Origin of the sequence: Sphingomonas mangrovi, from assembly GCF_047975845.1 — a bacterium.
Lineage (GTDB): Bacteria > Pseudomonadota > Alphaproteobacteria > Sphingomonadales > Sphingomonadaceae > Sphingomonas.
This window is the reverse complement of sequence record NZ_JBIUCZ010000033.1, coordinates 1-40,771: the sequence shown is the minus strand read 5'-3', so window position 1 is coordinate 40,771 and position 40,771 is coordinate 1. Positions and strand designations below refer to the sequence as shown.

At 68.3% G+C, this 40,771-nt stretch carries 39 protein-coding genes; 33 read left to right on the top strand and 6 right to left on the bottom strand.

The features are described 5' to 3' along the window. Window positions 1-236: 236 nt before the first annotated feature. The 26 genes from ACBY01_RS14335 to ACBY01_RS14210 all read left to right on the top strand — a co-directional run bounded on the left by ACBY01_RS14335 (window position 237) and on the right by ACBY01_RS14210 (window position 23,536). A complete protein-coding gene (locus tag ACBY01_RS14335) occupies window positions 237-1,145 on the top strand; it encodes a class I fructose-bisphosphate aldolase (RefSeq protein ID WP_416461602.1) in 909 nt (302 codons plus the stop codon). 74 nt (window positions 1,146-1,219) lie between these two features. After that, a complete protein-coding gene (thiE, locus tag ACBY01_RS14330; protein ID WP_416461606.1) occupies window positions 1,220-1,918 on the top strand; it encodes a thiamine phosphate synthase in 699 nt (232 codons plus the stop codon). A gap of 149 nt (window positions 1,919-2,067) precedes the next feature. Continuing rightward, a complete protein-coding gene (locus tag ACBY01_RS14325) occupies window positions 2,068-2,667 on the top strand; it encodes a M23 family metallopeptidase (protein ID WP_416461601.1) in 600 nt (199 codons plus the stop codon). 70 nt (window positions 2,668-2,737) lie between these two features. Continuing rightward, window positions 2,738-3,301 carry an elongation factor P gene (efp, locus tag ACBY01_RS14320; protein ID WP_416461600.1) on the top strand — a complete coding sequence of 188 codons (564 nt, stop codon included), beginning with the start codon at window positions 2,738-2,740 and terminating at the stop codon, window positions 3,299-3,301. 18 nt (window positions 3,302-3,319) lie between these two features. Next, window positions 3,320-3,730, top strand: coding sequence for a hypothetical protein (locus tag ACBY01_RS14315; RefSeq protein WP_416461598.1), 411 nt, complete (start codon window positions 3,320-3,322; stop codon window positions 3,728-3,730). Between the two features lie 6 nt (window positions 3,731-3,736). Then, entirely contained in the window at window positions 3,737-4,552 is an 816-nt protein-coding gene (locus tag ACBY01_RS14310) for an inositol monophosphatase family protein (protein WP_416461597.1), read from the top strand. A gap of 229 nt (window positions 4,553-4,781) precedes the next feature. Beyond that, window positions 4,782-5,156 carry an NADH-quinone oxidoreductase subunit A gene (ndhC, locus tag ACBY01_RS14305; RefSeq protein ID WP_416461605.1) on the top strand — a complete coding sequence of 125 codons (375 nt, stop codon included), beginning with the start codon at window positions 4,782-4,784 and terminating at the stop codon, window positions 5,154-5,156. After that, complete coding sequence (locus ACBY01_RS14300) at window positions 5,147-5,719, top strand: NuoB/complex I 20 kDa subunit family protein (protein WP_416461596.1); 573 nt, start codon at window positions 5,147-5,149, stop codon at window positions 5,717-5,719. The genes ndhC and ACBY01_RS14300 overlap by 10 nt, the downstream gene beginning before the upstream one ends. Beyond that, window positions 5,716-6,549 carry an NADH-quinone oxidoreductase subunit C gene (locus tag ACBY01_RS14295; protein ID WP_416461595.1) on the top strand — a complete coding sequence of 278 codons (834 nt, stop codon included), beginning with the start codon at window positions 5,716-5,718 and terminating at the stop codon, window positions 6,547-6,549. Before ACBY01_RS14300 ends, ACBY01_RS14295 begins: the two co-directional genes overlap by 4 nt. Continuing rightward, complete coding sequence (locus ACBY01_RS14290; protein ID WP_416461594.1) at window positions 6,549-7,784, top strand: NADH-quinone oxidoreductase subunit D; 1,236 nt, start codon at window positions 6,549-6,551, stop codon at window positions 7,782-7,784. The genes ACBY01_RS14295 and ACBY01_RS14290 overlap by 1 nt, the downstream gene beginning before the upstream one ends. Continuing rightward, window positions 7,784-8,461: a complex I 24 kDa subunit family protein gene (locus tag ACBY01_RS14285; RefSeq protein WP_416461593.1), complete on the top strand. Its 678-nt coding sequence runs from the start codon at window positions 7,784-7,786 to the stop codon at window positions 8,459-8,461. Before ACBY01_RS14290 ends, ACBY01_RS14285 begins: the two co-directional genes overlap by 1 nt. Continuing rightward, entirely contained in the window at window positions 8,443-8,628 is a 186-nt protein-coding gene (locus ACBY01_RS14280) for a hypothetical protein (protein ID WP_416461592.1), read from the top strand. Before ACBY01_RS14285 ends, ACBY01_RS14280 begins: the two co-directional genes overlap by 19 nt. A 2-nt stretch (window positions 8,629-8,630) precedes the next feature. Further along, on the top strand, window positions 8,631-9,935 hold the full coding sequence (gene nuoF, locus ACBY01_RS14275; protein WP_416461591.1) for an NADH-quinone oxidoreductase subunit NuoF: 1,305 nt from the start codon (window positions 8,631-8,633) through the stop codon (window positions 9,933-9,935). Then, window positions 9,932-10,183 carry a hypothetical protein gene (locus ACBY01_RS14270; protein ID WP_416461590.1) on the top strand — a complete coding sequence of 84 codons (252 nt, stop codon included), beginning with the start codon at window positions 9,932-9,934 and terminating at the stop codon, window positions 10,181-10,183. The genes nuoF and ACBY01_RS14270 overlap by 4 nt, the downstream gene beginning before the upstream one ends. A gap of 1 nt (window position 10,184) precedes the next feature. Beyond that, window positions 10,185-12,185, top strand: a complete 2,001-nt coding sequence (gene nuoG, locus ACBY01_RS14265) for an NADH-quinone oxidoreductase subunit NuoG (protein ID WP_416461589.1) — start codon at window positions 10,185-10,187, stop codon at window positions 12,183-12,185. Continuing rightward, window positions 12,182-13,237, top strand: coding sequence for an NADH-quinone oxidoreductase subunit NuoH (gene nuoH, locus ACBY01_RS14260; RefSeq protein WP_416461588.1), 1,056 nt, complete (start codon window positions 12,182-12,184; stop codon window positions 13,235-13,237). Before nuoG ends, nuoH begins: the two co-directional genes overlap by 4 nt. Further along, entirely contained in the window at window positions 13,234-13,719 is a 486-nt protein-coding gene (nuoI, locus tag ACBY01_RS14255; protein WP_416461587.1) for an NADH-quinone oxidoreductase subunit NuoI, read from the top strand. The genes nuoH and nuoI overlap by 4 nt, the downstream gene beginning before the upstream one ends. Window positions 13,720-13,846: 127 nt before the next feature. Further along, on the top strand, window positions 13,847-14,458 hold the full coding sequence (locus ACBY01_RS14250; RefSeq protein ID WP_416461586.1) for an NADH-quinone oxidoreductase subunit J: 612 nt from the start codon (window positions 13,847-13,849) through the stop codon (window positions 14,456-14,458). Beyond that, the gene (nuoK, locus tag ACBY01_RS14245) at window positions 14,455-14,760 is read left to right on the top strand and encodes an NADH-quinone oxidoreductase subunit NuoK (RefSeq protein WP_416461585.1); all 306 of its coding nucleotides are present in this window, start codon (window positions 14,455-14,457) and stop codon (window positions 14,758-14,760) included. Before ACBY01_RS14250 ends, nuoK begins: the two co-directional genes overlap by 4 nt. Window positions 14,761-14,767: 7 nt before the next feature. Further along, window positions 14,768-16,888 (top strand): NADH-quinone oxidoreductase subunit L, encoded by a 2,121-nt coding sequence (gene nuoL, locus ACBY01_RS14240; protein WP_416461584.1) that lies wholly within the window; start codon window positions 14,768-14,770, stop codon window positions 16,886-16,888. A gap of 106 nt (window positions 16,889-16,994) precedes the next feature. Next, entirely contained in the window at window positions 16,995-18,560 is a 1,566-nt protein-coding gene (locus ACBY01_RS14235) for an NADH-quinone oxidoreductase subunit M (protein ID WP_416461583.1), read from the top strand. Beyond that, entirely contained in the window at window positions 18,560-20,017 is a 1,458-nt protein-coding gene (gene nuoN, locus ACBY01_RS14230; RefSeq protein ID WP_416461582.1) for an NADH-quinone oxidoreductase subunit NuoN, read from the top strand. Before ACBY01_RS14235 ends, nuoN begins: the two co-directional genes overlap by 1 nt. Continuing rightward, window positions 20,014-20,727 carry a biotin--[acetyl-CoA-carboxylase] ligase gene (locus ACBY01_RS14225; RefSeq protein ID WP_416461604.1) on the top strand — a complete coding sequence of 238 codons (714 nt, stop codon included), beginning with the start codon at window positions 20,014-20,016 and terminating at the stop codon, window positions 20,725-20,727. Before nuoN ends, ACBY01_RS14225 begins: the two co-directional genes overlap by 4 nt. Before the next feature lie 39 nt (window positions 20,728-20,766). Continuing rightward, window positions 20,767-21,555: a type III pantothenate kinase gene (locus ACBY01_RS14220; protein WP_416461581.1), complete on the top strand. Its 789-nt coding sequence runs from the start codon at window positions 20,767-20,769 to the stop codon at window positions 21,553-21,555. A 78-nt stretch (window positions 21,556-21,633) separates the two neighbouring features. Continuing rightward, window positions 21,634-23,271 carry a ribonuclease J gene (locus ACBY01_RS14215; RefSeq protein ID WP_416461580.1) on the top strand — a complete coding sequence of 546 codons (1,638 nt, stop codon included), beginning with the start codon at window positions 21,634-21,636 and terminating at the stop codon, window positions 23,269-23,271. Window positions 23,272-23,275: 4 nt separating this feature from the next. Further along, window positions 23,276-23,536, top strand: coding sequence for a DUF1467 family protein (locus ACBY01_RS14210; protein ID WP_416461579.1), 261 nt, complete (start codon window positions 23,276-23,278; stop codon window positions 23,534-23,536). A 140-nt stretch (window positions 23,537-23,676) separates the two neighbouring features. Here ACBY01_RS14210 and ACBY01_RS14205 read toward each other — a convergent pair whose 3' ends face one another. From ACBY01_RS14205 to ACBY01_RS14180, 6 genes are all read right to left on the bottom strand, one after another. After that, window positions 23,677-25,953, bottom strand: a complete 2,277-nt coding sequence (locus ACBY01_RS14205; protein WP_416461577.1) for a coiled-coil domain-containing protein — start codon at window positions 25,951-25,953, stop codon at window positions 23,677-23,679. Between the two features lie 97 nt (window positions 25,954-26,050). Continuing rightward, window positions 26,051-26,593: a CHAP domain-containing protein gene (locus tag ACBY01_RS14200; RefSeq protein WP_416461576.1), complete on the bottom strand. Its 543-nt coding sequence runs from the start codon at window positions 26,591-26,593 to the stop codon at window positions 26,051-26,053. 82 nt (window positions 26,594-26,675) lie between these two features. After that, window positions 26,676-27,323 (bottom strand): DUF6975 family protein, encoded by a 648-nt coding sequence (locus ACBY01_RS14195; RefSeq protein ID WP_416461603.1) that lies wholly within the window; start codon window positions 27,321-27,323, stop codon window positions 26,676-26,678. A gap of 171 nt (window positions 27,324-27,494) precedes the next feature. Further along, entirely contained in the window at window positions 27,495-29,522 is a 2,028-nt protein-coding gene (rpoD, locus tag ACBY01_RS14190; protein ID WP_416461575.1) for an RNA polymerase sigma factor RpoD, read from the bottom strand. Window positions 29,523-29,564: 42 nt separating this feature from the next. Next, window positions 29,565-31,463 carry a DNA primase gene (gene dnaG, locus ACBY01_RS14185; RefSeq protein ID WP_416461574.1) on the bottom strand — a complete coding sequence of 633 codons (1,899 nt, stop codon included), beginning with the start codon at window positions 31,461-31,463 and terminating at the stop codon, window positions 29,565-29,567. A 45-nt stretch (window positions 31,464-31,508) separates the two neighbouring features. Then, the gene (locus tag ACBY01_RS14180; protein WP_416461573.1) at window positions 31,509-31,964 is read right to left on the bottom strand and encodes a GatB/YqeY domain-containing protein; all 456 of its coding nucleotides are present in this window, start codon (window positions 31,962-31,964) and stop codon (window positions 31,509-31,511) included. 138 nt (window positions 31,965-32,102) lie between these two features. Here ACBY01_RS14180 and carA point away from each other — a divergent pair, with 138 nt between their 5' ends. The 7 genes from carA to ACBY01_RS14145 all read left to right on the top strand — a co-directional run bounded on the left by carA (window position 32,103) and on the right by ACBY01_RS14145 (window position 40,633). Further along, window positions 32,103-33,332 (top strand): glutamine-hydrolyzing carbamoyl-phosphate synthase small subunit, encoded by a 1,230-nt coding sequence (gene carA, locus ACBY01_RS14175; protein WP_416461572.1) that lies wholly within the window; start codon window positions 32,103-32,105, stop codon window positions 33,330-33,332. Next, on the top strand, window positions 33,329-33,823 hold the full coding sequence (locus ACBY01_RS14170; RefSeq protein ID WP_416461571.1) for a hypothetical protein: 495 nt from the start codon (window positions 33,329-33,331) through the stop codon (window positions 33,821-33,823). The genes carA and ACBY01_RS14170 overlap by 4 nt, the downstream gene beginning before the upstream one ends. Then, window positions 33,823-37,155, top strand: a complete 3,333-nt coding sequence (gene carB, locus ACBY01_RS14165) for a carbamoyl-phosphate synthase large subunit (RefSeq protein ID WP_416461570.1) — start codon at window positions 33,823-33,825, stop codon at window positions 37,153-37,155. Before ACBY01_RS14170 ends, carB begins: the two co-directional genes overlap by 1 nt. 78 nt (window positions 37,156-37,233) lie before the next feature. Continuing rightward, the gene (gene greA, locus ACBY01_RS14160; RefSeq protein ID WP_416461568.1) at window positions 37,234-37,710 is read left to right on the top strand and encodes a transcription elongation factor GreA; all 477 of its coding nucleotides are present in this window, start codon (window positions 37,234-37,236) and stop codon (window positions 37,708-37,710) included. Between the two features lie 73 nt (window positions 37,711-37,783). After that, a complete protein-coding gene (locus tag ACBY01_RS14155; RefSeq protein ID WP_416461567.1) occupies window positions 37,784-38,746 on the top strand; it encodes a glutathione S-transferase family protein in 963 nt (320 codons plus the stop codon). Continuing rightward, a complete protein-coding gene (locus ACBY01_RS14150; protein ID WP_416461566.1) occupies window positions 38,743-39,609 on the top strand; it encodes a pirin family protein in 867 nt (288 codons plus the stop codon). Before ACBY01_RS14155 ends, ACBY01_RS14150 begins: the two co-directional genes overlap by 4 nt. Before the next feature lie 13 nt (window positions 39,610-39,622). After that, entirely contained in the window at window positions 39,623-40,633 is a 1,011-nt protein-coding gene (locus tag ACBY01_RS14145; RefSeq protein WP_416461565.1) for a 2-hydroxyacid dehydrogenase, read from the top strand. Window positions 40,634-40,771 lie beyond the last annotated feature (138 nt).

The window sequence follows — 40,771 nt, the reverse complement described above, 5'->3', positions numbered from 1 at the left end:
TCAGCATCGCCGACTCCTCAGCCAGACCATGCCCCGTTCTACACCATCTCTGTCCCGCCAACCTCCACCATTGCCGCAAAGCCAACCTCGCGAAACACTACACCTACGCCCGGAACCCCGGCTTTGTTGCGACCGCACATGCCGGCCGCCGCCGCCCTTGTCGGGTGTCGGGCGCACGCCTACGAGACCCGTGCCAGCGGTAACAGCCGCGGTGACCAACAGCATGGGAGACTATCATGACGCCCACCGTCAAGGCGATCCTCGCGAACTACGAGTCCGACAATCCCGGCGTGAAGGCCAACCTCGCGCGCATCCTGATGCAGGGTCGGCTGGGCGGCACCGGCAAGCTCATCATCCTGCCGGTCGATCAGGGCTTCGAACATGGTCCCGCGCGCAGCTTCGCGGTCAACGAGCCCGCCTATGATCCGCACTACCACTTCCAGCTCGCGATCGACGCCGGCCTATCGGCCTATGCCGCGCCGCTGGGCATGCTGGAGGCGGGGGCAGCGACCTTCGCCGGCCAGATCCCGACGATCCTGAAGGTCAATTCGTCGAACAGCTGGGCGACGGGCATCAACCAGGCGGTGACCGGCGGCGTCGACGACGCGCTGCGGCTCGGCTGCTCGGCGATCGGCTTCACCATCTATCCGGGCGCGGACGACGTGTTCGACATGATGGAGGAGATCAAGGAGATGTCGGCGGAGGCCAAGTCGGTCGGCATCGCCACCGTGATCTGGTCCTATCCGCGCGGCGGCACGCTCTCCAAGGACGGCGAGCTGGCGCTCGACGTTGGCGCCTATGCCGCGCACATGGCGGCGCTGCTCGGCGCACATATCATCAAGGTGAAGCTGCCGACCGACCATATCGAGCAGACGGAAGCCAAGAAGGTCTACGAGGGCTTCGACGCCTCGACCCAGGCCAAGCGCGTCAGCCATGTCGTGAAGAGCTGCTTCAATGGCCGCCGCATCGTCGTGTTCTCGGGCGGCGCCTCCAAGGGGACGGACGCCGTCTACCAGGACGCGCGCGACATCCGCGACGGCGGCGGCAACGGCTCGATCATCGGCCGCAACACCTTCCAGCGCCCGCGCGACGAGGCGCTCGCGATGCTCGACAAGCTGGTCGGCATCTACAAGAACGAGGAATAACCGGAAGACGGGGCGGGGCGGCGCGCGATCGGCGGGCCGCCCACGTCCTTTCCGGACAGAACGGAGCGCATGTGATCGACCTCGACCAAGACCCGCTGGGCCCGCTCGACCCCGGCTTCGCCGCGCAGTTCCAGCGCGACGACCGCCGGCCGCCGTGCCAGCTCTACCTGATCTCGCCGCTCGACGTCGACGGCGGCTTTCCCGACCGGCTGGCGCGTGCGCTCGATGCCGGCCCGGTCGCGGCGTTCCAGTTCCGCGTGAAGGACGTCGACCAGCACGCCGCCGCGCGGCTCGCCGAGCCGCTCCAGCGCATCTGCGCCGATCGCGAGGTCGCGTTCCTGGTCAACGACAGCATCAGCCTCGCCAAGCGGCTGGGCGCCGACGGCGTCCATCTTGGCCAGGAAGACGGCGACCCGCGCGAGGCCCGCGCCGCCCTCGGCCCGGCCGCGCAGATCGGCGTGACCTGCCACGACAGCCGCCACCTGGCGATGGAAGCGGGGGAGGCGGGCGCCGACTATGTCGCGTTCGGCGCCTTCTATCCCACCACGACCAAGACCGTACGGCATCAGGCCGATCCGGTGACGCTTTCGTGGTGGACGACGCTGTTCGAGATCCCCTGCGTCGCGATCGGCGGGATCACGCCGGCCAACGCGCGGCCGCTGGTCGACGCCGGCGCCGATTTCCTGGCGGTGAGCGGCGCGGTGTGGAGCGGCGACGAAGCCGCGGCGGTCCGCGCCTTCGCCGAGCTGCTGCCGCAGGACCGGCGAGGCTAGGAGCGACGCGCCTCCCTCGGCACGACGAGGGTCGGAGGCGAGACGGAAACCTCCGGCGGCTCCAACGTTCTTCATCCGAAACCATTTCGGGAGCGGATGATGGCGGATCGGACGAGCGGCAGTGGCGCAACGGCAGCGGAGTCGCGCCGGTGAACCGGCTGGGCTGGTCGATCCTGCTGCTGCTCGTGCTCGCGGGTGCCGCCTTCGCGCTGATGCTGCAGCCCGCCAGCGGCCCGCAGCCGGGCGGTCCCTCGGAGGCGTCAGCGCCGACGGCACGGATCTTCGTTCCGCCGTCGTCGAACCGCTCCGGGCTGATCGTGCCGGTGGCGGGGGTCGCGCCGGCGCAGCTGGTCGACACTTGGGGGCAGAGCCGCGCGGGCGGGCTGCGCGAGCACCACGCCATCGACATCATGGCGCCGCGCGGCACGCCGGTGCTCGCGGCGCGGGGCGGCCGCGTGGAAAAGCTGTTCGAGAGCGGCGCCGGCGGCCACACCATCTACGTCCGCAGCGCCGACGGCGGCTATGTCGACTATTACGCGCATCTCGATGCCTATCGCACTGGGCTCGCCGAGGGACAGCTCGTCCGCCAGGGCGAGGCGATCGCGACGGTGGGCTCCACCGGCAACGCCAGCCCCGACGGCCCGCACCTCCATTTCGAGGTGAAGCGCATGGGCGCAGGCGACAAATGGTACGGCGGCGAGCCGCTCAACCCCTATCCGCTGCTTGCCGAGGCACCCGCCGGCGGCTAAAGCCGCGCGCATCGTGGCCCGGGCGACCGCAAGTCGCCGGCCCTTGGCTCTTTGCACCACAGGTCCCAGCATGAAGATCAGCGGCGTCGACATCCGTCCCGGCAACATCATCGAGTACGAAGGCGGCATCTGGCGTGCGGTGAAGATCCAGCACACCCAGCCCGGCAAGGGCGGCGCCTACATGCAGGTCGAGCTCAAGAACCTGCGCGACGGCCGCAAGAACAACGTCCGCTTCCGCTCGGCCGAGACGGTGGAGCGCGTGCGCCTCGACACCAAGGACTTCCAGTTCCTGTACCCGGAAGGCGACATGCTCGTCTTCATGGACAAGGAAACCTACGACCAGACCTCGCTCCCGCGCGACCTGCTCGGCGAGGCGGCGGCCTTCCTTCAGGACGGCATGGACGTGGTGATGGAGCTGTACGACGAGGAAGCGATCAGCGTGCAGCTGCCCGACACGATCGAGGCGACCATCGTCGAGGCCGACGCCGTGGTGAAGGGGCAGACCGCCTCCTCCTCCTACAAGCCCGCCGTGCTCGACAACGGCGTGCGCGTGATGGTGCCGCCGCACATCGCCAGCGGCACGCGCATCGTCGTCGACGTGTACGAGCAGACCTACGTCCGTCGCGCGGACTGAACCAGCGAGAGTAAGCGTATGAAGTATCTCCTCCCCCTCGCGGCCGTCGCCGCCGTCCTCGTCGCTCCCGCCGCCTCGGCGCAGAAGAAGGGGAGCGCGAAGGCGCCCGCCGCAGCCAAGCCGGCCGCGGGCCAGCCGAGCCGCGCGGAGGTGGAGAATGCGTCGCAGACCCTCTCGACGATGATCGGCGGGCTCCAGTCGGACAAGGTGCCCGAGCAGGTGAAGAGCGCGATCTTCGCGTGCATCTATCGCGCGCCGCTCGCCGAGATCAGCCGGCGCACCACCGCGCTGCTCGAACAGAACAAGGCCAAGCTCAACGCCTCGGACCCGACCGACCGCCTGTCCGCGGTCGCGGCGGTGTGCGGCGTGCGCGAGGCACCTCCGGGAGCCGCGTCGGCACCGGCCAGCAAGAAGCCGCAGGGACGCTAAGACATCATGGTTGCACATTCGGGCCTGTTCACGGTGATGGAGCGCGCCGCGCGCAAGGCGGGGCCGCGCTTGCGCCGCGACTTCGGCGAGGTCCAGCACCTTCAGGTCAGCCGCAAGGGGCCGGCCGACTTCGTCTCGATCGCCGACAAGCGCGCCGAACAGACGCTGGTCGAGGAACTGCGCAAGGCGCGGCCCGACTGGGGCTTCGTGCTCGAGGAAGGCGGCACGATCGCGGGCGATCCGACCAAGCCGCGTTGGATCATCGATCCGCTCGACGGCACCAGCAACTTCCTCCACGGCATCCCGCACTTCGCCATCTCGATCGCGGTGGAGGAGCCGAACGGCGCCGGCGGCCAGCCCGAGATCACCACGGCGCTCGTCTATCAGCCGATCACCGACGAGAGCTTCTGGGCCGAGAAGGGGCGGGGCGCCTGGCACCAGGACCAGCGGCTGCGCGTCTCGGCGCGCCGCGACCTGTCCGAATCGCTGATCGCCACCGGCATCCCGTTCCTGGGCCACGGCAATTTCGCCGAGTGGAGCCGCATCTTCGGTGCGGTCGCACCCGAGGTCGCCGGCATCCGCCGCTTCGGCTCGGCCGCGCTCGACCTTGCCTGGGTCGCGGCGGGCCGCTTCGACGGCTTTTGGGAATCGGGGCTCCAGCCCTGGGACATCGCCGCCGGCATCCTGCTGGTGCGCGAGGCGGGCGGGTTCGTGACCGACTTCCGCGGTGCCGACCGCGCCTACGTCAAGCGCGAGGTGCTCGCCGCCAACGACGCGCTCCACTCGCGTCTCCACAAGCTTGTCGCCGCCGCGCTGCGCTGAGTTCGACTGCCCGCGGCGTGCGCCGCGGGCTTCCACCGTTCGATACGATCTGCCGTCGTCTCTGGAGCCCCTGCGGCGCCAGCGGCGGCGGCGTTCGTGCGCGCCGGGCGCAGCTTCGACAGCAAACAACAGAGACTAATTGCGAGCGATTCTCAAGGGGTTTGTGCCCTTGATGCTCCCCGGCCATGCGCCTAGAAGCCCCTCAGCATTCCGCAACCGCGAGATGACCTTGGTCGACCTATCGCAATATCTGCCGATCCTGATTTTCCTCGGGATCGCGCTCCTCCTGTCCGGTGCCTTCGTCGCGCTGCCGATTCTGGCTGCGCGCTTCACCGGGGCGAGCAAGCCCAATGCCGAGAAGCTCTCCGAATACGAGTGCGGCTTCCCGGCGTTCGAGGATTCGCGCAGCCAGTATGACGTCCGCTTTTACCTGGTGGCGATCCTGTTCATCGTCTTCGATCTGGAGGCGGCGTTCCTCTACCCGTGGGCGGTGTCGGTGTTCGACCTGGGCTGGACGGCCTGGATCTCGATGATGATCTTCATCGGCGAGCTGGCGCTGGGCCTCGTGTACGCGTGGAAGATGGGAGCGTTGGATTGGGAGTAGAACTGAACCCGTCGCCTGCCGCCTTCGGCGAGCAGAACGCATTGGCCGCGGGCGCGCACGTCGCGCCCGACCAGCGTTTCTTCGACGACCTCAACGGCGAGCTCACCGACAAGGGTTTCCTCGTCACTTCGACCGAGGACCTGTTCCATTGGGCGCGCACCGGCAGCCTGTGGTGGATGACCTTTGGCCTCGCGTGCTGCGCGGTCGAGATGATCCACGTCAACATGCCGCGCTACGACATGGAGCGGTTCGGTGCCGCGCCGCGCGCGTCGCCGCGTCAGTCGGACGTGATGATCGTCGCGGGCACCCTGTGCAACAAGATGGCCCCGGCGCTGCGTCGCGTCTACGACCAGATGTCCGAGCCGAAGTACGTCATCTCGATGGGCTCGTGCGCCAACGGCGGCGGCTATTATCACTATAGCTACAGCGTCGTGCGCGGCTGCGACCGCGTGGTGCCCGTGGACATCTACGTCCCCGGCTGCCCGCCGACCGCCGAGGCGCTGCTCTATGGCGTGATGCAGCTGCAGCGGAAGATCCGCCGCTCGGGGAGCATCGAACGGTGAGGGCGCCCGCACCTGCCTATGCCGCCAACGACGGCGTGATCGAGGCGGCGGCCGCCGCGCTCGGCGGCAAGTTGCTCGCGTCGCAGGACCTCGTCGGCGAGATTTCGCTGACGGTCGAGCGCGCGTCGCTGGTCGAGGCGATGGTCGCGCTGCGCGACACCCCCGGCCTCGAATACCAGCAGCTGATGGAAATCGCCGGGGTCGACTATCCGTCGCGGCCCGAGCGGTTCGACGTCTGCTATCACCTGCTGTCGGTCACCCGGAACCACCGCATCCGCGTCCGCGTCACCACCGACGAGACCAGCCCGGTCCCGTCGGTCACCGGCATCTGGCCGGTCGCCGGCTGGCTCGAGCGCGAGGTGTTCGACATGTACGGCGTCCTGTTCGAGGGCAACGTCGACCTGCGTCGCATCCTGACCGACTACGGCTTCCGCGGGCACCCGCAGCGCAAGGACTTCCCGCTCTCGGGCTATGTCGAGATGCGCTACTCCGAAGCCGCCAAGCGCGTGGTGTACGAGCCGGTGCGGCTCGCGCAGGACTTCCGCAACTTCGACTTCATGAGTCCGTGGGAAGGCGCCGAATACGTGCTGCCCGGCGACGAGAAGGCGGCGCTGCCGCAGGCGAAGGGCGCGCCGTCGCCGGTGACGGCCGAGCAGGTGCGTCGTGCCGACGACGACAAGAAGGACGCCACGGCGAACGCGCCGGAGGTGAAGACCACCGAATCGCCCGCGCAGACCGGCGCCGGCAAGTCTGACCCGGGCAACCAGCCCGAGGAGAAGCCCAAGGATCCGGACGTGGTGCCGACCAAGGGCGAGGGGCAGAACCAGTAATGGCCGAGTATCTCGACGAGCTCGAACATCGCACCGACGGGGCGGACCCGACCACCGGCGATGTCGAGATCCAGAACTATACGATCAACTTCGGGCCGCAGCACCCGGCCGCGCACGGCGTGCTGCGGCTGGTGATGGAGCTCGACGGCGAGATCATCGAGCGGATCGATCCGCACGTCGGCCTGCTGCATCGCGGCACCGAGAAGCTGATCGAGTACAAGACGTACACCCAGGCGCTGCCGTACATGGATCGCCTCGACTATTGCTCGCCGTTGTGCATGGAGCACAGCTTCGTGCTGGCGGTCGAGAAGCTGCTCGATCTGGAGGTGCCGCTCCGCGCCCAGTATCTGCGCGTGTTCTTCGCCGAGTTGACGCGCATCTGCAATCACATGCTCAACCTGGGCTCGCACGTCATGGACGTGGGCGCGATGACGCCCAACCTGTGGATGTTCGAAATCCGCGAGGACTGCCTCAACTTCTTCGAGCGGGCTTCGGGCGCGCGCATGCACTCCAACTACTTCCGGGTAGGCGGCGTGCACCAGGATGTGCCGCTTAAGCTGCTCACCGACATCGGCGACTGGCTCGACACGCGCCTGCCGCGACTGTTCGAGGACGCGATCAGCCTGGTGGCCGAGAACCGCATCTTCAAGCAGCGCAACGTCGACATCGCGACGGTGAGCCGCGAGGATGCGCTGGCCTGGGGCTTCTCCGGTCCGATGATCCGCGCCGCCGGGCTGCCGTGGGACCTGCGCAAGTCGCAGCCCTACGACGTCTACGCCCGCATGGACTTCGACGTGCCGGTCGGCACCCGTGGCGACTGCTACGACCGCTTCATGGTTCGCGTGGAAGAGGTCCGCCAGTCGGCGCGCATCATGAAGCAGTGCCTGGCGGAAATGCCCGAAGGCCCGATCATGACGCTCGACCGCAAGGTCGGCCCGCCCAAGCGCGGCGAGATGAAGCGCTCGATGGAAGCGCTGATCCACCATTTCAAGCTCTACACCGAGGGCTATCACGTGCCCGCGGGCGAAGTGTACGTCGCGACCGAGAGCCCCAAGGGCGAGTTCGGCATCTATCTGGTGTCGGACGGCAGCAACAAGCCGTACCGCTGCAAGATCCGGCCGACCGCGTTCAGCCACCTCCAGGCGATGGACTTCATGTCCAAGGGGCACATGCTCGCCGACACGACCGCCATTCTGGGCGCGATGGACATTGTTTTTGGTGAATGTGACCGCTGATGGCTGACGCACCCCATATCCCGGACGAGGCCGAGACCCGCGCACGCTGGGGCGATTTCGCGTGGAACGAGGCGAGCGCCGAGAAGGCGCGCGAGATCCTGACGCGCTACCCGAAGGGCCGCGAGCAGTCGGCGTCGATCCCGTTCCTTGACCTCGCCCAGCGCCAGGTCGGCGAGGAGACGCAGACCCAGGGCTGGCTGCCGGTCCCCGTGATCGAGTTCGTCGCCCGCGAGATCGGCGTTCCGTACATGCGCGTGTTCGAGGTCGCGACCTTCTACACGATGTTCAACCTGGCGCCGGTCGGCCGCTACCACGTGCAGGTGTGCGGCACGACGCCGTGCATGCTGCGCGGGTCGGACGACGTGCTGGCGGCGTGCAAGAACCGCGGGCTGTCGAAGGGGCGGACGACGCCGGACGGGCTGTTCACGCTGACCGAGGTCGAGTGCCTGGGCACCTGCGCCAACGCGCCGATGGTCCAGATCAACGACGACAATTTCGAGGACCTCGACTACGACAAGACGGTCGCGATCCTCGACGCACTGGCGGCGGGCGAGAGCCCGAAGCCGGGGCCGCAGATCGATCGTCGGGCGAGCGCGCCGGAAGGCGGTCCGACCTCGCTCCAGGCGATGTTGGACGAGAACCACGACTATCGCGGCGAATGGGGTTCGGCGGCGTGAAGGCGCTGGGTTCCCTGATCCTGGCGATCCTCGTCGGGTTCGTCGCGCTGTGGGTGCTGCTGCAACTGTTCGTCGGCGCGCTCAAGCTGATCGGCGTGCTGATCGCGGTGGCGCTGGCGGTGGTGGCCTATTTGTTGGCCGAGAAGCTTATCGGGAAGGGGCGCTGACCGTGCTCGCGGACAAGGACCGGATCTTCACCAACGTCTACGGTTTCCAGCCGTGGAACCTGGACGCGGCGCTCAAGCGCGGCGACTGGGACAATACGAAGGCGCTGCTGGCGCTGGGCCCGGACGTGATCATCGATCGCATCAAGGCCTCGGGCCTGCGCGGGCGCGGGGGCGCGGGCTTCCCGACCGGCATGAAGTGGAGCTTCATGCCCAAGAACCCGACGCCGGAGCGGCCGAGCTTCCTCGTCATCAACGCCGACGAGTCCGAGCCCGGCTCGTGCAAGGACCGCGAGATCATCCGCCACGATCCGCACAAGCTGATCGAGGGCGCGCTGGTCGCCGGCTTCGCGATGCGCGCGCGCGCTGCCTACATCTACATCCGCGGCGAATATATCCGCGAGGCGGAGACGCTGTTCGCCGCCGTCGCCGAAGCCTATGACAAGGGGCTGATCGGCAAGAACGCGAGCGGGTCGGGCTACGACTTCGACGTCTTCGTTCACCGCGGCGCCGGCGCCTACATCTGCGGCGAAGAGACCGCGATGCTGGAAAGCCTGGAGGGCAAGAAGGGCCAGCCGCGCCTGAAGCCGCCGTTCCCGGCGGGTGCGGGCCTCTACGGCTGCCCGACCACGGTCAACAACGTCGAGTCGATCGCCGTCGCGCCGACGATCCTGCGGCGCGGGCCCGAGTGGTTCTCCAGCTTCGGCAACGAGAACAACAAGGGCACCAAGCTCTTCCAGATCAGCGGCCATGTGAACCGGCCGTGCGTCGTCGAAGAGGCGATGTCGATCCCGTTCCGCGAACTGATCGAGAAGCATTGCGGCGGCATCCGCGGCGGCTGGGACAATCTGCTCGCGGTAATCCCGGGCGGCTCGTCCGTGCCGCTGGTGCCGGCGGCGCAGATCATGGACGCGCCGATGGACTTCGACGGGCTGAAGGCGCTGGGCTCGGGCCTCGGCACTGCGGCGATCATCGTCATGGACAAGTCGACCGACATCGTCCGCGCGATCAGCCGCCTGTCGTACTTCTACAAGCACGAGAGCTGCGGCCAGTGCACGCCGTGCCGTGAGGGCACCGGCTGGATGTGGCGCGTGATGGAGCGGCTGCGCACCGGCGATGCCGACATCTCCGAGATCGATACGCTGCACCAGGTCACCAAGCAGGTCGAAGGCCATACCATCTGCGCGCTGGGCGACGCGGCGGCATGGCCGATCCAGGGCCTGATCCGCCACTTCCGCCCCGAGATCGAACGCCGCATCCTCGAGAAGCGCGGCGGCGGTCTGGAACCGATGATGGAGGCGGCGGAGTGACCGACGACCGCGCCGATCTGATGCTGGAAATCCTGAAGAAGCTCCAGTCGGACCTGTCGCTGGTCCGCCGCGAGCAGTCGTCGCAGAGCACCCGCCTGCTCGCGATGGAGGATCATCAGCGGGGAATGATCACGTCGCTGCAAGGGGTCGTCACGTCGATCCACGGTGTCGAGGTCGATGTTGCTCACCTGAAGGACCGCGTTGACCGGATCGAACGCCGGCTCGGCCTGACGGATACGGAACACTGATATGCCGAAGCTCAAAGTAGACGGGATCGAAGTCGAGGTCCCCCAGGGCGCCACGGTGCTCCAGGCGTGCGAAGCCGCGGGCAAGGAAATCCCGCGCTTCTGCTATCACGAACGGCTGTCGATCGCCGGCAACTGCCGGATGTGTCTGGTCGAGGTGAAGCCCGGCCCGCCCAAGCCGCAGGCGTCGTGCGCGCTGCCGGCCGCCGACAACCAGGAAATCCGCACCGACAGCGCGATGGTGAAGGCCGCGCGCGAAGGCGTGATGGAGTTCCTGCTCATCAATCACCCGCTCGACTGCCCAATCTGCGATCAGGGCGGCGAGTGCGACCTGCAGGACCAGTCGGTCGCCTATGGCCGCGGCACGTCTCGCTACGACGAGAACAAGCGCGCGGTGACCGAGAAGTACATGGGCCCCATCGTCAAGACGGTGATGACCCGCTGCATCCAGTGCACGCGCTGCGTCCGCTTCGCGGAGGAAGTCGCGGGCGTGGAGGAAATCGGCGCGATCTATCGCGGCGAGGACATGCAGATCACCTCCTACCTCGAGCGGGCGGTGACGAGCGAGTTGTCGGGCAACGTCGTAGACCTGTGCCCGGTCGGTGCGCTGACGTCCAAGCCCTATGCGTTCGAGGCCCGTCCCTGGGAGCTCAAGAAGACGCTCGCGATCGACGTGATGGACGCGGTCGGCACCAACATCCGCCTCGACAGCCGCGGCCGTCAGGTGCTGCGCTGCGTTCCCCGCATCAACGAGGACGTCAACGAGGAGTGGGCGCACGACAAGACCCGCCACGCGGTCGACGGTCTCGTACGCAAGCGGCTCGATCGCCCGTACATCCGTCGCGACGGCAAGCTGGTCGCGGTGGAATGGGACGAGGCGTTCCAGGCGATCGCGGCGGTCAACGCCGGGTCGAGCGTCGCGGCGATTGCCGGCGACCTGCTCGATTGCGAGACGATGTTCGCTGCCAAGGCGCTGCTCGCCAAGCTCGGCTCTTCGCTGCTTGAAGGCCGCCAGACCGGCATGGCCTATGACGTGACGAACCTGGGTGCGGTGGCGTTCAACACCACCATCGCCGGGGTCGAGGACGCCGACGCGATCCTGCTGGTCGGCAGCGACCTCCGCCGCGAAGCGCCGCTGATCAACACCCGCGTGCGCAAGGCGCTCAAGCGCGGCGCGCGCGTGTTCGCGATCGGGCCGGAGACGGACCTGACCTACAAGGTCGAATGGCTCGGCGACGATCTGTCGCTGCTGGGTGGGCTGCCGGATCGCGCCGCCGAGGCACTCGACGCCGCCGAGCGGCCGATGGTTCTCGTCGGTCCCGGGGCGCTCAAGAACGGCCATGCGGCCGCGCTCAAGCTCGCCACCGACGGCAATCTGGTGCGCGACGGGTGGAACGGCTTCAACGTCGTCCACACCTCGGCGGCGCGGATGGGCGGGCTGATGCTCGGCTATGCGCAGCCGGGCGGCATCGCCGACATCGTCGCGGCCAACCCGAAGCTCGTGTTCTTCCTGGGCGCGGACGAGGTGGACTTCACCGCCTTCGCCGACAGCTTCAAGGTCTACATCGGCCACCACGGCGACAAGGGCGCACACCACGCGGACGTGATCCTGCCGGGCGCGAGCTATGCCGAAAAGGCGGGCACCTACGTCAACCTGGAAGGGCGCGTGCAGCGCGGCGACAAGGCGGTGTTCGCACCGGGCGACGCCCGTGAGGACTGGACGATCCTGCGTGCGCTGTCGGACACGCTGGGCGCGACGCTGCCGTTCGACACGTTCGAGGGGCTGCGCGCGGCGATGGCCGCCGACGTGCCGGCACTCGGCCAGGAGGGGCTGGTCCGCTACGACTGGAACCCGCCGGCGCTCGACGCCCGCGCCGAGGGCGGCGTGACCTATCCGGTCGCCGACTTCTATCTCACCAACGCCATCTGCCGCGCCAGCCCGACGATGCAGCGCTGCTCGGCGGAACTGGTCCATGGCCAGGATTACGCGGAGGCCGCGGAGTGACTTCCTTCTTCGAACATACCGTCGGCCTGCCGTACGGCTGGGCGTGGTTCGTCGCCACGGTCGTCGGCATCCTGCTGATCGCGCTGCCGCTGATGCTGGCGGTGGCGATGATCATCTATGCCGACCGCAAGATCTGGGCGGCGATGGCGCTGCGCCGCGGCCCCAATGTCGTCGGCCCGTTCGGCCTGCTGCAGAGCTTCGCCGACGGCCTGAAGGTGTTCCTGCAGGAAACCATCGTGCCGATGAGCGCGAACAAGGGCCTGTTCCTGCTCGCACCGATCATCACCTTCACGGTCGCGCTGATCGTGTGGGCGGTGGTGCCGTTCCAGGCGGGCGTGGTGGTCGCCGACATCAACGTCGGTCTGCTCTACGTGCTCGCGGCTTCGTCGCTCGGCGTCTACGGCATCATCATCGCGGGCTGGGCGTCGAACTCGAAATACCCGTTCTACTCGGCGCTTCGTGCGGCCGCGCAGATGGTGTCGTACGAGGTCGCGATCGGCTTCGTGCTGATCGCCGTCGTGCTGTGGGCGGGTTCGTTCAACCTGTCGACGATCGTCACCCAGCAGCAGGCGCACATCTTCGGCTTCATCAACGGCTTCGGCTTCAACCCGCTGCTGTTCCCGATGGCGGTGGTGTTCCTGATCTCGTCGATGGCCGAGACCCAGCGCGCGCCCTTTGACCTGACCGAGGCGGAGTCGGAGCTCGTCGCCGGCTACCAAACCGAGTACAGCTCGATGGCGTTCGCGCTGTTCTGGCTCGGCGAATATGCCAACGTGCTGCTGATGTGTGCGCTCAACGCGCTGCTGTTCTGGGGCGGGTGGTTGCCGCCGGTCGACTGGGCACCGCTCTATTTGGTGCCGGGCATCCTCTGGTTCTTCGCCAAGATCCTGTTTTTCTTCTTCGTGTTCAGCTGGGTGAAGGCGACGGTGCCGCGGTACCGCTACGACCAGCTGATGCGGCTGGGCTGGAAGATCTTCCTGCCGCTGTCGCTGTTCTTCGTGTTCATGGTGTCGGGGTATCTCATGCTCGACCGCGTTGGAGTGCCGGCATGAGCGTCGCGCAGATCGTCCGATCGTTCACGCTGTGGGAGTTCATCAAGGCCCACGCGCTGACCTTGCGCTATTTCTTCAAGCCCAAGGCGACGATCAACTATCCGTACGAGAAGAACCCGATCTCGCCCCGCTTCCGCGGCGAGCACGCGTTGCGCCGCTATCCCAACGGCGAAGAGCGTTGCATCGCGTGCAAGCTGTGCGAGGCGGTGTGCCCGGCGCTGGCGATCACGATCGAGGCCGAACCGCGTGAGGACGGCAGCCGCCGCACCACGCGCTACGACATCGACATGACCAAGTGCATCTACTGCGGGCTGTGCCAGGAGGCGTGCCCGGTGGACGCGATCGTCGAGGGGCCGAACTTCGAGTTCGCGACCGAGACGCGCGAGGAGCTGATCTACCACAAGGACAAGCTGCTCGCGAACGGGGACCGCTGGGAACGCGCCATCGCGGCGAACCTTGCGACCGACGCGCCGTATCGGTAATGCGCGCGACTTCGAAAATCATGCCGTTCGGGCCGAGCCAGTCTGGGCCCTGCGCTGCTTCAACACGAAGTGAACCGGCCCCGCGCGTTGTGCGGGGCGAACGGAGGGCAGGGGGCCCGATGCGTCCGTGATCCAGACTCTCGCCTTTTATCTCTTCGCCGCGGTGGTGATCGTGTCGGCGGCGCTGACGATCACGTCGCGCAACCCGGTTCACGCCGTGCTGTGGCTGATCCTCGCCTTCTTCAACGCGGCGGGGCTGATGGTGCTCGTCGGTGCCGAGTTCATCGCGATGCTGCTCGTCATCGTCTATGTCGGCGCGGTCGCGGTGCTGTTCCTGTTCGTCGTGATGATGCTCGACATCGACTTCGCCGAGCTGCGTGCGGGCTTCGTGCGCTACCTGCCGCTGGGCCTGGTGCTCGCGGTGGCGCTGGTGGCGGAGATCCTGATCGCGGTCGGCGCCTGGTCGGCGGGCCGCATCGAGCTCGGCCGCCGCATCGCTCCGATCGACGGCGCGACGCCCAACATCGAGGCGATCGGCCAGCTGCTCTACAGCCGCTATCTCTACGTGTTCGAAGGCGCCGGCCTCGTGCTGCTCGTCGCGATGATCGGCGCGATCGTGTTGACCCATCGCCAGCGCACCGACAGCCATCGTCAGAACGTCAGCCGCCAGGTCAACCGGCGTGCGAAGGACGCGACGCGCAACGTCAATCAGCCCGTCGGGCAGGGAGTGGAGCTGTGATCGGTCTGGTCCATTATCTGGTCGTCGCCGCGATCCTGTTCACGCTGGGCGTGCTCGGCATCTTCCTCAACCGGAAGAACCTGATCGTGCTGCTGATGGCGGTCGAGCTGATCCTGCTGAGCGTCAACATCAACTTCGTCGCCTTCTCCTCCTACCTGGGCGACCTGGTGGGGCAGGTGTTCGCCATGTTCGTGCTCACGGTCGCCGCGGGCGAGGCCGCGATCGGTCTCGCGATCCTGGTGATCTATTTCCGTGGCCGCGGTTCGATCGCGGTCGACGACGTCAACCGGATGAAGGGGTGATCATTCGGTGATCCAGCTCATCGTTCTCCTGCCGCTGCTGGCCTCCGCGATCGCGGGCCTCAGCAACCGTGCGTTCGGCACCGCATTCCCGAAGATCATCACGACCGGCGCGCTGTTCGCGTCGTGCGCGATGTCGTGGCCGATCTTCATCGGTTTTCTCGACGGGTCGATGACCCCGCATGTCGAGCCGGCGTTCACCTGGATCCTGTCCGGGGACATGGACATCGCCTGGGCGCTGCGCGTCGATGCGATGACCGCGGTGATGCTGGTGGTGATCACCAGCGTCTCGGCGCTCGTCCACCTCTATAGCTGGGGCTATATGAGCGAGGACCCTTCGCAGCCGCGCTTCTTCGCCTATCTGTCGCTGTTCACCTTCGCGATGCTGATGCTCGTGACCGCGAACAACCTGGTGCAGATGTTCTTCGGCTGGGAAGGGGTGGGTCTCGCCTCCTACCTTCTGATCGGCTTCTGGTACCACAAGCCGAGCGCGAACGCGGCGGCGATCAAGGCGTTCGTCGTCAACCGCGTCGGCGATCTCGGCTTCATGCTCGGCATCTTCGGCACCTTCCTGGTGTTCGGCACCGTCTCGATCCCGGAGATCCTGGCCGCGGCGCCCGGCATGGCCGGCTCGACGATCGGCTTCCTGGGCGCGCGCTTCGACACGATGACCGTGCTGTGCCTGCTGCTGTTCGTCGGCGCGATGGGCAAGTCGGCGCAGCTCGGCCTCCACACCTGGCTCCCGGACGCGATGGAAGGCCCGACCCCGGTGTCGGCCCTGATTCACGCGGCGACGATGGTCACCGCGGGCGTGTTCATGGTCTGCCGCCTGTCGCCGATGTTCGAGACGAGCCCGACGGCGCTTGCCGTGGTCACCGTCATCGGCGCCGCGACCTGCCTGTTCGCCGCGACGATCGGTCTCGTGCAGACCGACATCAAGCGCGTGATCGCCTATTCGACCTGCTCGCAGCTGGGCTACATGTTCTTCGCCGCCGGCGTCGGCGCCTATGGCGCGGCGATGTTCCACCTGTTCACCCACGCCTTCTTCAAGGCGCTGCTGTTCCTGGGTGCGGGCTCGGTGATCCACGCGATGCACCACGAACAGGACATGCGCTTCTACGGCGGCCTCAGGAAGTCGATCCCGCTGACCTTCTTCGCGATGATGGCGGGTACGCTCGCGATCACCGGCGTGGGCATCTACGGCGTCGGCGGCTTCGCGGGCTACCACTCGAAGGACGCGATCCTCGAGGCGGCGTTCGCGGCCGGCGGTCGTGGCGAGATGGCCTTCTACGTCGGCACCTTCGCGGCGCTGCTGACCAGCTTCTATTCGTGGCGGCTGATCTTCCTGACGTTCTTCGGCACGCCGCGCTGGGCCGCGTCGGAGCACATCCAGCATGCGCTCCACGACGCCCATGGTCACGACCATGATCACGCCCATGACGATCACGTCGACCACGCGCACGCCGTCGCCGATCCGCACGGCCAGCAGGCGCACGCCGATGCCGAGGATGCGGGCCACGCACCCTCGACCCAGGCGGCCCACGCGGACCAGGTGCCGACCGGCACCGGCGGCTATCATCCGCACGAGAGCCCGCTGCCGATGCTGGTGCCGCTGGTCGTGCTGACGGTCGGCGCGGTCGCGGCCGGCTTCGTGTTCAACCCGTGGTTCATCGGGGCCGAGGACGGCGCGCGCTTCTGGGGCGGCAGCCTGTTCTTCAACGAGCATCTGATGCACGCGATGCACGAGGTGCCGATGCTGGTGAAGCTGGCGGCGACGATCGTCATGCTGATCGGCTTCGTCGCGGCGCTGGTCGCCTATGTGCTGAAGCCGGGTACGTCGCGCCGCACCGCGACCGCGCTGCGCCCGCTGCACCGCTTCCTGCTGCGCAAATGGTACTTCGACGAGCTGTACGCGTTCCTGTTCGTCCGTCCCGCCTTCGCGATCGGCCGCTTCTTCTGGAAGCGCGGCGACGAGGGGACGATCGACCGGTTCGGCCCGAACGGCTCGGCGGCGCTGGTGTCGCTCGGCAGCCGCGCCGCGGTGCGGATGCAGACCGGCTATCTCTACACCTACGCTTTCGTCATGCTGATCGGGCTGACGGCGGCGGTCACCTGGGCGATCGCGTCGTGATTCGCGGCGCGGGCGCACCGGTGCACACCGGACAAGGCATGGCCGAAACGATGAAGGCGCCGGCAGTGGCCGGCATGGGGAAGATGGTGGTTCGGGGGTTGGCCAAGTGATTGATTTCCCGATCCTGTCGGTGATGCTGGCGGTCCCCGCGATCGCCGCGGTCGCCTGTCTGTTCGTTCGCGGCGAAACGGCGCGCTGGGTCGCGCTGGCCTCGACGCTGATCGACTTCGCGCTGGGCATCCTGCTGTGGACGTCGTTCGACGTCGGCGGCGCACAGTGGCAGTTCGTCGAAGGTCCGGTCTCGGTCGGCGTGTTCAACTGGTCGCTCGGCATCGACGGCTTCGCGCTGATGCTCATCATGCTCAGCGTCTTCCTGATGCCGATCTGCATCGGCGCCAGCTGGAAGTCGGTGACGGAGCGCGTGCCGGAATATATGGCAGCCTTCTGCCTGACCGAAGTGCTGATGATCGGCACCTTCGCGGCGCAGGACCTGCTGCTGTTCTACATCTTCTTCGAAGGCGGCCTGATCCCGATGTACCTGATCATCGGCATCTGGGGCGGCGTGAACCGCATCTACGCGTCGTACAAGTTCTTCCTCTACACGCTGCTCGGCTCGGTGCTGATGCTGATCGCGATGATCTACATCCGCGCGACCGCCGGGACGACCGACATCCCGACCCTGATGGCGTACGACTTCCCGCCGCAGGTGCAGACGTGGCTGTGGCTCGCCTTCTTCGCCTCGTTCGCGGTCAAGATGCCGATGTGGCCGGTCCACACCTGGCTGCCCGACGCGCACGTCCAGGCGCCGACCGCGGGCTCGGTGATCCTAGCGGGCGTGCTGCTGAAGCTCGGTGGCTACGGCTTCCTGCGCTTCTCGCTGCCGATGTTCCCGGAGGCGTCGGGCCAGCTCACCTGGCTGATCCTCGGCCTGTCGGCGGTGGCGGTGGTCTACACCTCGCTCGTCGCGCTGGTGCAGTCGGACATGAAGAAGCTGATCGCCTATTCGTCGGTCGCGCACATGGCGATCGTGACCATCGGGCTGTTCGCCTTCAATCGGCAGGGCATCGAGGGCGCGATGATCATGATGCTCAGCCACGGGCTGGTGTCGGGCGCGCTGTTCCTGTGCGTCGGCGTCATCTACGACCGGCTGCACACCCGCGAGATCGCCCGCTATGGCGGCCTGGCGGAGAACATGCCGCGCTATGCCGTGTTCTTCCTGTTCTTCACGATGGCCTCGATCGGCCTGCCGGGGACCAGCGGCTTCGTCGCCGAGTTCCTGAGCCTGGCGGGCACCTACCAGATCTCGACCTGGGCGGCGCTGATCTGCACCACCGGCATCATCCTGGGTGCCGCCTACATGCTCTTCCTCTATCGCCGCGTGGCCTATGGCCCGCTCGACAAGGACGACGTGCGGGCGATGCCCGACGTGTCGGCGCGTGAGGTCGCGCTGCTGGCGCCGATCGCGGCGGTGGCGCTGTGGATGGGTGTCTATCCGGAGAGCTTCCTGGCGCCGATGCGCAACGACGTAACCACGCTGCTGGAGCGCATCGAACGTGCGACCCCGGCCAGCGATTCCCGACCCACCCCGGGCAACCCCGAAGCGGCTGCGGCCGCAGCGGCAGCGCACGGCGGCGAAGCGGCCCACGGCGCCGCAGTATCTGAGGCGCACTGATGAGCTACGCATCCCAACTCGCGACCACCCTGCCGGAGCTGGTGCTCGCGGTCGGCGCGATCGTGCTGATGCTCGTCTCGGCGTGGGGCAAGGAGCGCGCCACCCGTGCGGTGAGCATCGCCGCGGTGTTCGTGCTCGTCGGCGCCGGCGTGGCGCTGATCGGCCCGGCGTCGTCGGGTACGACGGCGTTCGGCGGCATGTATCGTGCCGACGCCTTCGCCGCTTATGCCAAGGTGCTGATCTACGCCGCCTCGGCGATCGCGATCATCATCGCGCCGCGCTTCTTCGGGTACACCGCGGGCGACAACCTGAAGCCTGAGTATCCGGTGCTGATCCTGCTGTCGTGCGTCGGCATGGGGATGATGGTGTCGGCGGGCGACATGCTGCTGCTCTACGTCGGCCTGGAGCTGCAGAGCCTCGCCGCCTACGTGCTCGCCAGCTTCATGCGCCGCGACACGCGTTCGGCGGAAGCGGGCCTGAAGTACTTCGTGCTGGGCGCGCTCGCCTCGGGCATCCTGCTCTACGGCATCAGTCTGGTCTACGGCTTCACCGGCACGACGCTGTTCGTCGACATCGCCGACGCCTATGCCGGCAACCTGGGTGCCGACCGCTCGCTCGGCCTGCTGTTCGGGCTCGTGTTTGTGTTCGCGGGCATCGCCTTCAAGATGTCGGCCGTGCCGTTCCACATGTGGACGCCGGACGTGTACGAGGGTGCCCCGACCCCGGTCACCGCCTTCTTCGCCTCGGCTCCCAAGGTGGCGGCGCTCGGCCTCGGCATGCGCGTCGCGATCGAGGCGATGGGCCCGGCGACTGCCGACTGGCGCCAGATCGTGATCTTCGCCTCGCTCGCGTCGATCGTGCTCGGTGCGGTGGCGGCGATCGGCCAGACCAACATCAAGCGGCTGCTCGCCTACTCGTCGATCAACAACGTCGGCTTCGCGCTCGTCGGCCTCGCCGCCGGCACGCCGGAGGGCGTCGCGTCGGTGCTGTTCTATCTGGCGATCTATCTGGTGATGACGATCGGCTCGTTCCTGGTGGTGCTGCAGATGCGCGATGCCGCCGGTCGCCCGATCGAGACGATCGCGGGCTTCGCCGGCCTGTCGCGCGCGCGGCCGGGCCTGGCCGCGGCGCTGGCGATCATGATGTTCTCGCTGGCGGGCATTCCGCCGCTGCTCGGCTTCAACGCCAAGCTGGCGGTGTTCGACGCGGCGGTGCAGGCGGACCTGTTCGTGCTGGCGGTGGTGGCGGTGATCGGCTCGGTGCCGGGCGCCTATTACTACCTGCGCATCGTCAAGACGCTGTACTTCGATGCGCCGGCCGAGCAGGTCGCGGGCCGCACGGATCCGGTTGAGGGCGGGCTGCTGGTCGCGTCGGCGGCGTTCATCTCGCCGCTGGGCTGGTTCCTGCTCGCGCCGCTCGGCGCCTGGACGATGACGGCGGCACGGGCACTGTTCTGACGACGATCCGCGTCGTCGCGGAGACCGGCTCCACCAACGCCGACCTGTTGGCGCTGGCAGGAGCCGGGTCCGCGCCCGAGGGGCTGTGGCTGCGCGCCGAGCGCCAGACCGCCGGCCGCGGCCGGCAGGGGCGCCCCTGGGTGTCGCCGACCGGCAATCTCTACGCCAGCACCGCCGTACGGCTGCGGCCGAACGATCCCGCGGCCGCCAGCCTCGGCTTCGTCGCTGCGGTCGCGCTGGACGAGGCGGTGCGGGTCCATCTGCCCGACGCGACGGCGCTGCACCTCAAATGGCCCAACGACCTGCTGCTCGGTGGCGCCAAGCTATCGGGCATGCTGCTCGAACGGGCGGGCGACACGGTGGTGATCGGCATCGGCGTGAACCTGGCGCACCATCCCGACCTGCCCGATCGCGCGACCACCAGCCTGGCGGCGAACGGCGTGACCGTGGCGCCGGACACGTTTCTCGAGACGCTGGCGGAAGGGTTCGCGCGCTGGCTCGGCCGCTGGCGCGGCGAGGGGCTCGCACCCGTTCGCCAGCGCTGGCTGGATCGCGCGCATCCCGTCGGGACCGCGCTGACGGCGCGGCTGCCCGACGGCGGCAGCGTCACCGGATTGTTCGACGGGCTCGACCGCGACGGCGCGTTGCTGCTGCGCTTGGCCGACGGCACGCACCATGCCATGCACGCGGGCGACGTGCTGCTGGCCTGACCGCCGGCGACTGGGCGAAGACAAGGGGAGGAGGGGGCCATGCTGCTCGCGATCGACGCCGGCAACACCAACATCGTCTTCGCGCTGATGGACGGCGAGACGATCCACGCGCGCTGGCGGATCGCCACCGATCCCAGGCGCACCGCCGACGAATATGCCGTGTGGCTCAGCCAGTTGCTCGCGCTGGAGGGGCATGACCGCTCGGCGGTGGAGGCGGTGATGATCGGCACCGTCGTGCCGCGCGCACTCCACAACCTGCAGGTGCTCAGCCAGAAATACTTCGGGGTGGAGGCGGTGATCGCCGGCAGCCCCGCCGCGCCCTGGGGCTTCCCGCTCGACGTGGAGGAGCCGCAGAACCTGGGCGCCGACCGTGCGCTCAACGTCATCGCCGCGCATGCCGAGCACCCCGGCGACCTGATCGTCATCGACTTCGGCACCGCCACCACCTTCGACGTCGTCGACTTCCGCGGCGCCTACAAGGGCGGGATCATCGCGCCGGGGATCAACCTCTCGCTCGACGCGCTGGTCACCGCCGCCGCCAAGCTGCCTCGCATCGCGATCGAGGCGCCGGCCGACGCCGCGGTGATCGGCCGCAGCACCGTCAGCCAGATGCACATCGGCATCTATTGGGGCTATGTCGCGATGATCGAGGGACTGGTCGCCCGGCTCAAGGCCGAAATCGGCCGCCCGGTGAAGGTAATCGCCACCGGCGGGCTCGCGGTGCTGTTCGAACAGCGTACCGCGGCGTTCGACGTGGTGGAGGCAGACCTCACCCTACGAGGGCTGGCGATGCTGTGGGGTAGGACCCATATAGCGCCCAAAGCTTAGCAGGATGTGCAAAGCGGTTCCGGTGCGTCCGGGGCCCCTCGCCGCGGGATGGCGGCGAGCAGATTGAGAAAGAACCCAGTGACTCCCGGAAACGAACTTTTTTTTGTCGCGCTCGGCGGATCGGGCGAGATCGGCATGAACGTCAATCTCTACGGTACCCAGGGCAAGTGGTTGATGGTCGATTGCGGCATCACCTTCGCCGACCCCGCCTATCCGGGAATCGACGTGATGCTCCCGGACCTCCAGTTCATCGAGGATCGGCTCGACGATCTGGTCGGTATCGTCATCACCCACGGGCACGAGGACCACATCGGCGCGCTGCCGTACCTTGCCGCCGACCTCGACGTGCCGATCTACGCCACGCCGTTCACCGCCGGGCTGATCCGCGGGAAGCTGGAGGAAGAGGGGATCGCCGATCGCGTCGAGCTCAACGTCGTCGAGCGTGGCGGGAGCGTTCGCACCGGTCCGTTCGGCGTTCGCTTCGTGCCGCTCGCCCACTCGATCCCCGAGGGCAATGCGCTGCTGATCGAGACGTCGCACGGCCGCGTGCTGCACACCGGCGACTGGAAGCTGGACGAGTCGCCGCTGGTCGGCACGCCCTCTACCCCGGCTGAGCTCAAGGCGATCGGCGATGAGGGCGTGTTCGCGCTCGTGTGCGATTCGACCAACGTCTTCAACGACAAGGCGTCGGGCTCCGAGGCGGACGTGCACCCCGGGCTGCTCGAGGTGATCGACAGCGCACCCGGCCGGGTGATGGTGACGACCTTCGCCTCCAACGCGGCGCGGCTTGCGACGCTGGGCGCGATTGCGCGCGAGACCGGGCGCACGGTCTGCGTCGCCGGCCGCTCGCTCGATCGCATCCTGCGCGTGGCGCGGGCGACGGGGTATCTCCAGGACTTCCCGCCGACGGTCGACTTCGACACCGCGATGCGGATGCCGCGCAACGAGGTGCTCATCATCGCGACCGGCGGGCAGGGGGAGGCGCGCGCCGCGCTCGCCCGAGTCGCCGAGGGGACCCACCCGATCAGCCTGCAGGAAGGCGACCGCGTCGTCTTCTCGTCCAAGCAGATCCCGGGCAACGAGGTCGCGATCGGCCGGATCATGAACGCGCTTGCGACCAAGGGCGTCGAGATGATCACCGACCGTCAGGCGCACGTCCACGTCTCCGGCCATCCCGGGCGCCCCGAGCTCGCCGCGATGTACCGCTGGATCCGCCCCGAACTGGTGGTGCCGGTCCACGGCGAGGCGCGGCATCTCGCCGAGCACGCGCGTTTCGCGCTGGCGCAGGGCGTGCCCGACGCGGTCGTGCAGAAGGACGGCGACATCCTGCGGCTCGCCCCCGGCGAGCCCAAGCGGATCGGCCATGCCGTGGTCGGGCGCCTGGCGCTCGACGGTGACGTGATCCTGCCCGCCGACGGATCGACCATCAACGAGCGTCGCCGCATCGCGCTCTACGGCCAGATGTCGGTGGCGGTCGCGATCGACCGCGGCGGCCGGCTGATCGGCACGCCGGTCGTGCGCGCACAGGGCGTGCCGGTCGAGGACGAGCGCGATCCGTTCCTGGAAGAAGCCGCCGAGGCGGCCGAGGAAGCGGTGCGTAAGGGCGGCCGCGACCGCGAGAAGCTCCGCGAGGCGCTGCGGCTCGCGGTGCGTCGCGTCGCCAGCCGCTGGACCGGCAAGAAGCCGATCGTGGACGTGCTGCTGATCGAGGGATGAGGCGATGCACTGGCAGTCGGCGCTGGCGATCTACCTGCTGTTCTGGGTGCTGAGCGCGTTCCTGGTGCTGCCGTTCGGCGTGCGCACCGCCGAGGAGGCGGGCCACGCCCACGTCCCGGGTCAGGCGGAGAGCGCGCCGGCGCAGTTCGCCGCGGGCAAGGTCGTGCTGCGCACGACGCTGGTGTCGGCGGTGCTGTTCGGGTTGTTCTGGCTTAACTACGTCTATGGCTGGCTGACGCCGGAGAAGCTGGACTTCTTCAACTGAGCGGGGCGGGGGCAAAGCCCAGCCGCCCCCCTTTTGTTATCCTGACGAAAGTCAGGATCCATTGCCGCTACGTCAGGAGTCGCAAGCCGAGCGTGTCTGGATGCTGACTTGCGTCAGCATGACGGCGAGAGGACGTGCCCTCACCCCCGCAAACGCTCGATCGCCTGCGCCAGCGCGACGTAGAGCTTGCCCATGTCGGACGACAGCAGCGTCACGCCCAGCGGCGATCCGTCGCGCAGCGTCAGGATCTGGCGCAGCATCGCCTCGAAATCGTGGATGTAGCGGTTGACCTGCTCGCGGAAGCCGGCGTCCTCGTCGTAGAGCTGTGCGATCTCGCGCGCTTGCGCCGCGTCGATCAGCTTGACCGCGCGCCGCGTGAACACCCCGCGATCGCCCTTCAGATAGGCCGCCCAGGCGGCGTCGGTCACCTCCTGCGAGAAGGCGCGGGTGATGTCGATCGAGGCCGAGTGCATCGCCTCGATGAGCAGCGACACGCGGCGCGCCAGCGTGTCGCTGTCGCTTGCCTCGCGCTCCGCCTCCTGCTCGGCGATGCGGGCCTCCATTGCGGCGCTGGTCTGCGACAGTTCGGCGAGCTTCTGCGACAGCCGTTCGGATGCGCGGTGCGCCGCCTCGACCGCCTGCGCCGACGCCTCGCCGAGCGCGGTCACCTGGCCGACGACGGCACGGTCGATCGCCCGCGACAGCGCGGCGGCGCTTTCGGTGTGGAGCTTCTTGGCCGCAGCGGGAAGGATGCGCTCGAGGGCGTCCTTCGTCTCTTCCGCGGTCGTCGACGCGCTGGTCCTGATCCGCTCCAGCGCCTCGATCAGCTGCGGTGCCGCTTCGGTGGCGAAGCGTTGGGTGGTGGCGACCGTCGCATCGACGATGCCGTGGACGCCCTCGATGCGATCGCGTCCGGTCTCCAGCGCCTCGGCGAGCGCCCGGGTCGCGGTGGTGATCGCGTGGCGCTGATCCTCGATCATCGTGCCGACCCGTGCCACCGCGGCATGGGAGGTCTCGGCATCGCCGATCAGCGCCAGCAGCTCGGGCCGTGCCTCGGCGACCTCGCGGCGGCTTGCGCCCAGCCGTGCGTCGAGCCGCTCGAGCGCGGTCGGCAGCGTCTCGTCGAGCTCGCGCGCGGCGGCGTCGAGCGCGGTGAGCAGCCGCTCGGCGGTGGTGATGACCTCGTGCGCGGTGGCGTCGCCCGCGCGCATCGCCTGGGTGGTGGCATCGACCGCAGTGCGCAGCGCGCCGATCGCGGCGGCGAGTGCCTGGGCGCGCTCGGTGCCGCTCGCGTGCAGCGTTGCGAAGCGTGCGTCGGCCTCCTCGATCCCCTGCGTCAGCGCGCCGAGCAGCGCGTCGCTCTCGTGCCGGCGTTCGGCGAGCGTGGCGCCGACCTGGCCCAGTGCCGCCTCGATCCGGACGATGCGCGCGTCGAGCGCGTCGCTGCCCTCGCGCATGGTGCGCTCGATCGCCTGGTGTTCCTGCTGGAGCCGCAGGATCGCGGCGTCGCCCTCGGCGGCCAGTTCGGTCCGGGCGTGTTCGAAGACGCTGCCGGTGCGTTCGAGCACCGCTTCGAGGATGTCGACCATGCTCGCCGCGACCGTTTCGAGCCGCGCGCCGGCGACGTCGCCCGAGGCTTCGATGCGCGCGAGATGCTGCGCAAGCCGCTCCGAGGCGGCGCCCGCGGCGGCATCCGCCTCGCGCCCGCGACCGGCGAGCAATGTCAGCTGTGCGTCGAGCTCTCCGGCCCGCCGCCCGGCCGCCTCGCCCGCGGCGTCGAGCGCATGGCCGATCTCGACGATCTCCTCACGCGCGTCGGGGAGCGCGCCGACCAGCTGCTGCAGGCGCTGTTCGGCGTCGCGGGCGGTGTCGCCCAGCAGCTCGGCGGTGCGCTTGAGCGCCTCGGTCTGCTGCGCCATGCCGGTGCGGATGCCGCCCAGTCGCGTGCTGGCACTGTCGCCCAGCGTGGTCAGCGCCGCCGCCTGCTCGACGAGCTCGGCGCGGTTGGTGGCAAGCTGCTGCGACAGGGCGGCGACCGTGCGCTCCAGGCTCTCGGCCTCGCTGCGCAGCCCGCGCGCCACGTCGCCGAAGCGCCGCGCCTCGGCCGCGCTGCTCCGCTGGAACAGCAGCCACAGCACCGCGAGCAGCATCGGCGGCACGCACAGCGCCGCGACGAAGCCGGCCAGCTGCGGCGGGAAGGGGCCGCTGCCGATCCACGGCCCGGCCAGCCACAGCATCGTCAACAGCCATCCGAACGCCAGCACCAGCGCAACCGCCGGCAGCAGCCAGCGCCGAGCGGTCGTGTCCGGCTGTTCGGCTTCTTCCTCGACCACCGGCTCGGTGACCGGCAGGGTCGTGCCGGTGTAGAACTGCTCGTCTGGCGCTGAATCGCCTGCGGTAGGGAAGCCGGAATCCATGACGCCGGCTTAGCAGGTCTCGTCGTGCCGCGACACCGGCGCCGCCCTCGCCTCGGCGCACGGCGCCGCGCTTCAGTCGTGCGGGGAGGGCAAGAACTCAGCGCGCATAGGCGTCGATCAGCGAGCCGACGTAATCGGGCTGGTCGCCGCTGAGCGCATGGTCGGGCTTGTCGCCGTAGATGAAGCCGTGCGCGGGATATTCGCTGCCGCCCAGACCCTCGTTGTCGCGGTACCAGACCTTCACCCGCGTCCAGTCGTTGTTGGGCGACACGTCGAACAGCGTCACGTCGCGTTCCACCTGCCCGCGGGTCCCGCCGATGCGCGACCAGTTGGCGTGGGTGATCATCAGCACGCGCTTCTCGATGACTCGGCTGACGACGGCGACATGGCCGAGCGGCAGCCGCGCCGATTTGGCCATCGCCAGCACGGCGCCGACCTTGGGAACATGGCCGCGCGGGTATTTGCCCTTGGCCTGATCCCACCAGGTCCAGGCATCGCCGTAGATCTGCACGCCCGAGGCGGTGCGCGCGAACGGCACGCACTCGCCGGTATAGTCGAGCAGCGTCCGGGCGCCGGCCGAAAGCGGGAGCGCGGCGGCGACGCCGAGACACAGCGCGCCCCTGAACAGAGAAGCGAACATGCGCGCACAGGTAGTCGCGTATTTCTAACCCGGCGGTTAACGCCGGGCGCTGCTGCGGTGGAGCGCGGCGCGTGCGCGGCGATCAGCCGGAGCGGGCCTCCGCTCGCGCTTCGAGCAGGTCCCACAGCCCGCGGTGCTGCGCGAGCAACTGCTCGATGCCGAACCGCATCGCGCGTTCGACCGCGCGGTTTTCCCCCAGAACGGCAACCAACTCGGCGGTGGCGGCGCGGGCGGGGAGCTCGCAGGCGCCGGGATCGAGCCCGAGCCGGGCCGCCGCGCGATCGAGCGCGGTGCGGATCGCCGGCCAGTCGAGCACCAGCGCGATCGCGGCTCCCAGCGCGCAGCCGCGCCGCTCGGACTGGGCGAGCATGTCGATGGCGTGGCGCTGCGCGGCGATCGCCGCCTCGGTATTCGCCTGGCCGGGGGTGCTCGGCGGCGGCCCTGCCGCGGCGGCGAGCGCGACCATATAGCCGCGTTCTTGCGCGAAGCCGGAGGCGGCTTCCGTCAGCCAGGAGCGGGCGGCATCGAAATCGCTGTGCGTGGCGGCATGCTCGATGACGCCGGGCAGGCGGCCGTGGAGGATGCAGAGGTGATAAGCCGCGTCGGCGACGTCGCGCGGATCGCAGGTCTCGCGGGCGAGCGCCGCCAGCTGCGGCTGTCCCGCGCTGCCGTCCTCTGTCGCGAGCGACGCCACCGCCGTCCATGCGCTCCGCGGCACCGCGCTGATCATCCCGTCCACGGTCCGAACCCCCGTCCAACCCGATACGCTCTATGCTGGATGGATGGTTACGAAGCGCTTAACGTCCTTCGCTGCGCCGCCGGAGTGTGACCGAAGGGGGGCGCACGAAAAAGGCCCCGGAAGCGATGCTCGCCGGGGCCTCTCGGGTCGTCTGGTTTCAGGTTATTGGTCGAGGAAGCTGCGCATCTTGCGCGACCGCGACGGGTGCTTGAGCTTGCGCAGCGCCTTGGCCTCGATCTGGCGGATGCGTTCGCGGGTCACCGAGAACTGCTGGCCGACTTCCTCCAGCGTGTGGTCGGTGTTCATGCCGATGCCGAAGCGCATGCGCAGCACGCGCTCCTCGCGCGGGGTGAGGCTGGCGAGGACGCGGGTGACCGTCTCCTTGAGGTTCGCCTGGATCGCGGCGTCGACCGGGATGATCGCGTTCTTGTCCTCGATGAAGTCGCCGAGATGCGAATCCTCCTCGTCGCCGATCGGCGTTTCGAGGGAGATCGGCTCCTTGGCGATCTTCATCACCTTGCGGACCTTCTCCAGCGGCATGGAGAGGCGCTCGGCCATTTCCTCGGGCGTGGGCTCGCGGCCCTGCTCGTGGAGGAACTGGCGCGAGGTGCGGACCAGCTTGTTGATCGTCTCGATCATGTGGACCGGGATGCGGATGGTCCGCGCCTGATCGGCGATCGAGCGGGTGATCGCCTGACGGATCCACCAGGTGGCGTAGGTCGAGAACTTGTAACCGCGGCGGTACTCGAACTTGTCCACCGCCTTCATCAGGCCGATGTTGCCCTCCTGGATGAGGTCCAGGAACTGCAGCCCGCGGTTGGTGTACTTCTTGGCGATGGAGATCACGAGGCGCAGGTTCGCCTCGACCATCTCCTTCTTGGCGATGCGCGCCTCGCGCTCCGCCTTCTGCACCATGTTGACGATGCGGCGGAACTCGCCCAGCGCCATGCCGGTCTGCTGCGCGATCTCGGCGACCTCGCCGCGGATGCGATCGACCGCGGCGCCCTCGTTCTCGGCGAAGGCCTTCCACTTCTTGTCGATGCCCGCGACCGAGGCGAGCCACTGCTCGTCCAGCTCGTTGTTGACATAATGGTCGAGGAACGACTTGCGCGGCACCTTGTGGCGCTCGGCAAGGCGCAGCATCTGGCCGCCCAGCGCGGTCAGGCGCCGGTTGAAGGCATAGAGCTGGTCGACGAGATACTCGATCTTCGCCTGGTGGAACTGGACGCTCTCGACCTCGGCGGTCAGGTCCTCGCGCAGCTTCTGGTAGGTCGCCTCGTCGGCGGCCGACAGCTCGCCGCCCGACGCCATCGCATCGAGCCGGCGCGCCTGCATGCGCGAGAACTGCTGGTAGATGTCGGTGATGTTGGCGAACTTCTCGAGCGCGAGCGGCTTGAGCGTCTCCTCCATCTGCGCGAGGCTGAGGGTGTTGTCCTCTTCCTCGTCGTCCGACGCGCGGGGGGTGCGGCGCTCGCCGTCCTCCTCCTCGTCCGACGATTCCTCGGGCTCTTCCTCTTCCTTGAACGACGGGCCGACGTTCTTCTCGCTGATCTCGTCGCCTTCGTCGTCGTCCTCGGCACCCTCGACCTGCTCGGCCGACGGTCCCTTCGACAGCATCGCGTCGAGATCGAGGATCTCGCGCAGCTGCATCGTGCCTTCGTTCAGCGCCTCGGACCAGCCGATGATCGCGTTGAAGGTGATCGGGCTTTCGCACAGCCCGAGGATCATCGTGTCGCGGCCGGCCTCGATACGCTTGGCGATCGCGATCTCGCCCTCGCGGCTGAGCAGCTCGACGGCGCCCATCTCGCGAAGATACATGCGGACGGGATCGTCGGTGCGATCGACCGTCTCCTTCTTCTTGACCGCCTCGAACGCGGGGGCGGCATCGTCCTGCTGGTCGGACGATTCCTCGTCACCGTCGTCGGCGGCCTGCTCGGTCTCGCCTTCCTCGCCGGCTTCCTCGTTCTCGACGACGTTCACGCCCATTTCGTTGAGCGCGGCCATGATGTCCTCGATCTGCTCCGAGGACATCTGGTCCTGCGGCAGCATCTCGTTGAGTTGATCGACCGTGATGTAGCCGCGCTTCTTGGCACGCGCGACCAGCTTCTTGATCGATCCTTCGTTCAGATCGATCAGCGGCGCGTCGCCCGTTTCCATCGTGTCGTCGCCGCCACCGTTCGCCTTCGCCATCAAATGCCCTCGAAATGCCCGGTCTGAATTCCGGGACGGATTCTAATCGTCTTCGTCTGCCAGGACCAGATTTGCAAGACGCGCCTCCAGTGCCTGGCGTTCCCGAACCAGCGCCACCTGGCGCTCGAACGCGGTCGCGTCGGCCCCGGCCTGCACCGCCGCGGTCGCCTCCGCCAATGCCGCATCCACCGCGGGACGCGTCACCAGCACGGCGATCGCCTCGTCCAGATCGGCCACCGCGCGCGGCACGTCGTCCGTCCCCGTGCGGGTGAACGAGAAGGGCAGGGTGTCCGCCCGTAGCAGCTCGCTGGCGATGTCGTCGAAGCCCGACCGCGCCAATATGGTACGGATTCCCGCGCTATCAAGTTGCCGGTCGGCGAGCGCCACGTCGACCACCGCCTCGAACAGCCGTCCGAGCGCGCCGTCGGCCAGCCGCAGCGATCCTAGCACCTCCAGGTGGCGCGCGATCTCGGCCGGGTGGCGGATCAGCCCGGCGACCACCGCCTTGGCGAGGACCGGATCGATGCCGCGCGCGATCTGGCGCGCGGTCTCGGATGGGGGCGGCTCGGGCGGTCGCCACCCGCCGCGCTGCCCCGGCCGGGAAGCGCCGCCGCGCTGGCCGCCACGGTCGCCGCTGCCTCGCCATTGGCCGCCGCCGCCTTGCCACTGCCGGTTGCGTTCCGGCGGGGCGAACAGCGCGTCGCAGCGGCTGCGGAACTCCGCCAGATACTCGTCGCGCACCATCGGATCGCCGATCGTGCGGGCAAGCTCGCTTAAGCGCCGCTTGAGCCCGGCGCGGTTTTCCGGCGTGGCGAGTGGCTCGGCGGCCGCCTCGTGCGCCCACAGCCGCTCGACCAGCGGCTCGGTCTCGCGCAGCAGCGCCTCGAACGCGCCGGCTCCCTTGGCGCGGACCAGGTCATCCGGATCCTGGCCCTGCGGCAGCGTGACGAAGGAGAGGCTGCGTCCCGGCCCCAGCAGCGGCAGCGCGCGATGGGCGGCACGAATCGCCGCCTTTTGTCCGGCGGCATCGCCGTCGAAGCACAGGATCGGCACGTCGGCCATCCGCCACAACCGTTCCAGCTGGCTTTCGGTAATTGCCGTGCCGAGCGGCGCCACCGCCTCGCCGAACCCCGCCTGCGCGAGCGCGATCACGTCCATATACCCCTCGACCGCGATCACCCGCCCGGCCTTGCGCGCGGCGGCCTGAGCACGGTCGAGGTTGAACAGCGTCCGTCCCTTGTCGAACAGCGGCGTCTCGGGGGAGTTGAGGTACTTCGGCTCGCCGTCGCCGATGACGCGGCCGCCGAATGCGATCACCCGCCCGCGCGCGTCGCGGATCGGGATCATCAGCCGCCCGCGAAACCGGTCGTAGGGTGCCTTGTTCTCGACCTGGATCAGCAGCCCGGCCTCGACCAGTATCGGGTCGCCGTAGCTGGCGAGCGCTTCCTTCAGCTTGCCCCGCGAATCGGGAGAAAAGCCCAGGCCGAAGCTGCGTGCCGTCTCCGCCGAGATGCCGCGCCGGTCGAGCGCGGCGCGCGCTTCGGCGCCCGACAGGCCGTGGAGCTGTTCGGTGAACCAGTGCGCGGCGTCGTCCATCGCCTCGTGCAGGCCCTTGGCGCGCTGGGCGCGTTCGGCCGAGCGGCGATCCTGCGCGGGCATCTCCAGCCCGGCCGCTTGGGCGAGTTCCTTGACGGCATCGATGAACGGCAGGCCGCGCTGCTCGGTCATCCAGCGGATCGCATCGCCGTGCGCCGAGCAGCCGAAGCAGTGGTAGAAGCCCTTGTCGTCGTTGACGTAGAAGCTGGGCGTCTTCTCGTCGTGGAACGGGCAGCAGGCGCGCCATTCCCGCCCCGCGCGCTGGAGCTTCACCGTCTTGCCGACCAGCGCCGACAACAGGGTACGGGCGCGCAGCTCGTCGAGGAATTGAGGGGAGAGGCTCATCGTCCGCGGCCGCCGCCCCCGCGCAAGACAGGGGACGGAGGGGCCTTAGCCCGCCAGCGCCGCCTTCACCGCGCCCGACGCCTTGCTCATGTCGAGCGTGCTGCCGTGGCGCGCCTTCAGCTCGGCCATCACCCGGCCCATGTCCTTCATGCCGGTGGCGCCCAGCTCGGCCTTGATCGCCGCGATCGCGGCGGCCGTCTCGGCCTCGTCCATCTGCTGGGGCAGGAACCGCTCGATCACCTCGACCTCGGCGGCCTCGTTCGCGGCGAGCTCCGGGCGGTTGCCCTGCTCGTACATCGCGATCGATTCGCGGCGCTGCTTCACCATCTTCTGCAGCACCTCGACCACCAGCGCATCGTCGTCGGCGGGCGCGCCGCCGGTGCGCACCTCGATATCGCGGTTCTTGATCGCGGACTGGATCAGGCGGATCGTGGCGGTGGTCTGCTTGTCGCCGCCTTTCATGGCGGAAACCAGCGCAGCCTTGATGGTGTCGCGAATCATTGGTTCTCTCGGTTCGTCGGAAAGCCGGGGAGGGTAGCCGGAACCGGCGGGGTTTAACAGATTGACGCGGGCGCCGCCGGGCCTTAGCCGGCAGCGCTTAGCGACATCGCCAGCACATCTATCAGGAGGATCGCCCTAGTGGCCGACGCCAAACCCATGCCCGCGCCCGAAGGAGCCACCGGCGTACTCGTTCTGGCGTCCGGTGACGTGTTGTGGGGCCGCGGCTTCGGGGCCGAGGGCGATGCGGTCGGCGAGGTGTGCTTCCACACCGCGATGACCGGCTATCAGGAAATCATGACCGATCCGTCCTTCGCCGGGCAGGTCATCACCTTCACCTTCCCGCACATCGGCAACGTCGGCGCCAATCCCGACGACCTCGAGGCGGACGATCCCCATGCGCTGGGCATGATCGTGCGGGAGGACCCGACCGCGCCGAGCAACTTCCGCTCGGCCGAGCCGCTGGTCGCCTGGATGCGCAAGCACGGGCGGATCGGCTTGGCCGGCATCGACACGCGCGCGCTCACCCGCCGCATCCGCGTCGGCGGCGCCCCCAACGGCGTCATCGCCCATTCGCCGACCGGCGAGTTCGACCTCGACGCGCTGCTCGAAAAGGCACGCGGCTGGCCGGGGCTGGAGGGCATGGACCTCGCCAAGGACGTCAGCTGCGAGACACACTATGGCTGGCAGGGCGGCATCTGGCGGCTGGGCGAGGGCTACGACACGAGCGAGACCCCTGCCACAAGCGAGACCCCCGCGGCACGAGATCCTAACTTCCGTCAGGATGACGCGCAGGTTGAGGACGCAGCCCGCCCGCACGTCGTCGCGATCGACTATGGGTCGAAGCGCAACATCTTCCGCAACCTGGTCCAGGCCGGCGCGCGCGTCTCCGTGCTGCCCGCCACCGCCACCTTCGACGAGGTGATGGCGCAGAAGCCCGACGGCATCTTCCTGTCGAACGGCCCGGGCGATCCGGCCGCGACCGGCGAATATGCCGTGCCGGTGATCCGCCAGCTGCTCGACACCGGCAAGCCGCTGTTCGGCATCTGTCTCGGCCACCAGCTGCTCGGCCTCGCGGTCGGCGCCACCACGACCAAGATGTTCCAGGGCCATCGTGGCGCCAACCATCCGGTCAAGCGGCTGGAAGACGGCGCAGTCGAGATCACCTCGATGAACCATGGCTTTGCCGTCGAGCGCGACAGCCTGCCCGCCAACGTCCGCGAGACCCACGTCTCGCTGTTCGACGGCAGCAACGCCGGGCTGGAACTCACCGACAAGCCCGCCTTCAGCGTCCAGTACCACCCCGAAGCCAGCCCCGGCCCGCAGGACAGTTTCTACCTGTTCGAGCGGTTTGTGGGCATGTTGCGGTGATCCAACTTCCGCCGCCCGGCTATCAGCAGACGATCGAGGCGATCGCGCAGTGCGGCGTCCCTCGTGAGAACATAGCTATCACGTACGAGGACGAGCTCCGATCTGACGAGGTCAGGATCAGCGACATTGGGGAAACTACCGGTCGCAAGCTGGCCTGTCTGAAAACTGCGGTGCACCCGTTCTATATTCTGACGCTAGAGAACGAGGCCCAGCAATCTGCATTCATCGCCCAAGGGCGGCGTATTGCCCAACCGATCCAGCGAGTGACAGGAGTGCCGTCGCAGAAGCTCTTGGATCGTCTAACCGACGCGTGCCGAGCGCCAAACCGATGGCTCGTACACGGCGGGGGAGAAGAGGTCCGGTTCCGTCCTGATCCTGATGCCGAATACGACAAGGTCGATTGCGTGCTGCAGCAACTCAAAGAAAGCCGTCTCCCGATGAACCTTGGTTTTGTCGGGAACGAAGCATATTCCGAGACTGAGAAGAAATAATGCCAAAACGCACCGACATCTCCTCCATCCTCGTCATCGGCGCGGGGCCGATCGTCATCGGCCAGGCCTGCGAGTTCGACTATTCGGGCGTGCAGGCGATCAAGGCGCTGAAGGAAGAGGGCTTCCGCATCGTCCTGGTCAATTCGAACCCGGCGACGATCATGACCGATCCCGAGTTGGCCGACGCGACCTATGTCGAGCCGATCACGCCGGCGGTGGTCGCCAAGATCATCGAGAAGGAGCGCCCCGACGCGGTGCTGCCGACGATGGGCGGGCAGACCGCGCTCAACACCGCGCTCGCGCTGTTCCGCGACGGCACGCTCGACAAGTTCGGCGTCAAGATGATCGGTGCCGACGCCGACGCGATCGACAAGGCCGAGGATCGGCTGAAGTTCCGCGACGCGATGGACAAGATCGGCCTCGAAAGCGCGCGCTCGGCGATCGCGCATACCGAGGCGGAGGCGCTGGAGGGGCTGGACAAGGTCGGCCTGCCCGCGATCATCCGCCCGAGCTTCACGCTCGGCGGCACCGGCGGCGGCGTCGCCTACAACAAGGACGAGTTCCTGCGCATCGTCCGCGCCGGCCTCGACGCGTCGCCCACGACCGAGGTGCTGATCGAGGAATCGCTGCTCGGCTGGAAGGAATATGAGATGGAGGTGGTCCGCGACCGTGCGGACAACGCCATCATCGTCTGCTCGATCGAGAACATCGACCCGATGGGCGTCCACACGGGCGATTCCATCACCGTCGCGCCGGCGCTGACGCTGACCGACAAGGAATACCAGATCATGCGGAACGCATCGATCGCGGTGTTGCGGGAAATCGGCGTCGAAACAGGCGGTTCCAACGTCCAGTTCGCAGTCAATCCGAAGGACGGTCGCCTGATCGTCATCGAGATGAACCCGCGTGTGTCGCGCTCCTCGGCGCTCGCGTCGAAGGCGACCGGCTTCCCGATCGCCAAGGTGGCCGCGAAGCTCGCGGTTGGCTACACGCTGGACGAGATCACCAACGACATCACCGGCGCGACGCCGGCGTCGTTCGAGCCGACGATCGACTACGTCGTCACCAAGATCCCGCGCTTCGCGTTCGAGAAGTTCAAGGGCTCCGAGGCCGTGCTCTCCACCGCGATGAAGTCGGTGGGCGAGGTGATGGCGATCGGCCGCAACATCCACGAAAGCCTGCAAAAGGCGCTGCGCGGGCTGGAGACCGGCCTGTCCGGCTTCAACGAGGTCGAGCGGCTGGTGGGGGGGCGTCGCGACCTGATCGAGGCGGCGCTCGCGGTCGCGACTCCGGACCGGCTGCTGGTGGCGGCGCAGGCGCTGCGCGAGGGCTTCACCGTCGCCGAGGTCCACGCGATCGCGAAGTACGATCCGTGGTTCCTGGAGCGGATCGCCGAGATCGTCGCCGCCGAGAACGAGGTGAAGGCGCACGGCCTGCCGATCGACGCGGCGGGGATGCGCCGGCTGAAGGCGATGGGCTTCTCCGACAAGCGTCTGGCGCGGCTCGCGCTCGAGTCGGTGCACCTGCGCGGAATGCAGCGCGGCATCGCGCAGGGCTCCGGGCTGATCCACGAGGTCGTCAAGGCGATGTCGGGCGGCGTCACCGAGGCGGAGGTGCGCGAGCATCGCCTGAAGCTGGGCATCCGCCCGGTGTTCAAGCGCATCGACACCTGCGCCGCCGAGTTCGAGGCGAAGACGCCCTACATGTACTCGACCTACGAGGCGCCGACCTTCGGCGAGCCCGAGGACGAGAGCCAGCCGTCCGAGCGCACCAAGGTCGTGATCCTGGGCGGCGGCCCCAACCGCATCGGCCAGGGGATCGAGTTCGACTATTGCTGTTGCCACGCGTGCTTTGCGCTGTCGGATGCAGGCTATGAGACGATCATGGTCAACTGCAATCCGGAGACGGTGAGCACCGACTACGACACCTCCGACCGCCTCTACTTCGAGCCGCTGACGGCCGAGGACGTGCTGGAGATCCTGCACGTCGAGCAGCAGAAGGGCAGCTTGCTGGGCGTGATCGTCCAGTTCGGCGGCCAGACGCCGCTCAACCTCGCCAAGGCGCTGGAGGACGCGGGCATCCCGATCCTGGGCACCAGCCCGGATGCGATCGACCTGGCCGAGGACCGCGAGCGCTTCGCGGCATTGGTGTCGAAGCTCGGGCTGCTCCAGCCGGCGAACGGCATCGCCCGCAGCCGCGACGAGGCGGTCGCCGTGGCCGAGCGCATCGGCTACCCGGTGCTGATGCGCCCGAGCTACGTGCTTGGCGGCCGCGCGATGGAGATCGTCGACAGCCAGCGCCAGCTCGACGACTATATCCAGACGGCGGTGCAGGTGTCGGGGGACTCGCCAGTCCTGATAGACCAGTATCTGCGCGACGCGATCGAGGTCGATGTCGACGCGATCAGCGACGGCACGGACGTGACGGTCGCGGGGGTGCTGCAGCACATCGAGGAGGCGGGCGTCCATTCGGGCGACAGCGCCTGCTCGATCCCGCCCTACAGCCTGTCGGCCGAACTGATCGCCGAGATCGAGCGCCAGACGGTGGCGCTCGCCAAGGCGTTGTCGGTCAAGGGGCTGATGAACATCCAGTTCGCGGTCAAGGACGGGCAGGTCTACCTCATCGAGGTCAATCCGCGCGCGTCGCGCACCGTGCCGTTCGTCGCCAAGGCGATCGGCGTGCCGGTCGCCAAGATCGCCAGCCGCGTCATGGCGGGCGAGAAGCTGGCCGACCTGCCGCCGATCGATCGCGACATCGATCATAGCGCGGTGAAGGAAGCCGTCTTCCCGTGGGGCCGCTTCCCCGGCGTCGATCCGGTGCTCAGCCCCGAAATGAAGTCGACCGGCGAAGTCATGGGAATCGATAGCGATTTCGCCACCGCCTTCGCCAAGTCGCAGCTCGGTGCCGGCGTCATCCTGCCGGAGCGCGGCGCGGTGTTCGTGTCGGTGAAGGACAGCGACAAGCCGGTGATCCTGCCGGGCGCACGGCTGCTGGTCGAGATGGGCTTCACCATCGTCGCGACGGCCGGCACTGCCGACTATCTCGACCAGGCGGGTGTGCCGGTCGAGCGGGTCAACAAGGTGGCGCAGGGTCGGCCGCACATCGTCGACCGCATCCTGGACGGCGACATCGCGCTGATCGTCAACACCACCGAAGGCTGGCAGTCGCTGCGCGACTCCGAATCGATCCGTGCCTCTGCGGTCGCCCAGAAGGTGCCGTACTTCACCACCGCGTCGTCCAGCGTCGCGGCGGCGCAGGCGATCGAGGCGCTGTCGCGGCGCTCCCTTGAAGTGCGCCCGCTGCAGGCCTATTATTCGCGGCCGCACAACTGATCCCCGCAACCAGACGAAGCGTGCGGGCGGACCATCGGGGTCCGCTCGGACGGGGGACGTGAACGAAGGACCGCAACGATGGCGACCGTCGAGAAGATGCCGATGCTCCAGGAGGGCTATGAAAAGCTCACCCAGGACCTGAAGCGTCTCAAAGAAGAACGGCCGCAGATCGTCGATGCGATCGAGGAAGCGCGCGCGCACGGCGATCTTTCGGAAAACGCCGAATATCACGCCGCCAAGGAGCGCCAGGGCCAGATCGAGGCGTCGATCGCCGACATCGAGGACAAGCTCAGCCGCGCGCAGGTGATCGACCCGCGCGACCTGTCGGGCGACAAGATCGTGTTCGGCGCGACCGTGACGCTGCTCGACGACGAGGACAAGCCGATCCGCTATCAGATCGTCGGCCAGACCGAGGCCGATGCCAAGGGCGGCCGCATCTCGTACAACTCGCCGCTGGGCCGGGCGCTGATCGGCCGCAAGGTCGACGACGAGGTCGAGGTCTCGGTGCCCGCCGGCGACCGCTACTATCTCGTCTCGAAGATCGAGTTCATCTGATCAACTTGGCCCGGCGCGCGGAGACGTTCGCCGGGCTCGTGCGTTCCGCCGGCACAGCCAGGAAAGGAAACGCATGGGATTGCTGGTCGACGGCATTTGGCAGGATCGCTGGTACGACACCAGCAAGACCGACGGGCGGTTCGAGCGCTCCAAGAGCCAGTTCCGCAACTGGGTGACTCCCGACGGCAGCCCCGGTCCGACCGGGGAAGGCGGCTTCGCGGCCGAGCCCGGGCGCTACCATCTCTACGTCAGCCTCGCCTGTCCCTGGGCGCACCGCACGCTGATCGCGCGGCGGCTGAAGGGGCTGGAGGCGATGATCCCCGTCTCCGTCGTCCACTGGCTGATGCGGGAGAACGGCTGGACCTTCGCGCCCGGTCCTTGCGTCACCGGCGATCCGCTTCACGGCGCGGACTATCTCTATCAGGTCTATACCGCCGCGGACCCGAGCTACAGCGGGCGGGTGACGGTGCCGGTGCTGTGGGACACGCAGCGCGGGACGATCGTCAGCAACGAGTCCGCCGATATCCTGCGCATGTTCGGCAGCGCCTTCGACGGGGTCGGTGCAACGCCAGGCGACTTCTATCCCGAACCGCTGCGCACGGAAATCGATGCGCTCAACGACCGCATCTACCACGGGGTCAACAACGGCGTGTACCGCGCCGGCTTCGCGACCACGCAGGAGGCGTATGAGGAAGCGGTGGCGCCGCTGTTCGCGATGCTCGACGAACTCGAGGTACTGCTGGAGCGCGGTCGCTATCTGTTCGGCGACACGCTGACCGAGGCGGACGTGCGGCTGTTCACCACGCTCGTCCGGTTCGATGCGGTCTATCACGGCCATTTCAAGTGCAACATCCGCCGGGTCACCGACTATCCGGCGCTGTCGCGGTTCGTGCGCGACGTCTACCGGCTGCCGGGTGTCGCCGGCACGGTCAATTTCGACCACATCAAGCGGCACTATTACCAGAGCCACGCCAACATCAATCCGACCGGGATCGTGCCGGTGGGGCCGGATCTGGCGCTGGAACTCGGCGCATGACCGGCCGCAGCCTAATCGCGGCGCACCCGGCGGCGCGCGACGACATCGCCGACCTGGTGACTCGCCGGCCGCTGCCGGGCCCGGGGCTGCCGCAGATCGATCCGTTCCTGTTCCTCAATCACCACGGGCCGCAGACCTATCCGCCGGGCAACGCCGGCCTGCCGTTCGGCCCGCATCCGCACCGCGGGTTCGAGACGGTGACCTTCATCCTCGAAGGGAGCCTCGCCCACCACGATACCGGCGGCCATGCCTATGTCGTCGATGCGGGCGGTGTGCAGTGGATGACGGCCGGCTCCGGACTGATCCATGCGGAACTCTCGCCGCCGGCGTTCCAGCGCGACGGTGGGCCGATGGAGATCCTGCAGCTGTGGGTGAACCTGCCCGCCCGGCTCAAGATGACCGCGCCGCGCTACACCGGCGTGCAGGCGGACGCGATCCCGGCGCTGCCGCTGGGGCAGGGCAGCGCGCTGCGCCTGATCGCCGGCAGCTTCGACGGCAAGCAGGGGCCGGTCGAGTCGCTCACCAGCGTCTTCATGTCGGTGGTGGCGCTGGGGCAGGGGGCGGAGGTCTACCTGCCGGCGCCGGCGGGTCGCAGCGTCTTCCTCTACGTCGTCCGCGGCGGCATCACGGTGGGCGGCGCGCCCGTGCGCGAGTGGCACCTCGCCGAGCTCGATCGGGACGGCGACTCCGTTGCTGTCGCCAGCGACGGCGGCGCGCTGCTGCTGTTCGGCCATGCCGATCCGATCGACGAACCGGTGGTGGCGCACGGGCCGTTCGTGATGAACCGGCGCGAGGAGATCACGCAGGCGATCCACGACTATCAGGCGGGCAAGTTCGGCGACCCCGCCGGCCTGCGCCTCTAATCGGGAGAGACGCATGCGCGTCGCGGTGTTCAGTACCAAGGCATACGACCGCCGTTTCCTGGAGGCGGCCAATGCCCGCTTCGGCCATGCGCTGAGCTTTTTCGAAGCGCGGCTCGACGCGCAGACCGCCGTGCTTGCCGAGGGGCACGAGGCGGTGTGCGTGTTCGTCAACGACCGCTTGGATGCCGAGGTGCTCGGGGCGCTGGCGGAGGCCGGCGTGCGGACCGTCGCGCTGCGCTGCGCGGGCTACAACAACGTGGACCTGCGCGCCGCCGCGGCGCTCGGCATCGCGGTGGTGCGCGTGCCGGCCTATTCACCGCATGCCGTGGCGGAGTTCACCGTCGCGCTGCTGATGGCGCTCGACCGCAAGATCCACCGCGCCTGGGCCCGCGTGCGGGAGAATAATTTCGCGCTCGACGGGCTGATCGGCCGCAACCTCCACGGGCGCACCGTGGGGGTGATCGGCACCGGGCGGATCGGCGCGCTGGTCGCGAAGGCGTTCCGCGGCGGTTTCGGCTGCGAAGTGCTGGCGAGCGACGTCGCCCGCGATCCCGAGCTGGAGGCGCTGGGGGTGCGCTACGTCGAGCCGGCCGAACTGCTGCGCCAGGTCGATATCGTCACGCTCCATTGTCCGCTGACGCCGGAGACGCGCCACATCGTCGATGCCGCCGCGATCGCGGCGGCGCAGCCGGGGCTTATCGTCGTCAACACCAGCCGCGGCGGGCTGATCGACACCGCCGCGCTGATCGAGGGGCTGAAGTCGCGCAAGATCGCGGGCGTCGCGCTCGACGTCTACGAGCAAGAAGCCGACCTGTTCTTCGAGGACCTGTCGAACGAGATCATCCAGGACGACGTGTTCCAGCGGCTGCTGACCTTCCCCAACGTGCTGGTCACCGGCCACCAGGCGTTCCTGACCGAGGAAGCGCTCGACGCGATCGCCACCACCACGCTCGACAGCCTCGCGCGCGCCGACGCAGGCGAGGAGATGCCGCTGAGGCTGAGCCTGGAGGCGATGCACGGCTGAGGGTGACGATCCGACTTCGTTCGTCATGCTGACGGAGGTCAGCATGTGGATTCACATTCGAAGTGCAACAGTTGGAATGCCTCGGCGGGGGTACGGAAGCCGAGGCACTTTCTGGGGGTGTTGTTGTAGGCGCGCGCG

What these genes read in the sequence shown, in the direction of transcription:
- ACBY01_RS14315 (WP_416461598.1), top strand. Translation starts at nt 3,320, where the DNA reads ATGAAGTATCTCCTCCCCCTCGCGGCCGTCGCCGCCGTCCTCGTCGCT.
- carB (WP_416461570.1), top strand. Translation starts at nt 33,823, where the DNA reads ATGCCAAAACGCACCGACATCTCCTCCATCCTCGTCATCGGCGCGGGG.
- ACBY01_RS14150 (WP_416461566.1), top strand. Translation starts at nt 38,743, where the DNA reads ATGACCGGCCGCAGCCTAATCGCGGCGCACCCGGCGGCGCGCGACGAC.
- nuoI (WP_416461587.1), top strand. Translation starts at nt 13,234, where the DNA reads ATGAGCGTCGCGCAGATCGTCCGATCGTTCACGCTGTGGGAGTTCATC.
- ACBY01_RS14195 (WP_416461603.1), bottom strand. Translation starts at nt 27,323, where the DNA reads ATGATCAGCGCGGTGCCGCGGAGCGCATGGACGGCGGTGGCGTCGCTC.
- ACBY01_RS14180 (WP_416461573.1), bottom strand. Translation starts at nt 31,964, where the DNA reads ATGATTCGCGACACCATCAAGGCTGCGCTGGTTTCCGCCATGAAAGGC.
- efp (WP_416461600.1), top strand. Translation starts at nt 2,738, where the DNA reads ATGAAGATCAGCGGCGTCGACATCCGTCCCGGCAACATCATCGAGTAC.
- ACBY01_RS14280 (WP_416461592.1), top strand. Translation starts at nt 8,443, where the DNA reads ATGGGGTTCGGCGGCGTGAAGGCGCTGGGTTCCCTGATCCTGGCGATC.
- ACBY01_RS14210 (WP_416461579.1), top strand. Translation starts at nt 23,276, where the DNA reads ATGCACTGGCAGTCGGCGCTGGCGATCTACCTGCTGTTCTGGGTGCTG.
- ACBY01_RS14145 (WP_416461565.1), top strand. Translation starts at nt 39,623, where the DNA reads ATGCGCGTCGCGGTGTTCAGTACCAAGGCATACGACCGCCGTTTCCTG.
- ACBY01_RS14200 (WP_416461576.1), bottom strand. Translation starts at nt 26,593, where the DNA reads ATGTTCGCTTCTCTGTTCAGGGGCGCGCTGTGTCTCGGCGTCGCCGCC.
- greA (WP_416461568.1), top strand. Translation starts at nt 37,234, where the DNA reads ATGGCGACCGTCGAGAAGATGCCGATGCTCCAGGAGGGCTATGAAAAG.
- ACBY01_RS14155 (WP_416461567.1), top strand. Translation starts at nt 37,784, where the DNA reads ATGGGATTGCTGGTCGACGGCATTTGGCAGGATCGCTGGTACGACACC.
- ACBY01_RS14285 (WP_416461593.1), top strand. Translation starts at nt 7,784, where the DNA reads ATGGCTGACGCACCCCATATCCCGGACGAGGCCGAGACCCGCGCACGC.
- rpoD (WP_416461575.1), bottom strand. Translation starts at nt 29,522, where the DNA reads ATGGCGAAGGCGAACGGTGGCGGCGACGACACGATGGAAACGGGCGAC.
- ACBY01_RS14220 (WP_416461581.1), top strand. Translation starts at nt 20,767, where the DNA reads ATGCTGCTCGCGATCGACGCCGGCAACACCAACATCGTCTTCGCGCTG.
- dnaG (WP_416461574.1), bottom strand. Translation starts at nt 31,463, where the DNA reads ATGAGCCTCTCCCCTCAATTCCTCGACGAGCTGCGCGCCCGTACCCTG.
- ACBY01_RS14310 (WP_416461597.1), top strand. Translation starts at nt 3,737, where the DNA reads ATGGTTGCACATTCGGGCCTGTTCACGGTGATGGAGCGCGCCGCGCGC.
- ACBY01_RS14290 (WP_416461594.1), top strand. Translation starts at nt 6,549, where the DNA reads ATGGCCGAGTATCTCGACGAGCTCGAACATCGCACCGACGGGGCGGAC.
- ACBY01_RS14335 (WP_416461602.1), top strand. Translation starts at nt 237, where the DNA reads ATGACGCCCACCGTCAAGGCGATCCTCGCGAACTACGAGTCCGACAAT.
- nuoG (WP_416461589.1), top strand. Translation starts at nt 10,185, where the DNA reads ATGCCGAAGCTCAAAGTAGACGGGATCGAAGTCGAGGTCCCCCAGGGC.
- nuoN (WP_416461582.1), top strand. Translation starts at nt 18,560, where the DNA reads ATGAGCTACGCATCCCAACTCGCGACCACCCTGCCGGAGCTGGTGCTC.
- ACBY01_RS14205 (WP_416461577.1), bottom strand. Translation starts at nt 25,953, where the DNA reads ATGGATTCCGGCTTCCCTACCGCAGGCGATTCAGCGCCAGACGAGCAG.